The 57671-nt window shown below is 30.3% G+C and carries 58 protein-coding genes and 1 pseudogene (1 of these 59 running past the window's edge); 31 read left to right on the forward strand and 28 right to left on the reverse strand.

Annotation, left to right across the window (positions count from 1 at the left end):
• Window positions 1-161: 161 nt before the first annotated feature.
• Both N4A44_01680 and N4A44_01685 read right to left on the reverse strand, forming a co-directional pair.
• The gene (locus tag N4A44_01680) at window positions 162-842 is read right to left on the reverse strand and encodes a glucosaminidase domain-containing protein (protein ID MCT4552354.1); all 681 of its coding nucleotides are present in this window, start codon (window positions 840-842) and stop codon (window positions 162-164) included.
• Window positions 843-850: 8 nt separating this feature from the next.
• A pseudogene (locus N4A44_01685) lies at window positions 851-1546 on the reverse strand (DUF1460 domain-containing protein).
• Window positions 1547-1810: 264 nt separating this feature from the next.
• On the opposite strand from N4A44_01685, the gene N4A44_01690 reads away from it, so the two are divergent.
• Complete coding sequence (locus N4A44_01690; protein MCT4552355.1) at window positions 1811-2263, forward strand: dUTP diphosphatase; 453 nt, start codon at window positions 1811-1813, stop codon at window positions 2261-2263.
• 14 nt (window positions 2264-2277) lie between these two features.
• Complete coding sequence (locus N4A44_01695; protein MCT4552356.1) at window positions 2278-2646, forward strand: phosphomannose isomerase type II C-terminal cupin domain; 369 nt, start codon at window positions 2278-2280, stop codon at window positions 2644-2646.
• A gap of 16 nt (window positions 2647-2662) precedes the next feature.
• Here the strand turns inward: N4A44_01695 and N4A44_01700 are convergent, their stop codons facing one another.
• From N4A44_01700 to N4A44_01710, 3 genes are all read right to left on the reverse strand, one after another.
• A complete protein-coding gene (locus tag N4A44_01700) occupies window positions 2663-3259 on the reverse strand; it encodes a hypothetical protein (GenBank protein MCT4552357.1) in 597 nt (198 codons plus the stop codon).
• Window positions 3260-3279: 20 nt separating this feature from the next.
• On the reverse strand, window positions 3280-3873 hold the full coding sequence (gene recR / locus N4A44_01705; GenBank protein MCT4552358.1) for a recombination mediator RecR: 594 nt from the start codon (window positions 3871-3873) through the stop codon (window positions 3280-3282).
• A gap of 149 nt (window positions 3874-4022) precedes the next feature.
• Window positions 4023-5000 carry a sugar phosphate nucleotidyltransferase gene (locus N4A44_01710; protein MCT4552359.1) on the reverse strand — a complete coding sequence of 326 codons (978 nt, stop codon included), beginning with the start codon at window positions 4998-5000 and terminating at the stop codon, window positions 4023-4025.
• Between the two features lie 232 nt (window positions 5001-5232).
• Between N4A44_01710 and N4A44_01715 the strand changes: the two genes are divergently transcribed.
• The 4 genes from N4A44_01715 (at window position 5233) to N4A44_01730 (ending at window position 8913) form a co-directional block, all read left to right on the forward strand.
• Window positions 5233-6756: a YifB family Mg chelatase-like AAA ATPase gene (locus N4A44_01715; protein MCT4552360.1), complete on the forward strand. Its 1524-nt coding sequence runs from the start codon at window positions 5233-5235 to the stop codon at window positions 6754-6756.
• Window positions 6756-7298, forward strand: coding sequence for a hypothetical protein (locus tag N4A44_01720; protein MCT4552361.1), 543 nt, complete (start codon window positions 6756-6758; stop codon window positions 7296-7298). The genes N4A44_01715 and N4A44_01720 overlap by 1 nt, the downstream gene beginning before the upstream one ends.
• A 14-nt stretch (window positions 7299-7312) precedes the next feature.
• A complete protein-coding gene (locus N4A44_01725; protein MCT4552362.1) occupies window positions 7313-8155 on the forward strand; it encodes a radical SAM protein in 843 nt (280 codons plus the stop codon).
• A gap of 104 nt (window positions 8156-8259) precedes the next feature.
• Entirely contained in the window at window positions 8260-8913 is a 654-nt protein-coding gene (locus N4A44_01730) for an HAD-IB family phosphatase (GenBank protein ID MCT4552363.1), read from the forward strand.
• 31 nt (window positions 8914-8944) lie between these two features.
• Here N4A44_01730 and murJ read toward each other — a convergent pair whose 3' ends face one another.
• Entirely contained in the window at window positions 8945-10495 is a 1551-nt protein-coding gene (murJ, locus tag N4A44_01735) for a murein biosynthesis integral membrane protein MurJ (GenBank protein MCT4552364.1), read from the reverse strand.
• A gap of 60 nt (window positions 10496-10555) precedes the next feature.
• Here murJ and bamD point away from each other — a divergent pair, with 60 nt between their 5' ends.
• The 6 genes from bamD to lpxI all read left to right on the forward strand — a co-directional run bounded on the left by bamD (window position 10556) and on the right by lpxI (window position 15439).
• Complete coding sequence (bamD, locus tag N4A44_01740) at window positions 10556-11344, forward strand: outer membrane protein assembly factor BamD (GenBank protein ID MCT4552365.1); 789 nt, start codon at window positions 10556-10558, stop codon at window positions 11342-11344.
• Between the two features lie 2 nt (window positions 11345-11346).
• Complete coding sequence (locus N4A44_01745; protein ID MCT4552366.1) at window positions 11347-11754, forward strand: ABC transporter permease; 408 nt, start codon at window positions 11347-11349, stop codon at window positions 11752-11754.
• 69 nt (window positions 11755-11823) lie between these two features.
• Window positions 11824-12603 carry an FtsX-like permease family protein gene (locus N4A44_01750; protein ID MCT4552367.1) on the forward strand — a complete coding sequence of 260 codons (780 nt, stop codon included), beginning with the start codon at window positions 11824-11826 and terminating at the stop codon, window positions 12601-12603.
• 12 nt (window positions 12604-12615) lie between these two features.
• Window positions 12616-13812 (forward strand): MFS transporter, encoded by a 1197-nt coding sequence (locus N4A44_01755; protein ID MCT4552368.1) that lies wholly within the window; start codon window positions 12616-12618, stop codon window positions 13810-13812.
• Window positions 13813-13824: 12 nt separating this feature from the next.
• Window positions 13825-14511, forward strand: a complete 687-nt coding sequence (locus tag N4A44_01760; protein ID MCT4552369.1) for an ABC transporter ATP-binding protein — start codon at window positions 13825-13827, stop codon at window positions 14509-14511.
• Between the two features lie 55 nt (window positions 14512-14566).
• Window positions 14567-15439 carry a UDP-2,3-diacylglucosamine diphosphatase LpxI gene (lpxI, locus tag N4A44_01765; protein ID MCT4552370.1) on the forward strand — a complete coding sequence of 291 codons (873 nt, stop codon included), beginning with the start codon at window positions 14567-14569 and terminating at the stop codon, window positions 15437-15439.
• A 26-nt stretch (window positions 15440-15465) separates the two neighbouring features.
• Here lpxI and N4A44_01770 read toward each other — a convergent pair whose 3' ends face one another.
• The 3 genes from N4A44_01770 to infA all read right to left on the reverse strand — a co-directional run bounded on the left by N4A44_01770 (window position 15466) and on the right by infA (window position 17759).
• The gene (locus N4A44_01770) at window positions 15466-15993 is read right to left on the reverse strand and encodes a hypothetical protein (GenBank protein MCT4552371.1); all 528 of its coding nucleotides are present in this window, start codon (window positions 15991-15993) and stop codon (window positions 15466-15468) included.
• Between the two features lie 124 nt (window positions 15994-16117).
• Complete coding sequence (locus N4A44_01775) at window positions 16118-17374, reverse strand: His/Gly/Thr/Pro-type tRNA ligase C-terminal domain-containing protein (GenBank protein ID MCT4552372.1); 1257 nt, start codon at window positions 17372-17374, stop codon at window positions 16118-16120.
• Window positions 17375-17510: 136 nt separating this feature from the next.
• Entirely contained in the window at window positions 17511-17759 is a 249-nt protein-coding gene (gene infA, locus N4A44_01780) for a translation initiation factor IF-1 (GenBank protein MCT4552373.1), read from the reverse strand.
• 262 nt (window positions 17760-18021) lie between these two features.
• On the opposite strand from infA, the gene N4A44_01785 reads away from it, so the two are divergent.
• Window positions 18022-19233, forward strand: coding sequence for a LysM peptidoglycan-binding domain-containing protein (locus N4A44_01785; GenBank protein MCT4552374.1), 1212 nt, complete (start codon window positions 18022-18024; stop codon window positions 19231-19233).
• A gap of 14 nt (window positions 19234-19247) precedes the next feature.
• On the opposite strand, the gene N4A44_01790 is transcribed toward N4A44_01785, so the two are convergent.
• Both N4A44_01790 and N4A44_01795 read right to left on the reverse strand, forming a co-directional pair.
• Window positions 19248-20234, reverse strand: coding sequence for an RluA family pseudouridine synthase (locus N4A44_01790; protein MCT4552375.1), 987 nt, complete (start codon window positions 20232-20234; stop codon window positions 19248-19250).
• Window positions 20224-21027, reverse strand: coding sequence for an FxLYD domain-containing protein (locus N4A44_01795; protein MCT4552376.1), 804 nt, complete (start codon window positions 21025-21027; stop codon window positions 20224-20226). The genes N4A44_01790 and N4A44_01795 overlap by 11 nt, the downstream gene beginning before the upstream one ends.
• Window positions 21028-21166: 139 nt before the next feature.
• On the opposite strand from N4A44_01795, the gene ftsE reads away from it, so the two are divergent.
• From ftsE to N4A44_01815, 4 genes are read left to right on the forward strand one after another with little or no spacing between them, the layout of a single operon-like run.
• Complete coding sequence (ftsE, locus tag N4A44_01800; GenBank protein MCT4552377.1) at window positions 21167-21856, forward strand: cell division ATP-binding protein FtsE; 690 nt, start codon at window positions 21167-21169, stop codon at window positions 21854-21856.
• A complete protein-coding gene (locus N4A44_01805; protein MCT4552378.1) occupies window positions 21849-22775 on the forward strand; it encodes a hypothetical protein in 927 nt (308 codons plus the stop codon). The genes ftsE and N4A44_01805 overlap by 8 nt, the downstream gene beginning before the upstream one ends.
• Window positions 22776-22798: 23 nt before the next feature.
• A complete protein-coding gene (locus N4A44_01810; protein MCT4552379.1) occupies window positions 22799-23434 on the forward strand; it encodes a YdcF family protein in 636 nt (211 codons plus the stop codon).
• A 52-nt stretch (window positions 23435-23486) separates the two neighbouring features.
• Window positions 23487-24191 carry a 1-acyl-sn-glycerol-3-phosphate acyltransferase gene (locus tag N4A44_01815; protein MCT4552380.1) on the forward strand — a complete coding sequence of 235 codons (705 nt, stop codon included), beginning with the start codon at window positions 23487-23489 and terminating at the stop codon, window positions 24189-24191.
• A gap of 5 nt (window positions 24192-24196) precedes the next feature.
• Here N4A44_01815 and N4A44_01820 read toward each other — a convergent pair whose 3' ends face one another.
• The 3 genes from N4A44_01820 to N4A44_01830 are packed head-to-tail and all read right to left on the reverse strand — an operon-like array spanning window position 24197 to window position 29204.
• Window positions 24197-25615 (reverse strand): hypothetical protein, encoded by a 1419-nt coding sequence (locus tag N4A44_01820; GenBank protein ID MCT4552381.1) that lies wholly within the window; start codon window positions 25613-25615, stop codon window positions 24197-24199.
• Between the two features lie 29 nt (window positions 25616-25644).
• Window positions 25645-27441: a hypothetical protein gene (locus N4A44_01825; protein MCT4552382.1), complete on the reverse strand. Its 1797-nt coding sequence runs from the start codon at window positions 27439-27441 to the stop codon at window positions 25645-25647.
• A gap of 23 nt (window positions 27442-27464) precedes the next feature.
• Window positions 27465-29204 (reverse strand): hypothetical protein, encoded by a 1740-nt coding sequence (locus tag N4A44_01830; GenBank protein MCT4552383.1) that lies wholly within the window; start codon window positions 29202-29204, stop codon window positions 27465-27467.
• Window positions 29205-29329: 125 nt separating this feature from the next.
• Between N4A44_01830 and N4A44_01835 the strand changes: the two genes are divergently transcribed.
• Complete coding sequence (locus tag N4A44_01835) at window positions 29330-29782, forward strand: hypothetical protein (GenBank protein ID MCT4552384.1); 453 nt, start codon at window positions 29330-29332, stop codon at window positions 29780-29782.
• Here the strand turns inward: N4A44_01835 and rsmA are convergent.
• The 4 genes from rsmA to N4A44_01855 form a co-directional block, all read right to left on the reverse strand.
• Complete coding sequence (rsmA, locus tag N4A44_01840; GenBank protein MCT4552385.1) at window positions 29748-30620, reverse strand: 16S rRNA (adenine(1518)-N(6)/adenine(1519)-N(6))-dimethyltransferase RsmA; 873 nt, start codon at window positions 30618-30620, stop codon at window positions 29748-29750. The two genes, N4A44_01835 and rsmA, sit on opposite strands and share 35 nt — an antisense overlap.
• A gap of 88 nt (window positions 30621-30708) precedes the next feature.
• A complete protein-coding gene (locus N4A44_01845; GenBank protein ID MCT4552386.1) occupies window positions 30709-30963 on the reverse strand; it encodes a hypothetical protein in 255 nt (84 codons plus the stop codon).
• A 107-nt stretch (window positions 30964-31070) separates the two neighbouring features.
• Window positions 31071-33308 (reverse strand): polyribonucleotide nucleotidyltransferase, encoded by a 2238-nt coding sequence (gene pnp / locus N4A44_01850; GenBank protein ID MCT4552387.1) that lies wholly within the window; start codon window positions 33306-33308, stop codon window positions 31071-31073.
• Window positions 33309-33609: 301 nt separating this feature from the next.
• Window positions 33610-34008 carry a hypothetical protein gene (locus N4A44_01855; GenBank protein ID MCT4552388.1) on the reverse strand — a complete coding sequence of 133 codons (399 nt, stop codon included), beginning with the start codon at window positions 34006-34008 and terminating at the stop codon, window positions 33610-33612.
• Between the two features lie 122 nt (window positions 34009-34130).
• Between N4A44_01855 and radC the strand changes: the two genes are divergently transcribed.
• Window positions 34131-34826 (forward strand): DNA repair protein RadC, encoded by a 696-nt coding sequence (gene radC, locus N4A44_01860; protein ID MCT4552389.1) that lies wholly within the window; start codon window positions 34131-34133, stop codon window positions 34824-34826.
• A 94-nt stretch (window positions 34827-34920) separates the two neighbouring features.
• Window positions 34921-35373 (forward strand): NUDIX domain-containing protein, encoded by a 453-nt coding sequence (locus N4A44_01865; protein ID MCT4552390.1) that lies wholly within the window; start codon window positions 34921-34923, stop codon window positions 35371-35373.
• Window positions 35374-35422: 49 nt separating this feature from the next.
• Here the strand turns inward: N4A44_01865 and lysS are convergent, their stop codons facing one another.
• Window positions 35423-36907 carry a lysine--tRNA ligase gene (gene lysS / locus N4A44_01870; protein ID MCT4552391.1) on the reverse strand — a complete coding sequence of 495 codons (1485 nt, stop codon included), beginning with the start codon at window positions 36905-36907 and terminating at the stop codon, window positions 35423-35425.
• Between the two features lie 366 nt (window positions 36908-37273).
• On the opposite strand from lysS, the gene rpsD reads away from it, so the two are divergent.
• The 9 genes from rpsD (at window position 37274) to infC (ending at window position 46068) form a co-directional block, all read left to right on the forward strand.
• Window positions 37274-37891 (forward strand): 30S ribosomal protein S4, encoded by a 618-nt coding sequence (gene rpsD / locus N4A44_01875; GenBank protein ID MCT4552392.1) that lies wholly within the window; start codon window positions 37274-37276, stop codon window positions 37889-37891.
• 118 nt (window positions 37892-38009) lie between these two features.
• Window positions 38010-38954, forward strand: coding sequence for a 16S rRNA (cytosine(1402)-N(4))-methyltransferase RsmH (gene rsmH / locus N4A44_01880; protein MCT4552393.1), 945 nt, complete (start codon window positions 38010-38012; stop codon window positions 38952-38954).
• A 24-nt stretch (window positions 38955-38978) separates the two neighbouring features.
• Window positions 38979-39323, forward strand: coding sequence for a hypothetical protein (locus tag N4A44_01885; protein MCT4552394.1), 345 nt, complete (start codon window positions 38979-38981; stop codon window positions 39321-39323).
• A gap of 13 nt (window positions 39324-39336) precedes the next feature.
• The gene (locus N4A44_01890; GenBank protein ID MCT4552395.1) at window positions 39337-41067 is read left to right on the forward strand and encodes a penicillin-binding protein 2; all 1731 of its coding nucleotides are present in this window, start codon (window positions 39337-39339) and stop codon (window positions 41065-41067) included.
• Window positions 41068-41188: 121 nt separating this feature from the next.
• Window positions 41189-42268, forward strand: coding sequence for a phospho-N-acetylmuramoyl-pentapeptide-transferase (mraY, locus tag N4A44_01895; protein ID MCT4552396.1), 1080 nt, complete (start codon window positions 41189-41191; stop codon window positions 42266-42268).
• 26 nt (window positions 42269-42294) lie between these two features.
• A complete protein-coding gene (locus tag N4A44_01900) occupies window positions 42295-43431 on the forward strand; it encodes an FtsW/RodA/SpoVE family cell cycle protein (GenBank protein MCT4552397.1) in 1137 nt (378 codons plus the stop codon).
• 26 nt (window positions 43432-43457) lie between these two features.
• Window positions 43458-44552, forward strand: a complete 1095-nt coding sequence (locus N4A44_01905) for a UDP-N-acetylglucosamine--N-acetylmuramyl-(pentapeptide) pyrophosphoryl-undecaprenol N-acetylglucosamine transferase (GenBank protein MCT4552398.1) — start codon at window positions 43458-43460, stop codon at window positions 44550-44552.
• Between the two features lie 63 nt (window positions 44553-44615).
• Window positions 44616-45365: an Hsp20/alpha crystallin family protein gene (locus N4A44_01910; protein ID MCT4552399.1), complete on the forward strand. Its 750-nt coding sequence runs from the start codon at window positions 44616-44618 to the stop codon at window positions 45363-45365.
• Between the two features lie 151 nt (window positions 45366-45516).
• Window positions 45517-46068, forward strand: a complete 552-nt coding sequence (gene infC / locus N4A44_01915; GenBank protein MCT4552400.1) for a translation initiation factor IF-3 — start codon at window positions 45517-45519, stop codon at window positions 46066-46068.
• A gap of 52 nt (window positions 46069-46120) precedes the next feature.
• On the opposite strand, the gene N4A44_01920 is transcribed toward infC, so the two are convergent.
• The gene (locus tag N4A44_01920) at window positions 46121-46825 is read right to left on the reverse strand and encodes an epoxyqueuosine reductase QueH (protein MCT4552401.1); all 705 of its coding nucleotides are present in this window, start codon (window positions 46823-46825) and stop codon (window positions 46121-46123) included.
• Between the two features lie 55 nt (window positions 46826-46880).
• Between N4A44_01920 and N4A44_01925 the strand changes: the two genes are divergently transcribed.
• The gene (locus tag N4A44_01925) at window positions 46881-48035 is read left to right on the forward strand and encodes a porin (GenBank protein MCT4552402.1); all 1155 of its coding nucleotides are present in this window, start codon (window positions 46881-46883) and stop codon (window positions 48033-48035) included.
• A gap of 23 nt (window positions 48036-48058) precedes the next feature.
• Here N4A44_01925 and N4A44_01930 read toward each other — a convergent pair whose 3' ends face one another.
• Complete coding sequence (locus tag N4A44_01930) at window positions 48059-48841, reverse strand: VacJ family lipoprotein (protein ID MCT4552403.1); 783 nt, start codon at window positions 48839-48841, stop codon at window positions 48059-48061.
• A gap of 180 nt (window positions 48842-49021) precedes the next feature.
• On the opposite strand from N4A44_01930, the gene N4A44_01935 reads away from it, so the two are divergent.
• On the forward strand, window positions 49022-49744 hold the full coding sequence (locus N4A44_01935; protein MCT4552404.1) for a hypothetical protein: 723 nt from the start codon (window positions 49022-49024) through the stop codon (window positions 49742-49744).
• Window positions 49745-49792: 48 nt separating this feature from the next.
• Here the strand turns inward: N4A44_01935 and pheT are convergent, their stop codons facing one another.
• The 7 genes from pheT to N4A44_01970 all read right to left on the reverse strand — a co-directional run.
• Window positions 49793-52213, reverse strand: a complete 2421-nt coding sequence (gene pheT, locus N4A44_01940; GenBank protein ID MCT4552405.1) for a phenylalanine--tRNA ligase subunit beta — start codon at window positions 52211-52213, stop codon at window positions 49793-49795.
• A gap of 47 nt (window positions 52214-52260) precedes the next feature.
• Entirely contained in the window at window positions 52261-52509 is a 249-nt protein-coding gene (locus N4A44_01945; protein ID MCT4552406.1) for a Smr/MutS family protein, read from the reverse strand.
• Window positions 52510-53538 (reverse strand): phenylalanine--tRNA ligase subunit alpha, encoded by a 1029-nt coding sequence (gene pheS / locus N4A44_01950; protein ID MCT4552407.1) that lies wholly within the window; start codon window positions 53536-53538, stop codon window positions 52510-52512.
• 127 nt (window positions 53539-53665) lie between these two features.
• The gene (rplT, locus tag N4A44_01955) at window positions 53666-54028 is read right to left on the reverse strand and encodes a 50S ribosomal protein L20 (GenBank protein ID MCT4552408.1); all 363 of its coding nucleotides are present in this window, start codon (window positions 54026-54028) and stop codon (window positions 53666-53668) included.
• A 12-nt stretch (window positions 54029-54040) separates the two neighbouring features.
• Window positions 54041-54256, reverse strand: a complete 216-nt coding sequence (locus tag N4A44_01960; protein ID MCT4552409.1) for a 50S ribosomal protein L35 — start codon at window positions 54254-54256, stop codon at window positions 54041-54043.
• Between the two features lie 200 nt (window positions 54257-54456).
• Complete coding sequence (locus tag N4A44_01965) at window positions 54457-56637, reverse strand: type IV secretory system conjugative DNA transfer family protein (protein ID MCT4552410.1); 2181 nt, start codon at window positions 56635-56637, stop codon at window positions 54457-54459.
• Between the two features lie 88 nt (window positions 56638-56725).
• Window positions 56726-57671, reverse strand: partial view of a hypothetical protein gene (locus tag N4A44_01970; protein ID MCT4552411.1) — the end only. It continues 8909 nt past the right edge of the window; the window shows 946 of its 9855 coding nt (coding positions 8910-9855); the start codon falls outside the window, past its right edge — the gene reads right to left on this strand; the stop codon is at window positions 56726-56728.

Here is a 57671-nt window from a genome sequence, read left to right on the forward strand (position 1 = left end):
ATGCTGTTATTGCTAGCACTGTAATTACTGCCATGATGCCTAGAACCCCTAGCATCTCTATCATTGATCGGCCTTTTTGATTGATGTTTTTTATATACATATTAAATACCCTATATTTTGCGGGAATTTTACCATATTTGCAAGTTTAAGTAAATAAAATTTTAAATTCTATCTATGATTTTTTCATACCAAGATTTTTTGGAAGATACCGATATGGTATCGTATTTTGAAAGATTATTATAGCTAATCATTGATTTAACTTTTTTGATATAGTCTAGACCTTCTTCAGAATAATATTTTAAACCTTCTGCCAATTCTATACCAGATTTTCCTTCAGATCTCATTTTTCTAAATTCTCTATAATGTTTAGATGTATTTATATTTCCAATATAACTTTTCATAGATGAATGAAGAGTGTCAAAACTTCTTACCTTATGATTAGATCCCTCTTCTGCATTTAATGGCTTAATTCCTTTTCCTATAAATGTCCATTCACCAAAAAGGGCATTACCTTCTTTAAGGAACCTTGATTGCCCCCAACCTGTTTCTAAAGCGCTTTGAGCCAATATAATAGAAGCAGGAACTCTTTCCTCTTCAGGTAAAGATAAATTAACCTCTTCTATAACAGACAACATTATATTTATGAATTTTTCTTTTCGCTCTTTAACGTCTTTAATTTCGTAAAATTCATCAGGCATAGAAGTCAACTTATACCCATTGTTAAGAAAAGCTGCTTTAATGTCTGCATTATAGCTATTTGTATTACTAAAGACGCTACTTGTTGGAAGAAGCGAAATAACAATTAGGCACAACAAAGTTGTTATGAGGTGATACTTTTTCATGGTTTCAATTATCTAGCAAGTGTATACACTGCTATTCCTAAGAAATTAGGATCCTTCTCATTTAGTTCAACTAGATATTCCATAAATGGTTCATCTAAAACAACTTGTCTTACTGGACTTGCATGACGGAAATACATTTTAAGATCTTCATCTCTTCTCAATGCAAAACCAACGTGTGAAACTCATAAATCTGTACCATTAACACTTTTTTCATCACTGAAATCTCTTATTATAAATACAATAGATTCATCTTGCATATCGAATTCATCAATTTTTTCAAAAGGAACATAGTCTAGTGAAATGTTTCTCGTATCTTCATAAAGAATTAAGCTTTTTGTTTTTGAAAACCATTTAGATCTATCGATCAACCCTGTTTTCACCTCTGTATAAGGGAATAAAGATCTTCTTAGAAACCATGAGTTATTTGGAATCCAATCCGATGAAAAAATATGATTTCTTGATTGAAAACCAATATTACCTGCAAAATATCTAATTTTATTTAAATAATATTTTACTAGAAATTCATTATTTGTTTTTGCCATTCTTTCTGCAACAACTGTTTCTACGAAAGTTTTTGCATCAAATGTATCAAATCTAATTAGAGGATCTGAATCGTGAGAAGTTTCTTTTCCTTCACCTAAAGGATCTTCTGTATAAGGAGTACCTACATATTTTTGAGATACTTCTGATATTGTTTTTGGCATTTTCATTACATGATTCATATATGCCACATAAAGACCTAATCCTAATATTACTAAATAACCAAGTCTTCTTCCTGTTTTTAAGCTCATAAAAAACCCCTTTTAAAGCTATGCTTTTTTTAATTTTCCCCATATTATTTTAAGTTGATAAAAAAATCAACATATAATATTATACTATATAGAGGAAACCAAATCAAGTTTTTTGAATTTATAAACTATTTGTCTATGTTTTCTCAGGTTTATATCAAAAATAATATAGGAGAAAAAATGAAGTTAAAAGTTTTATATTTAGATCATTTTAAAGGGAAAGAAATTAAAAAAAGTTTTGAAGATAGTGGATATGATTTATATGCATCTCTAGATAAGCCTTTAACTTTAAAACCAATGGAAATAGCTACTATTCCTTTAGGTATTTCTGTTGAAGTAGATGGTAAATGCCCTGAAGGTTTTAACTGGGGATTAAGAATTACTGGTAGAAGTGGATTAAACTCAAAAGGTGTATTAGCTACTGTTGGTACTATTGATAGTGGATATAGAGGTGAATTGAAAACTACAATAATAAATCTATCTGGAAAGGATTACACTTTTGAACCTGGTCATAGAGTTTGCCAGCTTCTCGTTGTTCTGAAAGCTCATTGTGAAGTTGTAAAAGTTGAAAGTGAAAATGAATTTTCAGGCTCTGAAAGACAAGAAAAGGCCTTTGGAAGTTCAGGACTTTAGTTAGGAGATATTATATGGAAGTTTTAGGATATAAAAAGAGTGAAAGAGGTTCTAGACCTTGGGGTGAATGGGAAGTTATAGAAACTGGCACAGATTTTATTGTAAAAAAGATTACTGTATTACCCAAAAAGAGATTATCACTACAATCTCATGATTTTAGATTTGAACATTGGATTATAGTAAAAGGAAATGGAAAAGTTACTATAAAAGATGATATTTTTGACTGCGCTTCAAATGATAGTTTTTTTATTCCAGTAAAAGAAAAACATAGAATTGAAAATATATCTGAATCTGATGAACTTATATTTATAGAAGTTCAAACAGGGGAAAAATTAACTGAATGTGATATAGTTAGATATGAAGATGATTTTGGAAGAGGATAAATAAATATCCTCTTTTTTATTTCTTTATAACTTTAATTTCTTTTAATAGATTATGATATGCAAATATAAGCATAACTAACAATGCTGATACAAAAAATTCTAAACTTTCTTCAAAATATCTCATATGATTTTTTTCTGAATAAGATGAAATTAAGAAATTTAAAATACCTAAAGTTCCTATAGCAAATACTTTAACTCTGGCAGAACTTACCTTTTTAAAGCTATTTATAACTGTTTTAAAAATATCTTTTCCATCTCTTATTAAACCAACTAATAATATTAATATGAATGCAGCATCAATATATTTTTTATATTCAATTATATTGTTGTTAGTCATTAGACCTCTTAGAAATCCAAGTTCTCTATCTATTAAAAATAACATTACCATCATAGGTAGATATGAAAATTTAGAATAAAGTTTTTTCTTGTAGAAGAACATAGCCGCTACGTAATTAAAAACTGTTAAAACTTCAAATATTCCACCCTCTTCAAAATGCATATGACTATGAGCCTTTAATGCTAGTGCTGAAGCAGCTACTGCTAAATTCATTATCACTAACATTACTATAAATTTTAGATTTGAAAGTTTTTGTATATTAATATTTTTTAGCATCTTAATTCTCTCCTTTATAACTAAAAATTCTTTCTTCCTCTTAGAGCTTCTGAAATAGTTCCTTCATCTAGATAATCAAGTTCTCCACCGATAGGAATACCTTGTGCTAACTCAGACGTCCTTATGTTAGAAGGCAGTTTTTCTTTAATATAATTTTGTGTAATTTTTCCTTCTATTATAGATGGAAGAGCAAAAATAATTTCCTCAATCTCACCATTAGAACATCTTTCAATTAAAGATTGGATTTTTAGGTCTTCTGGCTCTATACCATCTAAGGCAGAAATCAGACCTCCTGTGATATGATATAAACCGTTATAATACCCAGTTCTTTCCATAGCTATTAGAGATGATACATCTGGAAGGACGCATATAACCTTTTTATCTCTAGCTTGATCTCTACAGATTTCACAAATTTCTTCGGTATCATAATTTCCACAGTTCTTACATATTTTGATATTTTCTTTTAATTCTGCTAGAACTTGGATCAAAGATGTCAAAGTGTGTTCTTTTTCACTTATTAACTTTAATGTGATTCTTGTAGCAGATCTCTTTCCTAAAGATGGAAGTTTAGAAATTATTTTCACTGCGTCGTCTATATAGTTTTTACTTTCCATATCTAATTCTTTCGTTACTAGAGGTTTCAATCTAAATCATTTATCTGCTTTATTAAAAGAACCCTAATGTACTATTTTGTACACTTCGGAACCTTTTAATTTAACATCTAAACGATTTATACTAAAACTCCAAGAGTAGGTATTGTTTTCTATTTATTTAATTCGTTTAGGACTACCTTTGCGAATTCTATATTTTCTTCTTTATTAATTGAGCTTGTTAATAATGTTTGTATTAAAACTTTTTCATAACCTTCTAGTGAACCACCATCCATCAAAATTTCATCTTCTTTTTTAAGAACTTCTGTTCTAATAGCCATTTTTTCGAAGTCTTTTTCTACGGCAGCATTTATATAAGGCATTTGGTAAATTTCTTTACCTTCGTTGTTCCATCTATTATATTCTTCAGTTCCTTTAATTTCAACATTTTTTGCAGCATCACCTAAATTTGAAATAACTTCTCTATCTAATATAAATCCTACGAAAGATGCTTCACCTGTTTTTAGATGAGTTGGTTTCTCTGTTATATACCCCTCATCTATAATTCCCCATCTTTCTGGATTGTTAACTACTTTTGTAAAATATAGATTTCCTTCACAACCTTCATTTATATATCTTTCTGCCATTCTAGTAATTGGCTGTTTGTACTTAGATAAATCTGTTCCAACTTTTGGAAATATTAAATCATCTGAGAAAATTGTAAAGAAAGGTAGATTTTCTTCTGGGAATGCGTTTTTAACAAGACCTATAGCTTGCCCTACCCCCTTGGGTGTTTCTTGATAAATGAAAGATAAATCTATTTTATCAAGTATTGATAATTTAGATAGAAGTTCAGCTTGCTTTTCTCTTCCATTATTTCTGAATTTATTTTCTACTTTTGTATCTTTTTCCAATGCTTCTAAAAAATATTTTTCTACTTCTTTATTGGAAACCACCATCGTAACTTTTGGCTTACCTTCCAAAGATATTTCGTTAATGCATCTAAGAGTTTCATCTAGCATTCTCATACTTCCAAAAGGTAGTAAGCTTTTATGAACCAGACCTTTTGAATGAGGATAATTTCTAGTTCCGTTTCCTGCTGCTAAAATAACAAATCTTAGATTGCTTAATGAATTTTTAATTTCTGACATAAATATATTCTTTCCTTTTAAATTAAATCCTTTTCGGGGGAATTTATACTATAAAATATATAGCTTGTCAAAGGCTTTGAAGAAAATTTGTATTTAAAAAAGATTTCAAAAAATTTCAGTGAAGTTTTTACCACTTTTGATTTTATTCTTGATTTCATTTTTATTTGTGGCATCATAGAACACAAAGAGAACGAAATATTTATTTTTTAAAGAAAGTTAGGAACTTTATTTTATGTTAGCAAAGATTAAAACTGTTACTTTTGATGGGATAGAAGCAAAACCTATTACTGCAGAAGTTCAAGTGGCTGCAGGCCTACCTAAATTTACTATAGTTGGATTGCCAGATAAATCTATATCTGAGGCTAGAGAAAGAATTCAATCTGTTTTTACTGCGATTGGATTGTCATTACCTCCAAAGAAGATTACCGTTAATTTAGCTCCGGCAGATATGATGAAGGAAGGATCTCATTTTGATTTACCTATTGCTATGGGTATTTTATCTGCTTTAGAAATTGTAGATTATAATAAAATTAAAGACTATGTTTTTATAGGAGAACTTGGACTTGATGGAAATCTAGCAAAGGTTTCGGGAGTTATGCCTGCGGCATTCTATGCTGTCAGCGAAGGACTAGGGATTGTTTGCCCTAAAGTTCAAGGAAGTGAGGCTTTATGGACTGGATGCGTTGATGTGTTAGCCCCTGGAAATATAATTAATTTAATGAATCATTTTAATGGTGAACAACCCTTAGCTGCTCCAAATAGAGAAATGGATGATGGGATAAATCACTTTTTAGATTTTTCAGATATTAAAGGACAGGAATTTGCTAAGAGAGGTTTAGAAATTGCTGCTGCCGGTGGGCATAACTTAATATTTACAGGTCCAGCTGGGGCTGGTAAATCTGCTATGGCGGAAAGATTACCAACGATTCTACCCCCTATGACTGCAGCTGAAGCATTGGAAGTTTCTATGATACATTCTATTGCTGGAACTTTGAATGCTGCTGGAATTGAAACAAGAAGACCATTTAGAGCTCCTCATCACACTGCATCTCAGATTGCATTGACAGGTGGTGGAACTAAAGCAAAACCAGGAGAAGTTTCTCTTGCTCATAATGGTGTTTTGTTTCTAGATGAGCTACCTGAATTTTCAGGACAGACTTTAGATGCTTTGAGACAGCCAATTGAGACTGGAAGGATAAATGTTTCAAGAGCTAATAAACATATTTCTTATCCTGCTAATTTTCAACTAATTGCCGCAATGAACCCTTGTAAATGTGGGCACTTTGGAGATAAAGAAAGAGAATGTAATCAAGCTCCACTATGTGCTTTAAAATATCAAAATAGAATTTCAGGACCTATGTGGGATAGAATTGATATTTATATTGAGGTTCAACAGATAAATCCGTGGGAGTTATCTTCTCATACTGCTAAAGCAGAAAGCTCTGCTGAAATAAGAGAAAGAGTTATTAGAGCTAGGAAATTCCAAGAAGATAGATGGGCTAAAATATTTCCTAAGCAAGGGGTGATTTGGAATAAGAATGTTCCTACTAAGGATATTGAAAAGAACTGCAATATATCACCAGAAGCTTTGGACATATTAATTAAATCTGCTGAGAAATTTAAATTATCTGCTAGAGGTTACCATAGAATTTTAAAAGTAGCCCGTACTATTGCTGATTTGGAGATGGAGCTAGAAATTACTCCAGAACATATTTCTGAAGCTATTTTATTTAGAAAAAAGGAAGTTAAGCTTTAATGATATTGGAATGTAGAAATTGCGAACTTTGTAAAAATCAAGAGCCAATGATTGATGTAGCAAAATCTTGTGATGTTATGTGGGTTGGCATTTCTGCTAAAATGATTAATTTTGAAGATGAGTTGCCATTAGATGCTAGGACATATAGTGGAAAACTTATTAGAGAGATCGAAAAACTTGCTGAAAATGTAACGTTTTATAAAACAAATATTGTTAAGTGCCCTCCTTTGAAAAATGGAAAGCTCGTCTATCCCAACAAAGGAAATATTGATGATTGCTTTCCTAATTTCCAAAAAGAAATTGATAGATTGAAACCTAAGGTTATTTTTATTTTAGGAAAAGTAAATTCTAATCATATTTTGGGTAAATATGATGAAAAAATTGATAAACTTAATGAAGATTTTAATTACATCAAATATAATATAGGTAGAAATATATTCATACCTATACACCACCCTTCATATATAAGTGTATACAAAAGAAAATTTAAAAATAAATATATTGAAAATATAGTAAAAATAATAAATGAGAGTAAGTTGTAAAGTGAGGTGGCTTTATGAAGATAAAAGAAATTGAAGCTAAAAATATACTTACAAAGAGTAATCTTGGAGATATGGATTATGCTATAAACCCATATGTGGGATGTGCTTTTGCTTGCGAATATTGTTATGCTATTTTTATGAGTAAATTTAGTGGCGAGAGAATGGAGGATTGGGGTAATTATGTTCATGTTAAGAAAAATGCTCCTGACTTACTTAGGCAGAAACTTTTTAAAATGAAGGATAAACACTCTTCTATCTTTATTTCCTCCGTTACAGACGCATGGCAATATGTCGAAAGAAAATATGAAATCACAAGAGAATTACTTAAAATATTAGCGAGAGACGAATATCCTGGAGAAATTACCTGTCATACTAAAAGTCCTCTTATAGAAAGGGACTTAGATATAATAAAAACACTTCCAAATGTTGTGGTTGGAATAACCATTACTTCTAGCGAAGATAGTGTTTCTGGATTTCTAGAAGCTAGAGCTCCTAAAGTTTCTGAACGTTTAAAAACTCTTAAAAAATTTAATGAAAATGGAATAAGAACCTATGCATTTATAGGTCCGCTACTTCCTCACTTCTATTCTAGAAGGGATGAGTTAGATGAAGTTTTTAAAGCTATAAAAAATTCTGGGACTAATAATATTTATGTAGAGAGACTAAATTTCTCAAATTATATTTCTAGGAGGTTAAAACCTGTTTTAGATAAAGCTGATGATAAGACTAAAGAAAGCTTTATAAACATGAAAGTCGGATCTGAAGAGTATAAAAAATTAAATAATTTTATATTGGAAATGGTTAAAAAATATAAAATGAATTTGCTGAATGGAACCGTTATTGAGCATAAAAAGTAATTTGTGTATTGATTTTTTATCAAAACTTCTTTAGACTTCTATTTCAATAATGTATTATTGAATTGTGAAAATGAAGTTTTAAGCAAAGATAAAGAGGAAGTTTTATGGCTAAAAAGAAAGTTGGAGATAATACGAAAAAGATTCATTTATATGACTTTGATGGGACTATTTGCGAAGGTGATACTACATTTAAGTTATACTTATTTTTCTTAAGAAAAAATCCATTAATAATTTTATGGCTACCTTATCAACTGTTGTTCTTAATCCTTAGAACATTTAGTTTGGTTTCTGATACTAGAGTTAAAGAAATCTTTTTGGTATTCTTGTGGAATCAATATAAGGTTGAAAAGAAAATAAAAGAATTTTCTGATAACAGACAAAAATATTTGTTCCCTAAGGTATTAGATAAAATTAAAAAAGATAAAGACAGTGGTGCTACATTAATTTGTATATCTGCCTCTCCTAGACTTTATATTGAAGAAATGTGTAAGGGATTAGGTTTTGACTATATTATTGCTACTGAAACTAAAGAAGGTAGTTATAGGAAGTTAGCAAGTAAGAACTGTAGAGGTCCTGAAAAAGTTATTAGACTGAAACAGCTTTTAAAGGATGAAGGTTTGGAAGAAGCTGAAATTGTTAGTATGATTTCAGATAGTAAATTCGATAAACCTTTATATGATCTTGCTAAAGAAAAATATATGGTTGATGAAAAGGGAAATATTACTAAAGGAATTCCTGAAAGAGTATTCAACTTCTAAAAATAAAAAGCTCCGAATTGGAGCTTTCTTTTTATCTTATACTTCTTATAAATTGTTTATTTAGAACGCCTGTTGCTATTAGAGATATTCCGTAAATTAAAGCTCCAAATAGTATAACTAATCCAACGTATAATACTTTTGAAAGTATACCTATGTTAAGCCATGTGTTAGTAAGAAGTGCATTACTTAAATAATAAACTGAAACTCCCATAACTACACCTGAAACTAACATTAGAATTGTATTTTTTACTACAGAAGCTTTAAGGGCAAACAAACCTCTTTTATATGCTGCGTTTGCTAAAGTTGCAAATAGTATAATATTAGAAGATGTTGAGGCAAATGGTATTGCTAAATATCCCATGTATTTTCTAAGAGTAATCATCATAGCTATACTTATGGCAAACGAAAATACTGTGTGATAGAAAACTGTCTTTGTATCCTTATCTGAATAGAAAGCTGTTGATACGATTCTTATGTATGAAAGGAACGGAACTCCTATTGCCAACAATATCATTGCTTTGTACGTTTGTGCATTATCTATTGCAGTGAAAAGACCTCGTTCAAATACTAGAGATGAAATATATCCTCCAAAGAAAATTAATCCTAAAGCACATGGTATCATTAATAACGATGATAATTCGAATGCTTTATTTTGGTAAACAAACCTTTCTTTTTTGCTTTTTGCCTTAGATGAATATGGAAGCAAAATCATAGACAAAGGAACGCCTATTATTCCAAATGGAAATTGTGTTAATCTTTCTGCATAATAAAGCCAAGATACTGCTCCCGCATAGAAACTTGCGAATAATGTTCCTGAGAAAATTATTGCTGTATTTAATAAACCTGGGATTATATTTTTTATGAAAAGCTTAATTTTATTGTCTTTTAAAATAGATTTAATTTTAAATGGGCTTATCAGAGAAACTTCTGAATATTTTTTGTCTGAATACATTTTTGTTATTGTAAACATAATCATAGAAGAAACTAGATATGCTAGTATAACATAATAACCTATTAATGCTGATGAATGATAAACTAAAATTGTAGCAATAATTATTGCATTCAAGATTAAATTAACAAACATTGCTAAAGCAAATCTTTTTACACTTTGTAATATACTTGTGAAGAAAGAATATAACGACATGAAAATTAAGAATGGGAAAACTATTCTACTTAAGTCTATCGCTAATTTAAATTGTTCTGGGTTGTTTGCAAATCCTGGAAGTAAAACTCTTAAAACAGATGGCATAAATATTTCTATTACTGCTGTAAGGGTTAGCATAAACCAAAATAGTACTGAATATGATCTTGAAGCGAATATTTTTGCATCTTTATCTTTTTTATTTTTTAAGTCTTCTGAGAAGATAGGAATGAAAGAATTTGCAACAGCACCTTCTCCAAAAGCTCTTCTTAATGCATTAGGGATTTTAGTACTTGCTAGAACAACGTCAGCTATAGCCGTACCACCTAAATATTTTGCAAAGAATAAATCTCTTACTAAACCAAGTATTCTTGATGCTAAAATTGGCAATGAACTACTAAAGAAGTTAAATAAAAAGTTTTTAGATTTTTTGCTTGTCATAATTGCTTCTCTTCTATAAAATTGGAATAACTATTTATGAGAGAAAGGATATAGTAAGTAATGGTAAAAGTAAAGAGCATTTTAAAAGTTTTAGTCATTCCTGCAGGATTTATTTTAGGTGGTTGTACTGCTAAAAATGAAGAGGTGAGTTTAATAAAAATGAAACCTTGTGAAGTTTATAATAAAGCTGTAGATTCTTTCAACGAAAAATCTTATTTGATGACAAATCAACAGTTAGATGCTCTTGATGAAAACTTTCCATTTTCTGAAGTTATGGATAAATCTCTTTTCTTAGCTGGTAAATCTTACTTCCTTAATGATAAATTTATGGAAGCAGTTGAAAGATTTAAAAGGTTCCTGAAATTATATCCTAAACATGAAAGAGCTCCTGAAGCTGAATATATGTTATCTATGTCATACTGGTATATGTCAGGTACTGTATCAAGAGACATTACTTTCTTAAATATAGCTAAAAAGAGCATGAAAAAATTCGTTAATAAGTATCCTGAAAATGAAAATACTGAAAGATTTAAGAAAAAGATAAAAGCGATAGATAATTCTTTGGCCAAAAAAGAAGTTGATACCGCTGTTTACTTTTTAGATGATCATGATCACTCTGCTGCAATAAGTAGATTGCAAGTAGTTCTTACTCAATATAAACATACTGATTTAGTTCCTGAGGCTCTTTACAGAATGGTGGAGGCTTATACTTCTATACAATTAATGGAAGAAGCAGAATTCTATAAGGAAAAACTTAAAAAAGATTTCCCTGAGAGCGAATGGAATAAAGAAGTTGTAAAGTGGTATAAAAAAATAGATGAAATTCAATCTAGAAAAATAAAAGGATAATTATGTTTACTAAATTTGAAAGAATGGTTGCTATGAAATACCTGCGTTCGAAAAAGGAAAGAACTTTTTCGATTATAACAGGTTTTTCTCTAGCTGGCATTACCCTTGGTGTGGCAGCTATTATAATTGTTATGTCTGTTATGAATGGATTTAGAGAAGAATTTATCAGTAAAGTTATTGGTATTAGTGGGCACACTACAGTATCCTCTTTTTATACTTCTGGATTGCAAAATGCCGACGATGTGGTTAAAGAAATAGAAGCTAACAAAGATATTGAGGATGAATTTGTTAGAGCTGTTCCTACTATTGAAGCACAGGCTATATTTTCTGGTAATGGGCAGACTATTGGTGGAATTGTTAAAGGTGTTACTTACGAAAATCTTATGAAGGAAGAAATGATAGCTTCATGATAATCTGTTAAGAAAGTAGAAAACATAGAAGAAGGTGAAATTATTATAGGATATGGAGTTGCTAGAAAATTGGGTCTAGTTAATGGTGATAAAATTACACTTATATCTCCTCAAGGAAATGTAACTGCATTTGGAACTTTTCCTAAGATACAGGCCTTCACTATTGCTGGGCAGTTTAATATTGGGATGTATCAATATGATTCGAACTTTGCTTTTATGCAAATAAATGATTCTAGAAAGTATTTTAATAGATCTCCTGATAGTGCTGACTATATAGAAGTATTTTTTAAAGATCCAGAAATTGTTGAGACGTTAAAACCTTTGGTAATAGATAATTTAGGAAAAGAATTTATTGTTAACACTTGGAAAGAAAATAATCAAACTTATTACTCTGCTTTAAAGACTGAAAGAAATGTTATGTTTATTATTTTAACATTGATAATAATAGTTGCATCTTTCAATATTATTTCGTCTTTAACTATGATGGTAAAAGATAAAGGGACTGACATTGCCGTATTTAGAACCATTGGTGCAAGTAGAAAATCTGTGATGAAAATATTCTTTTTATCTGGGGCTACCATAGGAGTTCTTGGGACTTCAGTTGGTGTTTTTCTTGGGACTATAATTGCTTATAACATAGATTGGATTAAGCAATTTGTAGAGTTCTTAACAGGTGCTGAATTATTTGCTAAAGAAGTTTATTTCTTGTCTCAACTTCCATCTTCAGTTCATGTATTTGATGTAGTTTGGATAGCAGCAGTCTCTTTAGCTATATCATTCATAGCAACCATCATACCAAGTTATAGCGCTTCTAAAACAGAACCTGTTGAAGCATTAAGATATGAATAGGATTTAATGAAAATGTTTCATCATTCTGTTAGAAAAATATCTGTTTATAAAAATAATGAATGCAAAGTATTTGCTAACATGGCTTTATTAAATGGGCTTGGGGAAGCTGCATTTTTCACTATATTTCCACTAATTCTTAACGATACACTTAAAAGTGAGTCTGTTGTTAGCCTTTACTATTCTTTAATAGCTATAGCTGTTTTTCTAGGATCAATGCTTAGCACATATTTATTTTCTAAATTTTCTAAAGTATGGATTATAAAAATAACACTATTAGTTTCAGTTTTATCTCTTTTAGGAATGACTATTGCTAAGAATATTTGGGAATTAAGTGGAGTAGATATACCTAGAGCTATATGCCTAACTCTTGCAAATTTAGCAATATCTATATTTGTATTTGACTTCTCAACAAACTCTAATATATCACGAAATGAAGCTAGATATTATATATTCATGAATATCGGATGGTTTATAGGCCCAATACTTGGTGGATATATTGCTAAATTTACTGGAAAAGAAAGTGTATTTATATTTGTTAGTGGAATATATCTTATATCCTTACTATATTTCATGCATCAACATATTATTGTTAAAAATAAAAATATAAATCATAAAAAAGAAAATATTTCCTTAAAAATAATATTTAATAACACTATAGAATATTTTAAAAACAAGGAGCTTATAAAAGTATTTTTGGTAGCTCTTGGATTAAATTTTTGGTGGGCGATTAGCTATCTTTATATTCCAATAGCTGTTGAAAATTTAGGATATGGAACTGATGTAGTTGGGTACGTTGTATCTGGGGGAATTTTACCACTACTACTACTTGAGGGATTTGTAGGAAGATCCGCTGATAAAAATGGAGTTAAAAAATATATAATTATTGGATTTTTGTTTTTATCAATATTAACCGCTCTATTTACTATTTTGGAGAGCAGCCCTATAACTCTTATAATAGCTTTTGCTGTTGTTAACATAGGAGCTGCATTTATAGAACCTTTAAAAAATAGTTATTTCTATAAAGCTTCTAAGAAGGAGGATGAAGATAAATTCTTTGGAATTTATAATCTTTCTAATCCTATAGCAAATATGGCTGGTCCTTTAATAGGTGCAGCGCTAATTTTTACCGGAGGGTTTAATGCTATGTGGATTGCTAGCGCAATTATATTACTTGCGTTTGCTATTATTTCTACTAAGATAAAAGAATAATATGGTGATAATATGGAAAATAATAAAATAGTTTTGGAATTTAAAAATATTTGTAAGAGTTTTTCTCAAGGTGGAGAAAGACTGGAAGTTCTTGACGGGGCAAATTTATCTGTAGCTAAAGGAGAGATAGTTTCTTTACTTGGACCTTCGGGGTCTGGCAAATCTACTCTTCTACAAATAATTGGCTTGCTTGATAAAGCTGATGCTGGTGAGATTTTTGTTGATGGCATTGAGGTATCTAATGCCAATGATGAAGTACAAACAAAAACTCGTTTAGATAAGATCGGTTTCGTTTATCAAAGTCATAATTTATTTAGAGATTTTACTGCATTAGAAAATGTTATGATGCCCCTTTTGATACAGGGAGAAAATATAGAAATAGCTAGAAAAAAAGCTATAGATCTTTTGGAAGACTTAGATCTTGGAGATAGAATGGATCATAGACCTGCAGAGCTTTCTGGTGGACAGTGCCAAAGAGTGGCTATTGCTAGAGCGCTTGCCAACGAGCCTGAAATTTTATTAGCCGATGAACCTACTGGAAATCTTGATCCAGAAACTTCTGAACATGTATTTGCCATGCTTATGAAAATTGTAAAAGAAAAAGCATTGTCTTGTATTATAGTTACTCATAATAGAGAGCTGGCTAAAAAAGCTAAGAAGATTGTTGAGATTAAAAATAAAAAACTTGAAGAGATATAAACATCTTCTTTTACATAAAATACTTATTTAAGTTATTTTAATATTAGGATTAAAAATGAAAAAAAGTAATAAAATAAAAAAGCCTATTGGGATTATTGCTGGGAATGGTATGTTACCTATTCTTCTTATAAAAAAATTTAAGAAGGAAAAGATTCCATTTTTTGTAGCTGGTATTGAGGGGGATTTTAAAGATGCTGAAAGCCTTAAATTAAGTTCAGATACATGTAAATATTATAACTTATCTCAATTAACCTCTGTTATTAAATTCTTTAAGAAAAATGGAGTTAGGGAAATAGTTTCTATCGGAGGCACTTCCCGTCCAGATTTTAAAAAAGTTAAAATAAATTTCTTTAATTTAAAAGTTCTTTGGAAGCTTTTTAGATCTGAAAAAAAAGGGGATGATGGTCTTTTTGTTATACTTAAAAATGAGTTTTTTAAAAAGGGCTTAGAAATGAAATCTTTACATTATTTCATGCCTGAACTTTTAGCTGAAAAAAAATGTTATACTAAGTTAAAACCCACTATGAAAGAAAAGAAATTTTTTGAAATTGGTAAGAAAGCTGCTAAGAAATTGGGAGATGCTGATATAGGGCAAGCAGTTATAACTCAAAATGAAAATATATTCTTAAGAGAAGATAGAGGTGGAACCGAGGCTATGCTTAAAAAGGCTGGAGCTATTATAAGAGGATTTTACCCTTCTAGAGAATTAGCTGATAAAGCTAAAGAAAGTTTTGTTCTTTTTAAAATGAAAAAAGATGATCAACTTGAAGAAATTGATATTCCTACGATAGGAATAAACACTATAAAACAATGCCATTCCGCTAATATAAAAGGGGTTGTTATTGAGGCTGGAAGTTCTTATATGATTGAAAAAGAAAAGATTATTAAGGAAGCTGATAAGCTTAATATATTTGTTGTTGGTATTTAAAAAAGCTCCGTAATGGAGCTTTTTTTTTAAACGGCTTCTGAAAACCGAATAAAACATTCCAAGAGATTTTGATCTTCTGGTTCTGCAGTTTCACCTAGATCATAATAAAAATTAGTACCTTCAGGGTTTATTGAGTTAGGATAAAAATCTATCCTCAACCCTTTATTCCCTCTGAAAAGTTCAAACGTAACTTCATCTTTAAGATTCAACGTTAACTCTTCTACAAATACTTTTTTGTTTTTGAAATCAACCAAATACTGTATGAGAGTTTTTTTTGTGACCTCATCGAAAATGTGAGCACATTGAAGCTTTGAGATTTCTATACCTATTGATGCAATGCCTTTGTCATAAGTTCCATAGATAAAAATTTGCTCTCTTTTGTAACTTTCAAATGAAAGCTCTATTCCAAAATCTTCAAGAAGTTTTACTTCTTCGCTATTAACATTCTCAGGTGAAAGATTAAAGTCTTTTGAAATTATATCTCTTATGAGAGACTCTAATTTTTCTTTTCTTTCATCATTGATTATAGATTTATCTATATAGACTCTTTTCATATTGTAAGATTTAATGGTTTTTAAATACTTTGTTATTAAACAGTAGAATCTTATTTTGCTCATGTCAAGAAAGAAAAAGCTGATGAATATTTCATCAGCTTTAATTTTTGTTAATAGCTTTTTGCTATGATAACTTTTTGATTAACTCTTCTATTGTTATAAATTTAATATCATCAGAGTTTCTCTTTTTAAATTCAATTAAACCTTCTTCTTTGAATTTTTTACCAATAACGGCTCTATATGGTAATCCTATTAAATCTGCATCACCAAATTTTTCACCAGCTCTTACATTTCGATCATCATATAAAACTTCTATATTTTTATGTGATAATTTTTTATATAACTCTTCTGCTTCTTTATTATTACCCTCGCCTAATAAAGATATTAAGTGAACTTTGTAAGGCGCTATATTTTTTGGTAGCATTAAACCTTTTTCATCATTAAATATTTCTGAAATAACTCCTAATAAACGAGAAACTCCAATTCCATAACATCCCATTATAATAGGTTTTTCTTTACCATCTTTATCCATAAATTTTGCATTGAATGCATCAGAATATTTTGTTCCTAACTTAAATATGTTTCCGACTTCACAAGCAGATACTTTTTCTAGCTTACTTTCATCACCATCTTTATAATTTTTAATATTTTCTGCTAGTGCATCTTTATCATCTATAAGCTCTTCGTTTAATGCTAAATTTGTGCCAGGAATTCTATAAATAGTATCCTCTCCTGCCGGAGTTAACGTTTGGAATTCATGGGAATATTTAGAAAAACTACCTCCTGAAGCGGCTGTTAATAAAGTTATGTCTCCGATACCACATCTTTCAAAAATTCTTTTGTATGCTTCTACAGCCCTTTCATAATACTTATCTAAATCTTCTTGAGATGGATGAAAAGAATATAAATCTTTCATCATAAACTCTCTTCCTCTCATAATACCAGATTTGGCTCTTGCTTCGTCTCTAAATTTACTCTGAAATTGATATAGATTTAAAGGCATATCCTTATAAGATGTTATAAATGAACTACCTAGAGGAGTTATTACTTCTTCGTGCGTTGGTCCTAAAGCTAAATCTTTGTTTCCACTACCTTTTAATTTAAATAAAACATCTAGCGTATCCCAACGATCAGTCTTATCCCAAAGTTCTCTTGGGTGTAACGCTGGCATTACTAATTCTTGTCCATCTATTTTATTTATTTCGTCTCGAATTATGTTTTCTATCTTTTTTAAAGAACGTAAACCTAATGGTAAAAAAGTATAAACACCTGCCATAACCTTTTGTATATAGCTTGCCCTTATTAAAAGTTGAGCGTTTTTAGATGGTTCGTTTTTAATATTTTCTTTTATACTTTTTTGTAATAATTGACTCTGTCTCATTTTATTTTCCTTTACTATATTTATTAATCAAAACTTTATTAATGGATTTTGCACCATTATTGCATGATAAACTACACCCTCACGGGAGATAAATTGTAAAAGTTTTGTATTTTAATATAGTTCATGGTAAATATTCCTATAGTTCTTCTTTAATTGTACCTTGCTCGTCTTTATAACGGAAAGTAATTCTTCCTTTACTTAAGTCGTAAGGTGTCATTTCTACGTTTACAACGTCACCAACAAGGACCCAGATTCTGAACTTTCTCATTTTTCCAGCTGTGTGAGCTGTGATAACGTGTCCATTTTCTAGTTCTACTTTGAACATAGTGTTAGGTAGTTTTTCTATTACTTTACCTTTTATTTCGATTAGATCTTCTTTAGCCATTTTTTACTCCATCTTTTCCACATAAAATTGCAGAATTTTAAAATAATAAAAGTTCAGTCATGTATTGTTTATACACTCCCTAGAACTTTTAATTTTATTCCACAATTTTCTGAAGAAAAATCTGGGTAAAAATTGATTTAAACTTCTTCATTGCAGAACTAATATGTTTTTCATTTGATTATTTTTTATAATTGTTTATTATTTTAATAATTAAAAGCTTAGTGTCAAGAATAAAGCTAAAACAAAAGGATAGATTAATATTATGACTTATTTGAACTATTTTCAGTTTGATGATGATCCGTTTTTAAATACTGGAGAGCCTAAGTATAAATTTAGAATTAAAAAACAATGGAAAGTTTTTAAAAAAATCTTAGACATATGTTATGTGGATCATAAAGTATCTTTTGTTTATGGTAAAGAAGGTGTTGGTAAAACCTTTGTCGCGAATGAACTGAAAAAGATCTTAGAAAAGTCTAAAAGTGTTACTATGTATAATTCTAAATCCTCTAAAAACTTAGAGGAAACAATCAAAAATTCTCTTAAAAAATCAAACTCTATAGGTAAGAAATTAGTTTTTATAATAGATGAATACGAAGATCTTTTAAAGACTGAGAAAGACTTTTTAGAAAAAAATATTTCGGATAAATTTTTAAAGAAAAATAATTTGAACATTGTTATTTTTTCTAAAGAACCTATTGGATATATTTGGGAAAGAGATAAGCTTACAAAAACTAGGTTTAAAATATCTTCAATGGGAATGTTTGAAGGTTACTCTTATACAAATTATATGATTGAAAAAAGTAAATCTTTAAATAGCTGGAGAAAGAGATTTCCAAAATGGTTTGTTTTATTAATTTCTGCAATGTCTAACGGAAGAGTTAAGTTTGTTAATAGGCTTGCATCTGAGGCTATTAAAAATGCATATAAAAAGAAGAGACATAGAGCTTCTGTTCGAGGACTACTAGGATATTTCTCTGAGGATACTAGAATTTTAAGAACAAATCTTTCCGAGAGATTTAAGCAACTATTTATTATAATAACATCATTCTTTTTACTTATAGAAATGCATTCTATTATGAAGGATAAACTTTATAAACAAAAAGTTTTTAATATAACCCAAGAAATAGATAGTGAGTTTAACCTTGAAGAAGAAATAAATCAAGAGATTGAAAAGATTGAAAAAATCGAAAAGAAAAAAACTGCTAAAAAATCCCCTGTTAAAAAGATTATTAAGAAAGAGGTTGTTAAAAGGACTGCTACTAGAAAACAAATCTCTGAAACTAATGGAGATGTATATGTTTTAGTTCAATCCGGCGATAGCTTTGGTAAAATAGCTAAAGAAATGAAATTGTCTTCGAATAAATTAAAAGAACTTAATGGTCAAATTTCAAATGTTGGAAACATAAGCATAGGTCAAAAAATTTATATAAAGAGAAATTCAACAATAGATAAAATCAAAAAAGAAGAAGAGTAAAAACTCTTCTTTTTTTATAGTGAGAATTCATCTAAGAAATCTATTAAATCCTGCATATGATCTGGCGTTGGAGCCTTAAACTTCATTCTTTTTCCAGTAGTTGGATGAGTAAATTCTAATTTATAAGCATGAAGCATTTGACCATCTAAAGCTTTTAGGTAATCCTGAACTTCTTTATTTTTAACAGTTATTATATTACTCTTTTTACCTTTATAAACAGGGTCTCCAATTAATGGATTTTTCTTGAATTGCATATGAACTCTGATTTGGTGTGTTCTACCTGTTTCCAGTTTGAATTTCATTAGAGAAATTGGAGGTAAATCTTGATTTTGGAAAACTCCCATTGTTTCATAATTAGTGATAGCTTTTTTACCAACATCTTTTCCACAAACAGTCATTTGCTGTCTTTTAATTCTATCTCTGTTTATATTTGTTTCCACTCTACCTTCAATAGGATTTGGGATACCCCAAACAAGAGATTTATATTCTCTATCTATGGAATGATCTGAGAATTGTTTAGTAAGAGATAAATACGCTTCATTTGTTTTAGCAACAACCAGAAGACCTGAGGTGTCTTTATCTATTCTGTGAACTATTCCTGGACGAGTATTTCCTCCATCACTAGCTAGCTTTCCTTTTGTGTGGTGCAATAAAGCATTAACTAATGTTCCGGACGTATTGCCAGCTCCAATATGAACCACCATTCCTTGAGGTTTATTTACAACTATAACATCTTCATCTTCATAAACTACATCAACAGGGATATCCTCTGGCTTAAGAGTTAATTCTTCTTCCTTTGGGATTTCAATACAAATAATATCACCAGTTTTCACTGACAATTTATTTGTTATTTTTTCATTAGATGATTTTATTTCTACTAAATTTTCTTTTATTAGATTTTGAACTTTACCTCTAGAAATTTCTAATTTTTCAGCTAGGAATTTATCTAATCTTTGACCATTGCTTTCTTCTAATACTTCTACTTCTTTTCTATCTGACAAAATTCACCTCTACATACGAATAATCTTTTCCTGAAAGTTCTAACATTATTGAGAATCTTTTATTTTCTTTTGGTTGAATGATTTTATCACCCATATTTTTAGATATGAAATCTACAACTTGATTATTATCATCAAATGTTTCCAATTTGATTGGAGGGAATTTAATTCTAAAATCAGATGTGTTTTCAACTGATCCCTTGATAAGAAGGAACTTTCTATTTCCTTTAGTAACAAGGTTAATAGGTGGAATTAATTTTATGTTAAGATGTTTTTTAGCCATGCTAACATCTTTTGTTGTATCTGCTTCTACTATTTCATTATTGCTATTATCAAATGTTGGTGCTTTTTCTCCTATAGAGATTAAAAGAACTAGAGAAGCTGATATAAGAATTATAAATAATAGGCTTCTTGGCTTAAGTAATGCTTTGAAGATATTTGATAAGAACTCTTGGAATGCAGTTAGTAATAAAAGTAGCATTCCGAAAATTGTTTTTTTATCTTTATGAATATCTTTTTCTGAAACAACTTCTTTATGTAACGGAGCTGAATCCATCTCCACTTCGACTTCATCATCTTCTATAATAATCTTTTCTTCTGAAGAATTTTTTATTTCTGCTTTTTCTTCAACAATATCTTTTACAGGTTCTTCATCTTTTGATAGAAGCACAGATGTTTCTTCTTCCCATTCATGATTACAAATAGAGCATGAAAGAGTAGTGGATTTTTCATCCTTATTTATTAATTTTTTTGGTAAATCGAAATCTGTTCCGCATTTTGGACAATGTATAATCATATCTTGACCCTCACAATTCCTTTTCCACTTTTTCTCTCTCTTATTAAATAATACATTTTTATTGTCTATTTTTCAACTTTTTTTATAAAAAAATAATAAAGTATTGAAAAGAATCCAAAGATTGAATATAATTTGTTTTATGGAAAATAATGTAGGTAAAAAACAAAATATAATAAATCTTCGAAATGTAGGTATGAGATACGGCAATAATCCTGAGGTTTTGTCGGATGTTGACCTTAATATAGACAAGGGAGATTTCTATTTCTTAAAAGGTCCTTCTGGTTCTGGAAAGACATCTTTATTGAAACTAATATATCTTGATCACAAAGCTGTTAGAGGTGAAGTTAAAATTCTTGGACACAATGTTGACTCTCTTAGCAGAAATAGTTTAGCCAATATTAGGAAAAGAATTGGCGTAGTTTTCCAAGATTATATGTTATTAAATCACTTAACTGTTTTTGATAATGTAGCCCTTCCTTTAAGAATTTTGGGTAAATCAGAATCTTATATTCAAAAGCATGTTACTGAGATGTTAAATTGGATTGATATGGGGCAACATATGCAGACTACTCCTAATGCATTATCTGGAGGACAACAACAAAGAGTTGCCATCGCTAGAGCTGTTATTCATAATCCTGATATACTTATAGCCGACGAACCTACTGGTAGTGTTGATGATGCTATAGCTTTAAAACTTTTATATTTATTCATTGAATTGAACAAGAGAGGTACTACTGTTATTTTATCTACTCACAACAAACAACTTATGGAAAAATTTGGATATCCTGTAATTGAACTTAAAAATGGAGGGTTAAAACAACATGTATAAAAAAATCTCTTCATTAAATAAGTTCAAAGATAACTTTTTTGCAGGAGAAATAGATAATAACTTTATTTCTTTCATAAGTGCATTCATAGTATTTCTTATGATTTTGTTTTCTAGTTTAATATTCTCTATAAATTCTATTTTTGGGAATTGGCAAGATAACCTTTCAAGAAATTTTACAATACAAGTTCTACCTTATTATAAAACTGTTTCAGGTGAAAATAAAATAAGTAGTAAGGATGTTGAAAAAAGAACATCATCTCTTATAGATCAGCTTGATAAGTTAAAAGGTATTAAGTCTGTTAAAATACAAAAAAGCGAAGATTCCGTTAAAAATCTAAAAAAATTATTAGGCGGAAATTCTGTTAATATAGATAAAGTTCCTTTACCTATAATAGTAAATATAGAAACAAGTGAGTTTATAGATATTTCTACAAAAGATATAGAAAGAGCTACTAAAAAGATAGATGGGGTTAAGATTTTTGATAATAGATCTTGGGTTAAAGAGTTTGTTGACTTCGCCAGTATCATTAAAAATATATCTTACTTTATTATAGCTACGTTGCTATTAACATCTATTGTTGTTGTCTTCTACTTTACGAAATCATTCCTTAAAACTCAGAGGAAGGTTGTTAAAATAGCCCATATAGTTGGTGCCCATGATAATTTCATAGCAAATGCATTTTCTAACAGAATATTATTTTTAAGTGCTACAGGTGCTATCTTTGGAACTATAGTTTCTATATTACTTCTCATTGTTCTTAAATATATGTTTGCTGGAATACAAACTATAACTACTATGGAAGTTTCTATATCTATGTTTGGGTGGTTATGTATACTTTCTATTCCTTTCGTGGTATCATTCCTATTCCAAAGGGTTGCAAATAGAACTATTTTGCGTTATCTTGTTAGACAAGATTAATTTTAACTACTTAAGGACTTTTTATGAGACATCATAAAAGACATAAATCTAGCTTTATAAAGGATATGTTCAAACTTTTTATGGTTATGATGTTCTTTTATCTTGCTGGCTTTTCTTATTTTGTTAAATCTATGCCCTTCTCTAGAGATGAATTAAGACCTAGCAATGATTACGATGCTATAATTGTTTTTACGGGAGAAGGTGAAAGAATTGCAGAGGGACTTAAGCTTTATTATAATAATGTTTCTAAAAATTTATTTATAAGTGGTGTATTTAAAGATTTACCTATTAAATATTTCTTTAAAATGAAAAATGATGAGGCTGACTTTGATAAGCTTGATACTATTGGCATAGACTATGATAATTTTGCAAAGAATACTATTGATAATATAGTTTCTACTAAGCTTTATACTAGCACAGAAGGATTTAATAAAATTATCCTTATAACATCATTCTATCACATGCCAAGAGTTAAGTTTTTAATGAGTAGATTTGCATCAGATATTGAAGTTGTATATCATCCTGTATTCCCTAGAAATATATCTAGAAGCATTCTTGATAAAGAATTTTTAGAGATTTCATTGCTTGAATATAACAAAATCTTAACATATATAATATGGGAAATTCTTGGCATAGAAAATGAAAACTTGAAAGACTAATTCTTTTGTTTTAAAATCTCACAAATATTTAATTTAATTTTACGGAGGAAGCATGAACTTCTTAAGATCTATATTTTTTAATGTATACTTTTTTATAATAACTACCCTATTCTGCTCTTTGGGATTGGCTTTTATTTGGATGCCTACATCTTTTATTCTTAAAATTGCATATACTTGGAGTTGGATGACTCAGCTAGGTCTTAGATTATTCCTTAATATAAAGATTAATATAAATGATGAGGCCGGACTAGATAATATGAGAGACGGAAGCTATATAGTTGCGTCTAAACATCAATCTGCTTTAGAAACTATTATATTCTATACTATTTTTAGAAATCCCATATTTGTTTTAAAGAAAGAGTTAACTTATATTCCTATCTTTGGTATTCTTGCTTGGAAAATACATATTTCTGTTGATAGAGGAAATAGAAAGGCTATGAGCGGGATATTAAAACAACTTCCTAGAGCTATTAAAAGAAAAAGAAAGATTATTATATTTCCTGAAGGCACTAGAAATAAAGTTGGTATGAAAAAAGATAAAATAAAATATAAATCTGGCGTTTATTATATTGCTAAAAACAATCCTGACTTAAAAATACTTCCTGTTAACATTAATACTGGTGAGGTATGGGGTAAAAAAGCATTTGTTAAGAAGTCTGGAGCGGTTAATATAAACATATACAAACCTTTTAAAGCTTCTGATATGAAAAATAAAAAGCTCTTTCTAGAAGAGCTTAAAAATGCTGTTGAAAAATAATATTATTACTGATTATTTACATCAGAGTTCTCTGTTATATATGCATCCATCTTCGTATTGGCAGCTTCTAATGCCTTAAATAACTCTGTAAAAGTAGAATTTTCGGCAAATGAAGTTTTATATAAAGTTTTATTTGCTAATCCTTTATCATTAACTGAACCATCTAAATTTTTCAAACTACTAGCCTTGCTTATCACTAGAGAATTAAATCTATGATCATCCGTACTAGTATCAAGATAGAAAATTCCTGATGCATCGGTAGTTACCCTTCCGTTTGTATATAATATATCGCCAAATATCATATGAACATCTGCATGATTTGCATCGACATTATTTGCCCTAACATAACCTGATATTTCGAATCCATGATTTGGCTGTAGTGTAAGATCTCCTCCTATCATAAATCTTTCCGTTGTCACACCTTGAGCATATACTACACTGGCAGATGACGATTCTGCTTCTCCATAGAAATATATATCTCCATTTATAACCGGTGTATTTGAACTATCTAAGGTAAGCACATGGTTATTTAAGTCATCACCATATGCTGGAAAAGTCATGACATCTGTATATAAATTTCTAAATTGAAAACTTTTTAATCCATCGTCTTTAGATAAAATTAATTCATCTGCTTCTATTGGACTTCGAATATCCATATAATTAGATACTATATATTTTGAACTCATAGCTCTTAAATTTTCTATATTCTTAAGAGACATAAACATATTTGTTGTCATTTTATTGAAATCTTCTTGGTCTGTATATTTTTTAGCAATGAAATTACCTGCCTTAGTATTACTTGAGAATAATATTGCAACGTCATTTTCTGATATATCATCTGTTAGATTAAAACCACTTGGATTCCAATCACTTAAATCAGATTCCCATCCAAACCCCATAATCTTATCTGCCTCTACATAAGCCCCGTAAGAACCTAATTCCTTTACGATAGCAGATGCTTTTTTACTCTTTATTTGAGCAGAAGGATTTTCTCCTATTATAAGCGCTTCAATACTTTGAGTACTTTCAGTCGATACCACTCTTAGATATATAGCATAAGATTTGTCTAAAACATTTGTTGATGATGCCTCAAATATACCATGCTTATTTAAAATTTCTTCTGTCATTATATTTCCGCATTCAGAAGGACCCAAAACAACACTTATATCTGAAAGGCTCACCTTGCAAACATCTTTGCTTGAAGATGAAATGTTTTCTAATATGTCTGACTTATACTCGCCAACAAACCCCTCTACTGATTTATATAATTTCAACATATCTTTAACTATTAGAATATTCTCAGATAACTCTATTTGTTTTTTAGATTGGGCTTGAATGATTGGAAGAATTATAACTAGAACTGTAACCATTAGGATCATTTCTAGTAACATTCCACCTTTTTGATTTCTTTTTTTATTTTTCATAAATTCCTCTTGAGTAAAACTTTAATTAATTAGAAGAAGCTGTAACCGGAACATATAGTTCCTACACTTCCAAAGGTATCTGGGGATCCGCAATATTCTGCTAACATACTTCCACAGAAAACAGAATCTGATGAACCTGCTCCAGAAGGATATATATCTGGACAAGTAGCTTCAATATCACTTCTTCTTCCTCCACTTTTAGAACATATATCGCATATGTAATCTCTAGTCTTTGCAGAGGTATTTCTAAAACTTGTTATAAGATTATTTACTTTATTATTAAAATCCTCTCCTTTAACTTGGATAGAATCTGCATTTAAAATACCGTCTAAACCAATAATAACTTGATTAGATCCATATTTTCTAAGACTTGTGGTTCTTATAATATTGGCATTAAGAGAATTCGTTGTAAATGTTCCATTAGCTCTAAACTCTGTAGAATTTATATCTGGAGTATTTCCATTTGGTATTAAGTTAGCTATGTACAATTCGTTAGCTGAAAATCTTTCAGAAACATTTAGCCTTTCGAATATTCCTATACCTTTCTTATCACTAATCTCTCCGGAACCGACTGAAGATCCTGACAAAACTAATTCCTCTACATTTATTGTAGAGCCATTTGATGCTAGAGTTATTTGATCATTACTTTGAATTGAATTTAAGCTAACAGTATACCCACCTGAAGATGTAGCATCATCTCCATCATTAATATCTTTATCTAAGTCTAACTCACCTCTAAGAAGAAGATAATCTCTTATGGATAAAATACCGTTTCCATCTCCATTAAATGATATTTCATTCGCAATATCTATGCTATCTATAAGAGCCTCTTCAGATAAAGATATGCCTTCATTACCTATTGCAGATGCTGCAGAATCATAAACTACTTGAGTTATACATTCTCTATCAGCTGAAACTGTATTACCTTGAGCATCTTCTTTTGTATTGCAAATAGATGATTGTGAGTTATCTGTCCACTTTCTACACTTACACAAGTCTTTGCTAATCTCTGCTCCAGCCGGTCTTGATGCCCCACCTACGTAGCTAGCGCCTGACTTACTTATGATTTGATCAACATCTAATTCTTTAACATGTTTAACGTCATTGAAATTCATATCTATATATGTTTCCATATCATTTTTACTTGTATCTAATCTATTTAGAAAACTGTTGTATTCTTTTATAACATTGTTATCTATCACTAAAACTATCTTTGGTTGGTCTGCATTAAATGTTATGTTTGGAAAGTCTGATGTAGGCCTTCTCCAGTAACCAGAAATACTATAAATATTGTTATCATCTCCATCATAATAGGCAAAGTTTGCACCCGCCATAGAAGCTATTTTTCTTAAAGCTTCATAAGAAAACACATCATCAGAATTCATAAATAATTCCTTATTAATATCTAAGAATGCAGTAACAGATAATCTTTTAGGGCAAGCATCTTCCAATGCAGCCGTACAACCTTCTACCTTTTCATTATGATATTTTTCTGAAGTTAAATAATATCTTCTTAAACTAAAATATTTTTGTAATATCGTATCTGTATTACTAGTTAAACCATAATTACTAAGGTTTAAATCAGATTCGTTCTTTGCTCCATTACTTGTGGTTTGGAAGCTTTCTTTGTTAACGATAGTATAGTTAATTAAAACATCTTCTAACTCCTTTAATTTTTGAGCTATTAAAGTTTGTTTAACTTTTTGAGTTTGACCATCTATCATTGAATATATGAATGGCATAAGAATTAAGAGAGCTCCTATTGCTAGAATTATCTCTAACACATTCATACCTTTTTGATTTCTTTTTCTATTGTTAATATTCATAATATATCTATCCTATAAATTATTTATTTCCAATAATCACTATTTATTGATGTTACTGCATTTTTTAAATTTCTTATAGATGTACTCATACTAGACATTGAAGAACTTCCTTCAAGACTTCTTATCTCATCTCTTATTGTAACAATTTCAGCTCTTGTAAGTGGGCAGTTTTCATCATAAACAGATTCTTGAAGTCTATCTTTTTCAAAACAAAAATGCGCGTATTGCATTGCTTTTTGCATATCATAAAGGGCGTTGAATACTGCGGATGCTTTACAATTATTTGCTACCGGGCAATCTGATGAATAAATAGCATTAGTCAATGTAAATACATTTACTCTAGATGACACATCTAAATTTATATCTTGTACCATGTTAGTATCTCCACCTGGATTTAATCTGGCTACCTCTTGTATATCCAACTGATCTTTATCACTATCAAAATCAAGAGTTGATGTATCTTGAATTACAATACCAACTTGCCCACCACCTAATTCTAAAGCGTTTACACCAGATATTGTTATATTATTATCTGTAGGACCTGATCCTACTAGCTTTATAAGAGCGTCCTCTGAATTAGTTGAGTAACCACCTAAATTTTCAACACCTATATCCGAGAAAGTCGTTGAGTTTTCATCTTCTGCCATGGTTAAGTTCTCTATATACATAGGAGATGATGAACCTAGACTTAAATCTTCAACCGCTATTTCTTTATCTATAGATATATCTTCGAAAAATCCGCCTTCAAAAGTTAGATTTTGAGTTATGATATGACCTAGATTTAAGTTTTGAAGAGAACTTATAGTTACAGGATCTTCAGCTTGATTTTCTATAGTTTTAACAGGTTGAACTGATGTGCCTATTGTACTTGAACTGCTTAAAGATCCCGTTGAAATTGTTTCAAAATAACTTGTTTCTGAAATCGTTCCATCTATAGTTATTTTTTCAACATTCGCAGTATAAACATCATATAAATTGTTGTCATCTCTTTGCTCTGATGTACTGAAATTTAAATTAACTAACATAGTATTTTCAATACCATTATCAGATGATGTTTTATCTTTATATAAGAATTCACTTACAACAACATCTCCGTCAGAAAGAGCTACCATTATGAATTCGTTTTCTCCATCTGTATATGTAGCTGAATTTATAGCATTATAGATATCCTTTGGCACTTGAAATAAACTTCCTGAGGAAGAAGCTACACATACGTCTCTAATATAATCTGTTGCATCCGCACAACTTCCGCCACCTACAGGAGATGTTCTAACGACTGCCGCTGAGAAACCGATTCTATTAACGATTCTTTTTAATCTTAATTTTGATAGATCTCCTTTTGTTACTATCAAGTAACCTCTTGTTAAAAGTCCGTTTGTAGTATCTTTATCTAAAATCAAATGATATGTTTGACCCAAACTGTTTCCATTAAGAATACCTTCTATATTTTCTTTTTTTATTCCGTATCCTGAAAGAACACTAAGATTGTCATCATCGCCAACAGATCCAGTTCCAACATAAATAGTCGAACCTTCTGATATTACAAAACTACCATCTTTTTCTTTATCTTTATTTGCAGATAAATAATTACTAGCAGATTCTCTGATTAAATTTATTTGGCTGGCAATTGCCTGCTCTTCTAATTTTTTATTTCTTTCTTGAATAGCTCCCATTAACATAGGTAGAACTATGATAAACAATGCAATACCTAATAGCATTTCTAGTACAACAGAGCCGTTTTGATTTGATTTTAAATTTCTCAAAGAAGTCTCTCCTTATAAATTTCTCTCCTATGAATTATAGCAAAATTTTTAAAGTTATGAAAGCTTTTTATTGAAAGTTTTTCTAAATATGGTATAATGTTTTTATATTAATTTTGGAGGAATTTATGAAACATAAGATGAAACACAAAAGAATTTTTATATTTGCTTTAATATTGTTTGTTGCTGGATTGATGGGATATACAATTAGCCAACATACTATGAAAACAAATTTACAAACTGAAAAATCTAATATTGTGAAAAACTACGTAGCCACCATTTCTGTTTATAATGAAATATTTAATGAAGCCAAAGGTGTTATAGCGAGTAGCGATGAAGAGTTTGAAAAATTTTCAAAACTTAATGAAAAAGTAAATACTGTTAACCTAGATAATTTTGATAGTGTTTATGATTTGCAAATAGAATTATTTAGTGAATTTTTTACATTTGTTCAAGCTAATAAAAACATTATATTTAATGAAAAAAGTTCTAAGGAATATTTATTTGATGACTTTAGAAAAAGAAAAGATTATTTCTTTATAGTTTCTAACTCTTATCAAGAGATGTTGAAAGATGCATAAAATTTTCTGGGGTTAATTCTTCTGCTCTTGCGGAAATTTTAACTCCTTTTTTTTGCCAATTTTCTATGACTTCAATTGAATTTTCATGAATTTTCTTTAGAGAAGATTTAATAGTTTTTCTTCTTTGGTTGAATGCTTGTTTTACAATTTCTTCTACTGATTTAAAATTGAAGTTTTTAGATTCTTTAAATGGAATAAATTGAAGAACTATTGTATCTACTTTTGGTGCAGGTGTAAATGATCCCGCTCCTATATTAAATTGCTTTTGAACATTACAAAGTAATTGAGATAGTATTGATATACGACCATATTGTTTTGTTTTAATTGATGCTTTTATTCTATCGGCAACTTCCTTTTGGAATATAAGTGTCATTCCATCAATTAATTTATCTTTATGAATAAGTTCCAACCACTTTACTAGAAGATGAACAGAGATATTGAATGGTAGATTAGATGCTATTAAAAATTTTTCATCATTTGGGCAATGTTCTTTTTTTAAAACTTCATAATCTATTTTCATAGCATCTCCTTCTATTATTTCTAATCTATTAGGGTATGCTTTTTGAAGTTCTTTTTGAAGAGGAATTATATCTTTATCAAAATCTATTACTATTACTTTTTTTGCACCGTTATTTAATAATGAACGAGTTATTCCTCCTGGCCCACCACCTATTTCAACAACTACGGCATCTTTTAATCCTCTTGCTGATTTTGCAAATCTGTCGGTGATATTTAAATCAAGCAAGAAGTTTTGACCTAAAGATTTTTTAGGTTCTATGCCGTGCTTTTTAAGCATATCTGCTACTGATGGCAGATTATCATAATAGTGTTTTTCCATGAGTTGAGGATATAATGCTTAAATTAAAAATGCAAGAGTGGATTTTTATAAAATAAAATTCCCGCCGTTGTTGGCAAGGAATTCTATATTAAATTTTAAGCTTCTTTCTTAACACGCTAGTTTCAGTATGTATTTGATAAGCTCCTGCATTGATGTCTTTTGAAGCTTTTTCCCAAGTTACAGAAGAAAAATCCGGAGAGATATCCGAAGCATATACTTTACATACAAATTCATTATCTAATGTGTATACTAAACTATGAAATCTATAATGCTTTATTCTGAAATTATTTTTTGAAAGTTCTGTTTTTATAGGTTCTTCTAAAAAAGATTCATTTAAGTCCATGTTTAAAAATTTTAGGTTTATTACATGCTATATTTCTGAAAATACTTTGTCAATATAAATAAAAGCCCCGCGATTGCAGGGCTTTATTTTTTGGAATTTGTTAGAAATTATCTTTTTCTACCATTTCCGTTTCTTCTGTCTCTACCATTATCTTGGTTTTCGAAGTCTTTTTTGTTAAGTTTTTGACCTACTCTTTTCATAGATACTTTAACTTTACCTCTATCCATTCCAAGAACTACAACTTTAACAACTTGACCAACTTTAATTGCGTCTTCGATGTTTTCAGTTCTTTCGTCTGAAATTTCAGAAATATGTAAGAAACCATCTTTACCTGGCATTAGGTTAACAAATGCACCGAAAGGTTTCATATCTACAACTTCACCGTCATAAACTTCACCAAATTCAGGTTCTTTAACGATACCTTCTATTATAGCTTTTGCTTTTTCAATATTTTCTGAAGAACCAGCTATAACTACTGTACCAGTTTTACCTTCTTCTTTTATTTCAATTTTAGTATCTGTTTCTGCTGTAATTTCTTTAATTACTTTACCACCAGAACCGATTACGTCTTTAATCTTAGATGCGTCGATTTCGATTGTAGCTATTTGAGGAGCTTCAGCAGAAAGTTCTTTTCTTGGGGCTTTGATAGCTTTAGCCATTTGTTTTAAGATATGAATTCTTCCATCTTTTGCTTGTTCTAAAGCTTGTTCCATAATATCAAATGTAATTGATGTAATTTTCAAGTCCATTTGAAGAGATGTAATACCTTTTTTAGTACCAGCTACTTTAAAGTCCATATCTCCCAGGTGATCTTCGTCACCCATAATATCTGAAAGAACTGCGAATTCTTTACCTTCTTTGATTAGACCCATTGCAATACCAGATACTGCATCTTTAACTGGAACACCAGCGTCCATCATAGCTAAACTTGCACCACAAGTAGTTGCCATAGATGAAGAACCATTAGATTCTGTTACATCTGAAAGAACTCTTATTGTATAAGGGAATTCTTCATGAGATGGCATCATTGGGTTGTTAGCTCTAAACGCTAATTTACCGTGACCAATTTCTCTTCTACCGGCTCTACCAAGCCTTCCACATTCACCTACTGAGAATGGAGGGAAGTTATAGTGAAGCATAAATCTATCAAAAGAAACTCCATCTAGGCTATCGATTAATTGTTCGTCATCTTTAACACCTAGAGTAGTTGAAACTAATGCTTGAGTTTCACCTCTTGTGAATAATGCTGAACCGTGGTTTTTAGATAAAACGCCAACTTCACATTCGATAGGTCTGATTTCAGTTGTTTTTCTTCCGTCGATTCTTTTACCTGTTTTTAAAATAGATTGTCTAACAACATTTGCTTCTAGTTCATGGAAAGCATTTGATAGGCAAGACCATCTTTGTCTTTTTTCTTTCATTTTAGCTTCGAATTCAGCTACTGAAACTTTAGCCATTTCTTTTTGAAAATCAGCTTCAAAAGATTCTTTTAATTCATCTCTAACAGCGTCAACAGCAGCATATCTTTCTGCTTTAGTTTTGATAGAGAATGCTTTTTCAAGACCTTTTCTACATTTCTTTTCAACTTCTTTGAAAGCTTTAGTAGCGCATTCTGAATTATCTGCAACTTCCCATCTTTCGTTGTTAACTTCTTCAGCTAATTCGTTAATTCCTTGGATAACTGATTGGAAACCTTCGTGACCGAATTTAACAGCTGATAACATAGTTTTTTCATCTAAGTTTTGAGCTTCAGATTCAACCATTAGAACACCTTCTTTAGTACCAGCAACAACTAGGTCTAAATCTGAAGAAGACATTTCTGTATTAGTTGGATTTAATTTGAATTCACCATCAATTAAGGCAACTCTTGATCCACCGATTGGTCCCATGAATGGAATACCTGAAATTGATAAAGCTGCTGAAGCTGCAATCATAGCAACGATATCTGCTTGATTTTCTTTATCGTAGTTATAAGTTGTACAAATAATTTGTACTTCATTTTTATAACCTTCTGGGAATAGAGGTCTAATTGGTCTATCGATCAATCTTGAAACTAGAGTTTCGTGAGTTGATGGCATACCTTCTCTTCTATTGAAAGAACCTGGGATTTTACCAGATGCTGAGAATTTTTCTTGGTAGTGAACTGTAAGTGGGAAGAAATCTTGACCTTCTACAGCTTCTTTTTTACCTACAACAGTTGCTAGAACCATTGTTTCACCCAAAGTTGCCATTACAGCACCATGAGCTTGTCTTGCAATTTTACCAGTTTCTAAAACTAGTGTTTGATCTCCGAAAGGAATTTCCTTTCTGATTTCGTTGAACATTTTTGATTTTTTAGTAAACATTTTTTACCTTCGTTCTTTTACGAATTACCAACCTTTACAATAGCAAAAATTTATACGGAAATTCGTATTTTCATTAATTTATAGGAGGTATGAGATAATATCTTTTGTAGAAAGACTTTAAAAGTCATTAGTAAGATAGTTTGTTGCTTTTCACCCATTTTCAACGTAAGTCTTTGTGTAAAAAGGAATAAACTATCTTCTCATATTCCCAATTTCTTATTAATTTTATATTTATAATGGATAAATTGCAAGAAATTTGTTTTTTCTTATTATTTATGAGAAATAAAAACACCCTTTCAATTTAATGAAAAGGGTTTTTTAGCAAGACTAAAATATATTGACTTGCAATCGATAAGTGAAAAAATGCTCCAAAGGCAAAAGATAACATCATTATTCTACTAAGATCAAAAGCTTTTTTATTTATAACAAAGCTTCCATCTCCTGGAAGAAAAATAATCCCTCTAAATGCCATAAAACTCATAAAAGTTCCTATAGTTAATGATAGAAAGTATGTCATAAAGAAATCAAACTTTATATCTTCCTTCATAGGGAGAACCTGATTGAATGCAGACTCCGTTGTTTCAGGATTAGAAAATATACATAAAATGCAAAATACTATTAGGTACCCTAAGAAGAATAAGGAAAGAGCAATAAAAAATCTTTTTAAATTATTTAATCCGTCCGTTAATAAACTGTTCATAAGTAAATAGGTTTAAAGTTTTTATTAGCGATAAGACTAATCATATAATCAATTTTGTCAATGGAATTTTTTCCTACATATAATAGTTGAAAAAGTTTTGTTCTTAATATATTCTACTCCCTATGGAAAAGGTTAGTGAAAATAAGCCTCATTATGTTGGGCATAGACAAAGACTAAAAGAGAAACTTCTTGCTGTGGGTAAAGAAGGATTGTCTGATTATGAATTAATGGAATTACTCCTTATGCTTGCAATTCCTAGAATAGATGTTAAACCTTTAGCCAAAGAATTATTAGCAAAATTTGGATCTTATTCAAATGTTATTTATGCAGATGCTGCAGACCTTATTAAGGTAAAAGGAATTAAGGAAAATACTATAGCTGTTTTTAAAACGGTTGAAGCATCTATTGTTAAAACACTTGAAAGTGATATGAAAGAAAAGAATATTATTAATAATTGGGATAAGTTGATAAATTATTGTATGTCTAATGTTTCCAACAATAATATTGAGGAATTTAGGGTTCTTTATTTGAATACCAAGTTTCATTTGATAAGGGATGAGATGCAACAGAAAGGGACTATAAATTATGCAGCAGTTTACCCTCGTGAGATTGTTAAAAAGGCACTGGAATTAAATGCTCATAGTATTATTATGATACATAATCATCCATCTGGAGATCCTACTCCATCTATGGCTGATGTGGATATTACACAAAAAATTAAAAAAGCCTTATCTCCTCTTGGCATTGTTATGCATGACCATGTCATTTTTGCTAGAGGTGGGGATAATTATAGTTTTAAGGATAATGGAATTTTATAAACACAATCTTTTATTCGAATTTAAGGCAAAGTATCGATTGTAAAATTTTAATCATGTATTATTTATTAAAAAATATTAAATTAGGAGAAATTAAATGGGAGTTGATGTAAATTATCACATAATAGAAGAAGGAATTTCTAATGTTAGGGCATTGGTTTTTTCTAGAAATAAAGGAAAAGTTTTTCTGATAAAAAGAACTAAAAAAGATAGACCTGTTTATTGGACATATCCAGGAGGACATGTAGAAGATGGGGAAACAGTTCAGGAAACTTTGGAAAGAGAGATTTTAGAAGAACTTGGAATTAGAATTTGCAAAGTTGAACCATTTATGAACTATGAATTTGAGGATGGTTCTAAGCAGTTATTTTATACCTGTAAAGAAGCGGAAGAATTTGAAAGAGTAGAACCTACTGGACCTGAATTTACAACCCCAAGAGAGGATAATAAATTTGAAGTTCATGAAGTAGATTTAGAAGAAATAAAAAACTTAAATGTTCTTCCTGAAGAAATTACTGAAATGTTTTGTTTCAAATATGATTTAGATTAAAAATAAAAAGGAGCTTTAATAGCTCCTTTTCTTTATTATTTGTAAGAAGTTATTTTTTCTTACTTAGATTTGGTTTCATAGTTGGGAATGCTATGATATCTCTGATAGATTCGTTACCTGTGATAATCATGATAAGTCTATCAAGTCCGATACCTAGCCCACCTGTAGGAGGCATTCCGTATTCTAATGCAGCAATGAAATCTTCATCAAGATCTTCTGCTTCATCATTGAATTCTTTTTGAGCTACCTGAGCTTCCATTCTTTCTCTTTGGTCTCTTGGATCAGATAATTCAGAGTAAGCGTTAGAAACTTCCATACCACAAATTCTTGTTTCAAATCTTTCAACTAATCTTGGATGATCTCTGTGCTCTTTAGTTAAAGGAGAAACATCTTTTGGATAGTCCGTAACGTGAACTGGTTGAATTAACTTTGGCTCTACTAGCTCGAAGATTTCTTCAATAACTTGTCCCCAGTTCATGTTTTTATCAGTGTGAACTTCTAGTTCGTCAGCTATTTTACGAACATCTTCAACAGTCGATTCTAGAGAAATTTCTTTACCTAATTCTTCTTTGATTAGATCAAGCATTGTTGCCCTTCTGAATGGAGGTGTGAAATCTACTTCGTGTCCTGCAAATGAGCATTTGTAACTTCCGTGAACTGATTTAACTAAATGAGCTATTAGGTTTTCTGTTAGTTCCATCATATCGTTGTAGTCAGCGAATTGTTGATATATTTCCATCATTGTAAATTCTGGATTATGAGTTGTATCTATACCTTCGTTTCTGAACATACGACCAATTTCGAAAATTCTTTCAAATCCACCTATTGTTAGTCTTTTAAGGTGAAGCTCTGGAGCGATTCTCAAGAATAGGTCCATATCCAAAGCATTGTGGTGAGTAGTAAATGGTTTTGCTGCTGCTCCAGTTTGTTGTGTATGTAAAATTGGAGTTTCAACTTCCATGAAGTCTTTATCTCCTAAATATCTTCTAACTTCGCTTATGATTTTAGAACGGTTTCTCAAAGTCGCTCTACTATCTTCGTTCATGATTAAATCAAGATATCTTTGTCTGTATTTAATTTCAGTATCTTTTAAGCCGTGATATTTTTCTGGCAATGGTAATAAGTTTTTAGATAGAACTGTTAATTCTTTAACCCTAACTGTTAGTTCACCAGCTTGAGTTCTTGTTATAACACCTCTTACTCCAGCCCAGTCACCAACTGCTAAATTTTTCATTATAAATTGTTGATCTTCTGGAAGTTCTTTTTTATATGCGAAAACTTGGATTTTACCACTTTCGTCTCTAACGTCCATGAACATTCCTGAATTTCTATATGCGTAGATTCTACCAGCAACTATTACTTCATCTTCAGTTTGTGTATCAGCTTCTAGACCCTTATACTTGACTTGAAGTTCTCCAGCCTTATGCGTAGGCTTAAATATATGAGGGTATGCGTTGATACCTGCATCTTCTAGTTTTGCTAATTTTTCTAATTTTGATAGCTTTTGCTGATTGTAAACTTTTTCGTTGCTCATTTATGAATTCCTTCAATTAATTTTAGTCGTTAAAAACCCCTTATAATATAGGGATAAGAGAAATTATACTTATATAAAAAATAGATGTCAATGCTTTAAATAGTGTTTTTTGTAGGATATAGTTGAAAATACTTGACTTTTATGGCTGATAAGTTATTATGTTGGTAATTTCCGAGAACGTAGGTCTGAGTAGTAGGTCTTCAAAGCCTCCTAAGGATAAGGTACCTCGCCCGAATTAATGGGACTATCGGAAGAAGTCAATTTAGAGAAAAAGGCTTTTTGATTTTTAACAAATCAATTATTGTTTTATGATATATTTCATTTTGCACTGCCCTGCTCTCTATGCTTAAAATAAAGGAAAAGGCTATGACTAAAAGAATTCAAGCTAAACATAAAATCGACAGAAGACATGGTGTAAACCTTTGGGGTAGAGCTAAGTCACCAATCAACACTAGAGCTTATGCTCCAGGTGAACATGGTGCTATGAAAAAACCTCAAAAGTCTGACTTTGGTAAACAGCTTTATGCTAAACAACTTTTAAAAGGTTTCTACGGAAGTATCTCTGAAAAGAAATTCAGAAAATATTATGATGAAGCTGTTAGAAGAAAAGGTGATACTGCTGAAAACCTAATCGGTTTATTAGAATCTAGATTGGATGCTGTTGTTTATAGAGCAAAATTTGTACCTACAGTTTTCGCTGCTAGACAATTAGTTAACCACGCTCACGTTTTAGTGAACGGTAAAAAAGTAAACATCGCTTCTTACAATGTAAAACCAGGTGATGTAATTACTATTAGAGAAAAATCTAAAGGCATGAAACTTATCACTGAAGCTCTTGCTTCTAAAGAAAGAGAATGTCCAGAGTACATTAACTGTGATGAAAAGAAAATGGAAGCTACTTACGTTAAAGTACCTTCATTCGAAGAAGTTCCTTACGCTGTTGTTATGGAACCAAATCTAATCATCGAGTTCTACTCAAGATAGTATCGATTTTAAAACCCTCTGGAAACGGAGGGTTTTTATTTACAATGCTTTTTAAATATAAGTGGTTTTTCGTAAATAAACTCTTTAATTTTCAACCTTATTATGTTATAATTTTTGCATGGAAAAATACGACTTACATACTCCCGTTTTGATAAAAGAAATTATTGAAACTTTTGACCCTGTTGATAATGGGGTTTATATTGATTGCACATTTGGTGCCGGCGGATACACTAGAAGATTTTTAAAGAAATCTAAATGTAAAATCATAGCATTTGATAGAGATGAAAATGTTGCTGCTACAGCTAAAGAATTTAAGGAAGAATTTGGCGATAGATTTGAATTCTTTCAATTACCATTCTCAAAAATAGGTGAAGTTTTTGCTGAAGGAAAAATTAATAATGGTGAAAAAATTGATGGGATAATTTTTGACATCGGTGTTTCTTCTATGCAGATAGACCAAAAAGAAAGAGGCTTCTCTTTTAGATTTGAAGATGCTCCATTGGATATGAGAATGAGTAAAGAAATCAAAACTCCTGCGTGGGAAATTTTAAAAGATTTTTCTGCTAAAGAGTTGGCTGATATTTTTTATAATTTTGGAGATGAAAAAAATTCTTTTAGAATTGCTAATAGAATTGTTAAAATAAGAGAGGAAAAACCTTTTCAAAAAACAGGTGACCTTGTTAAATGCATTGAAGATGTTGTTGGGAAATTTAAATCCAAATCTTCTATACAAAGAGTGTTTCAATCTTTAAGAATTTTTGTTAATGATGAATTGGGTGAATTAAAAACAGCCTTATCTGCTACTAAAGAAATGGTAAAAAAAGATGGGATAGTTGGAGTTGTTACATTCCACTCTATTGAGGATAGAATTGTTAAGAATTTCTTTAAAGAAAATTCTAATTTGAAAACGTCTACAAATAGATATGCTCCCGTAGATTTCAACGAAGATGAAAAATTTGATTTTAAAATTATAGATAAACGTGGTATAGTTGCTAGTAGTGAAGAGTTAGAACATAATCCTAGATCTCATTCTGCAAGATTTAGATATGCTATTAGAAATTAAAATGATTTGGAGAGAGCTAAGTAAATGAAAGAAAATTTAAAAAAAGTATTAATATTGTGGAAGGACATAATTTTTCATCCGAATAAGATTCGTGGTGGTTTTTCTATATTTATATTTTTGATTATATTTCTTCTTGTTTATAGTATCCAATATCACATATCTGTTAACGCAACTAAAACTACAAGATTAAATGCTAAGATTAGAGATTTAGATACTCAATTAAAGATTTTAAAAACCGAGTTTGAATATCAAACTTCAAATCCTAGAATTGCTCATCTTTATGACTTATATTTAAAAGATGATTATCAAAACAAAAATAGAAAAATCTATATTGAACAATTAGAAATTAATTCCAAAGCTTTTGAATAAAATTGGGTATTTCATGAAGAGGAAGATTACTTTTAGAGAGAGACTTAATAAGATGCTAAACAAATGGTTTGAGCATAATACTTGGGTCTCTATTAATTACAAAAAAGAAATTCCTTCCTTTATAATAAACAGTGTCACTATAGATAAGAAAAAAGTTGATAGAGAACTTAGAATAAATGTTTTAATACTTGTTTCATTTTTGCTATTTGGTGGTATAATATACAGAGCTTTAAGCCTTTCTGTAGAAGTTAATAATCCATTTAAAAATTTATTTAAGAAAAAAATTGAGATTGCCAAGTCCACAACAAAAGATGAAAACTTAAGTAGAATTGATATTGTAGATAGAAAGGGGGTTGTTCTTGCTACAGACCTTCCTATTGAAGAACTTTATGCAAACCCTTCCATGATATTATTCCCTGAGAAAACGGCTAAAGCTATTAAAAAGATTTTTCCTGAGCTTAACGAGAACAAGCTACTTAAAAGATTTAAATCTGGGAAAAAATTTGTTTATGTTAAAAGAAAAATTTCTCCTGAAGAAAAGCAAGAGGTTTTGAAAATTGGAGATCCTGGACTTAACTTTATTAAGAGAAATTCACGATTCTATCCTCAAGGAAAGCAATTCTCTAAAATACTTGGAAGTACAGACATTGATAATAATGGTGTTAGTGGCATAGAAAAATATTTTAACGAAGCTATATTAAATACAAATAAAAATGAAAATATTAAGCTATCTGTTGATACGAATATTAATTATATGATTAGAAAGCATCTTCTTGATGCCATGGAGAGATTTTCTTCTAAAAATGCCGGTGCAATTCTTATGAAAAAAGATACAGGTGAAGTTATATCTATGGTTTCTCTTCCTGATTACCACCCTAAGAATGCTAAGAAATTTGTTAACAATCAATTGTATAATAATCATATGACTTTAAGTGTTTATGAAGCTGGCTCTATATTTAAAGTTTTCAACACTGCTATGGCTTTGGAAGAAGGCTTGTTTGATCTAGGTAGGACTTATGATACTAGAAAGCCTGTTAAAATAAAAGGCGCTACTATAAAAGATAAAAAGCCTCATGGAATTATCAACATACCTGAAGTACTTTCGTACTCTTCTAACGTTGGATCTGCTAGAATTGCACTAGAATTAGGAAGAGAGGTTCAGGAAGAAACTTTAAGAAAATTTCATTTGTTCGAAAGAAGTCCTTTAGAGATTCCTGAAGTTGGATTATCACTAACTCCTAAACCTTGGAATGAAGTTGCTACCGCTGTTCTTTCTTATGGATATGGTATGTCTGTTAGCCCTATCAATTTACTTTCAGCTTTCAACGCAACTATTAATGATGGATGCTATGTTAATCCAACACTGATAAATCTATCTGAAGAAGCGGAAGATATTGTTAGAAGAAATTGTGATAGAGTTATATCTGAAGAAAATTCAGAAATTATTAGAAAGAATTTGAGACTTGTTGTTCTTAATGGTACTGCTCAATTAGCAAAATCTGATAAAATTAAAATTGGTGGTAAGACAGGAACTTCATTTAAACAAGGTAATGGAGGATATTCTGAGGCAAAGATAACATTCTTTACGTCTGCTTTTCCAATTGAAAATCCTAAATACTCTTTATTAATTTTCTTCAATGATGTGAAAGCTGAAAAAATCAGAAAATGGTGTAACGACGCATCTTGTAATGCTGTTCCTGTTAGTAAGGATATTATTGAGGATATATATGAAATCCTAGACTAGTTTACCGTGCCTTTTGCTTTACTTAATTCCAATTATAACAAATTAAATTTATCCTATTTTTTACTTTCAAATTCCACATATTGTGATATAATATTTTTATTAAAAATTTAAGGAGAATTTTATGCTTTATAATTTATTTGCAAGCCACGATGGCATCTTTAACGTTCTTAGATATACATCATTTAGAGCTGGCGCTGCTTTAATAATTTCTATTATATTTTCACTAATACTAGGAAAGTATTTAATACCTGTTTTCAAAAAACTTCAAGGGCAAGGACAAACTATTAGAGAAGATGGGCCTCAAAGTCATTTATCTAAAAAAGGAACTCCTACAATGGGAGGATTTATATTTATAATTGCATTCCTTTTGAGTTCTATTTTATTTGCTGATTTAACTAATCCTTTTGTATGGATTGCTTTAGCTGTTACGGCTGGATTTTTCTTAGTTGGATTTGCTGATGATTACCTTGTTGTTAAGAAAAAGAGTTCTAAAGGTTTAAGTGCTAAATTAAGACTATTAATAGAATTTTTAATTGTTGGTTCTGCTGTTTATGCAATACAACAACTATTCCCTTTTAATTTACAAAATGAAGTGCTACTTCCATTCTTTAAAGACTTCTCTTTAGATCTTGGAATTTTCTTTATAGTATTTGCATGTGTTGTTGTTGTCGGCACTTCTAACGCTGTAAATATTACAGATGGATTAGATGGACTTGCCACTTTGATTTCTATAAATGTAATTTCTGTTTTAGCGATATTTGCATTCCTTTTAGGAAGGGTTGACTATTCTAATTATTTACATTTTCAATATATACCTTATGCGTCTGAGTTATTAATTCTATCATTTGCATTTATTGGTGGATTACTAGGATTTTATTGGTACAACTCTAAACCTGCTCAAATATTCATGGGGGACTGCGGTTCTTTGGCTATAGGTGGTTTCTTAGGTATTCTATCTGTTATGTTGAAGAGTGAATTTGTTTTAGCTATTGCTGGAGCTGTATTCATTGCTGAAATATCTTCATCTGTTATACAAAGAGTTTATTATAAGATAAGTAATGGTAAGAGAGTTTTTAAAATGGCTCCTTTACACCATCATTTTGAACTTTCAGGATGGGCTGAAGAAAAGATTGTGGCTAGATTTTGGATAATTTCTTTCCTATTCTGTATGATTGCTTTATTGAGTATAAAACTTAGATAAGTTGGATTAGTTCTGTAGGAGAGATAATGAGTTTTGAAATAGAAAGTATTGATATAAGAGACAAAATGAAAGAGAAGCTTCTTTCTTTTGATAAGGGGTTGTTAATTCCTGTTATAGCTCTTATGGTTATAGGCTTTCTTATGGCATTCTCAGCCTTTCCTTATAATGCTCAAAGAATTGGCGCCAATGGGTTTGCTCTTACTAAAAAATATTTAATATATGCTTTTGTATCTTGTATAGTAATGGCTATATTTTCTTTTTCAAATCAAAGAAGAATTAAAAGTTTAGGTATAATAGGTTTTATAGGGACTCTTGCCCTTCTTGTTTCTGTTTTTTTTATAGGAACCACTATTAAAGGTGGTACTAGATGGATTGATATAGGTATCACAACTATTCAACCATCTGAATTATTAAAACCATTTTATATTATTGTTAATGCTATTCTACTTGTTAGATTTAAGAAAAATATGAAAAAGAATAGAACTCTTCAAGCTAGAAAACTTGGAGTTCTTATACTTGCTCTATTCGGATTTATTGCTGGAAATATTATTATTCAACCGGACCTTGGTATGACACTTGTTTTCTTCGTTATATTTGCTTCTCAGGTTTTCATTGCAGGCTTTCCTTGGAAATATGTTATTGGATTTGCTGGTATCGGTGTGGGTATGATATTTTTGGCTTATAACACCCTACCCCATGTGCATAAAAGAATAAATACTTTCTTGTATCCAGAGCAATCAGATACTTATCAGATTGATAGTGCTTTGAGAACTATTAAAGCATCTGGATTCTTTTCATCTCCTGGAAATATATTGAAAAAGAATGTTCCCGATGTTCATACAGATTTCATTTTAGCAGCTATATTTGAAAATCTTGGAATTATTGGTGGAGTTGGAGTTCTTTGCCTGATACTTTGGATTGTTATTAAAGGATTTAAAGTGTGTAAAAAACGCCTAATAGATGATGACTTTGCATTATTTGTTGCATTCCCTATGATAATATTATTTCTAACGCAATGCTTGATTAATATTGGAGGTACTTTAAGATTAATACCTTCTAAAGGTGCTACTCTACCATTTGTATCTTATGGAGGTTCTTCATATTTATGTTTTGCAGTTGTGTTTGGGGTTTTAATAAGCTTAACTAGAAAATATAATTTTTAATACATTTTGTTGATAAGGATTTTAATATGAAAAATAAAAAAATAGTTTTTACTGCTGGTGGTACTGGCGGACATCTATTCCCTTCTGTTGCTGTTGCAAAGGAAATGAAAAAAGATGGTTATAGAGTATTTCTTATAACAGATAAAAGAGGTAAAGAGTTTACTGAAAAAGGGGTTTTTGAAAAAGTTATTTCTATACCTGCTGGGGGGATAGTTGGTAAATCTAAATTATTTAAAATAATGAGTTTGATGAAACTTGGATTTGGCTCTTTTATTTCATTTATTAAGCTTTTGTTTATGAGACCTAAAGTGATAGTTGGATTTGGCGGGTATACTACTGTGTCTGTTATATTGGCAGGATGGATATTAAGAAAGAAAGTTATAATACACTCTGCTGATTCTGTTATGGGATTATCTAATAAAATACTTTGTAGATTTGCAAATAAAATTTTGACCTCTTTCGAAAATGTAAAAGGCATTCCTGCTGGAAATAATAGTAAAATAGTTTTTACAGGACTTCCTCTTAGAGAAAATATTTTAAAACTTTCAGAAAGTAAAAAATATAAAGCTCCTTCAAAAGATGAAAAGATTAATATTATTATTACTGGAGGTTCTCAAGGATCTGCTGCCCTTGGTAAAGATTGTGCAATAGCTTTTTCTTTACTTGATGATGAAGTAAAATCTAGATTAAATATAAATCATCAGGTTAGAAAAGAAGATATTGATACTGTATTAGATATTTATGAAAATGCTGGATTATCTAAGAATATTAATTGCGAACCTTTCTTTGATAATATGTCTGAATTATATAAAGACTGCCATTTGTTTATTGGAAGAAGTGGTGCTTCTTCAGTAGTGGAAAATGCTTTGCTGGGTGTTCCTTCTATCTTCATACCTCTTTGGCATAAGGATAGACAGCAGTTCCTTAACGCTGAGCAGTTAACATCTGTCGGTGGAGCTCTTATGATAGAACCTAAAGAGTATTCTTCGGAAGTTTTAAAAAACATTCTTAACGAAGTTTTTGATGGTAAAAAACTTTTAGATATGAACAAGGCTTTATCTCAGGTTTCTATTAAGAATGGTAGCGTAGAAATACCTCTAGTTCTTAAGGAAGAATTTTAAAATTTGACTTTGTCATTTATCCTACTAATAATTATTATATGAATTAATTAAAAGGAGGTTTAAATGGATAAAAAATCAAATAATAAGAAAAAGTATACTCCAAAGAATTTTCAAAAAATGGATAAAACTAAAATGCTTTCTGGTGCTGTTTTAGTTTTATTTTTAACGTCTTCTGTACTTGGATATAAGTTATATAATGTTTCTTCTAATGAGATTGAAGTTACAGAGTGCTCTGGTGATTGCTTGGATAAACAATTAGAAGGCAAAAGATCTTTTGATGAAAAATCTCAAAGAAAGAATTCTTTTCTAGAACAAAAAGAAAGAATGCATAAGAAAGTGGCTCCTCATAGAGATTTTCATAGAAATGCTTTTGAAGAACTTTACGATGAAATGGAAAGAAACTTTGATGATATGGCCGGAAGTTTTGAAAGGTTTGCTGATAGATTTGAAGATGAATTTGTAGAACCTTTCGAAAAAGTTCAAGAGAGAAATAGATTTCTAAGAAGAAACTTTTCTATGAAAGATGATGCTGATAGCATAACTTATGTTGTGAGATTAAATGAAATTAACAAAGATATGGTCGATCTTTCAATAAAAAATGGTGTTCTAGTTATAAATGTAGAAAAGAAAATTGATGATGTTAAAAAAGACGAAGACTCTTACTCTAGAAGAGCTAGTTTTAATTCATATCATAAGGAGTTCTTACTACCTCAAAATGTAGATACTAAATCTGCTAGTGCTGTAATTGAAAATGATGAACTTAGAATATCTTTTAAAAAGAAAGTTAAAGATAAAAAAATTGAGATAAAATAAGAACATTATCTTAAGTAATTTAAATATAGTCTTCTTAAACGGAGGCTATATTTTTTACGTAAGTATTACCTTGAGTTTATTCTTGTTTTTTGAAAAGTTATAATTTATAATTGCTTAAATAAACGTTCAATTATATACAAGGAGAATTGTTATAAATACTTTTAATAGAAATCCTAAACAAAGAGATTTAGGGCCAAGAAGAAACGAACAAATTAGAGTTCCTTCTGTTCAAGTTATTGATAATAACGGTCAAAACTTAGGTGTTATACCTACTAAGCAAGCGTTAGATCTTGCTAAAGAAGCTGGATTAGATTTATTAGAAATTAATCCTAATTCTGAGACTCCAATTTGCAAAATTATGGATTATGGCAAGTGGAAATATGAAGAGAAGAAAAGAAAGAACGAAAATAAAAAGAAAACTAAAATTGTAGAAACTAAAGAATTACAATTTAGACCAAATATTGAAAAACATGACTTTGATACAAAAGTTAAAAGAGCTGTTAAATTCCTAGGTAAAGGAGATAAAGTGAAAGTTTCTCTTAGATTTAAAGGAAGAGAATTTGCTCATAAAGAAGAGGCTCAAAAAATATTTGATAACATCTTAGAAGAGTTAGGTGATTTAGCAACTTTAGATGTTAAACCAAAGTTTGAAGGAAGACAAATGATGATGATTTTAGCTCCAGGCGAAACATCTAAGGACTAATATCTTTCTTGTAAATGAATATTAAAAATAGGTTATTAATTTAACCTATTTTTTATTTTAGTAAATCATCTATTTCTTTTTTTGTAAGAGGATTTATATCTTCTATTGTTTTTTCGATGTTGAAATCTTTTATCTGCTTCTCTTCTGAAACTTTCTTTTCTGTTCTATGGGAAAAAGGACAGCCACAATAATCTTGTTCATATATATTTAAGTCTTTTATCAATTCAGCTTTTCTAATTTGTCCGCCTGACTTTTTCCAGTTTATATCCCAGTAATCTAAACTAAAGTCTTTAGCGATTCTATTACCTATTTCGTTAACCTGAGATAGATCTTTCCATCTAGATGTTGCTAACGTAGAGCTTACTACTTTAAAACCATTCCTTTGAGCATATTCGAATGTTTTTCTTAATCTCATAGAGAAACACTTTTCACATCTCTTACCTCTTTCTGGTTCGTTTTCTAGCCCTTTTATTTCTTCTAACCATTTATCTGCTTCATATTCTAAATCTATAAATGGGAAGCCATATTTAATAGCAAGTTTTCTATTTTCTCTTAATCTCTTATTATATTCTTGTTCTGGAAAAATGTTGGGATTATAAAAAAGTATTGTAGTGTTTATGTTGTTTTTAGCTAATCTCTCTATAACTTCGCATGAACATGGAGCACAACAAGTCAGCAAAACTAGTTGTTTTTGTTCAAATGGAAATTCTAGAGGTATGTTTAATAAATCTGCCATAATAAACCTTTTACTTTTCATCTATTGTTGCTATAATACATCATATATCGTTATTAATAAAAATGGAAGAGGAAAAATGAAGTTAAAAAATATATCTATAGGATCTTTTTTAATTGCTTGTGTATCTCTAAATACTAGTACTTCACATGCTTTAGATTTTAGTTATAATACATCTACTACAGCTATGATTGTTAGTAGAGATCAAGATAGAGAAAGTGATAGTCTTTCTGAAGGAGCTAGATTTTATGGTAGCTTTTCATTAGCTCAAAAACTATCTAAACAAACAAAATTAGGATTTACTGCTGTTTTAGATTCTGATTATAACTACAGCTACTTAGATAGAAATCAAGATTTTTTAAAAGAAGCTTATGCTTTCTTAGAATTTAATTCTTCAAGATTAGAACTTGGTAAAGTTAAAGATATAGCTGCGAAGATGATGGTATCTGCACCTGATGTTGGTTTGATGGGGGTTGATAGATCTATGGCTTATAAATTCATATATCCAACACCTGGATTTACTATGATAGATAGCATTGCATCTGACTTTGGTGAAGAAAAGATGGGTATCAATTATATCTATAAAATGGATAATGATTTTAAAGTTGGATTTAACTTTTCAACTGGTGATAGAGAATTTAATAAAGAAGATGAATTCTATTCTAGAGAAGATGATTTTGGAAGTTCTTTCTCTTTATCTTTGAAGAAAGATTCTTTCTATTCAAACGCATTTCAAACATCAGTTTTTGCAGCAATTTTATATGCTGACGACACAAACATAGATGGATATTCTAAAGCCTCTGGAAGAACAGAAGTAAGTGCAGGAACAAATATAAATTATCATAATTTAGTTCTTGGTGCTGGCGTTAGATTGATAGATGAAAACTCTCCTGAAAACATTTCTTATGAAGGTAATGCTTACAATTATGGTTTAGCTTATTCATTTGGACCATGGGAAGCTAGTTTCTCAGTTCATGAATCTGAAGCTGAGGGACTTGTTTCAAATAAAAGAAATGACGAAAGTAAATTAGAAATGCTTTCATTTAACTACAAGCTTAATAAGAGAACTACTCTTTCAACATCTTTTGGAAAAGTAGAATATAAGGATGAAACTGGGGATTCTAATGAGGGGGATCTTGTATCTTTCGGATTTAGAATTAATCTTAGAGATACTATTAATGTAATGGATAGTGTTACTGAATCTAGTGTTTGGAATGATTCTCCAAACTATTAATGAATAATATATGGAGTTAGGTGTTATTCGATGTCGAAATCATCTAATTCCATATCATCAAAATCACTGTCTAAATCTTCTCCAAAATTATCAGAATCAAGAACTAACTCTCCAACAGGAATATCGTTTATATCTGCTATTCTACCTCTCATAATATATTCTTTGAATGTTATATAAGAATCTAGTGAAGTTCTTTCAACCGTTTCTATTAACTCAATTCTATCAGAATAATATAAAAAGTTTTTAACACCCCAAAAAGCCATTTGAGTAGCACTTCTTTTAGCTCTGCTTGGTATCCAATGCTTCCATGCTGAATTTAAAGGATCTATAAAGATATCTATTACTCCACCAACAGCTTCTCTAGTGCTCATATGACCTACCAATGGTAAATATATATTATATCCAGCTGGAACTCCCCATACGGCCAATGTTTGCCCCATATCTTCCTCATCTCTTTCCCAACCTAAAACTTCATCTCCAAAATCATAAAGCCCTGCTATTCCGACAGTAGAATTAAGTCCAAATCTAACCGTACCTTTGAATCCATTTTCTAAATCAAATTGTAGGAAATTATGAAGAACATATAATGGCTCCAATAAATTTTCGAAAAAGTTTAATAAACCTTCATGAGCAGTTTCATTTCTCATACTATTATACCAATTAGCTAACGGCCCAAGTATATTTCTTGAAAAACTCATATTTAATTTATGAATTCTTCTATTAAAATCTTCATCTAAGTCTTTTATGTTTATTAACTCTGTCTCTATTAAATTAACATTGTATATTTTTTCATCATTTTCTATCACAGATATATCTGATCTTTTAGCTAATTCCGAATTACTAGCTAAAGCTATATTTTTTGAAAAAGGATTTGCTAAAAATAGAAAAAAGCAAATGACAAGTAATAAAATTTTGTGTATAATAATTCTCATAATGATTATATTGTAATAGCAATTATATAAAATTAAAAGAGAAAAGTTTTTAAGATGACATTAGATGAATTTGTTAAAAATAATACTAATATTATATCTCTTAATGTATATTTCGAAGCATTAAGTGAGGATGATATTATTAATATTTGTAATTTAGCTAAGAATAATAAGTTTAAAAACATATCTACTACTGAGAGATTTATTGATGCTATTTGGAAAAATACCGAAAAGGAAAACATATCTAACAGCGTTATACTAGACAACTTTGACAATGACTTTTCCAATGAAGAACTTTTTAAAAATATTAAAAATCTTTGTGCTAAGGGTGTTAGTTCTATCGAGTATATACCTCAGAAAGACATTTCTATTGAAGAGCTTGATAAGAGTATTGAGATGATGGCTAAAGCCAAGTTTAAAAGAGTTAGTCTATTCGTTGTATTAGAAAACCATTTATTTGAAAATAATAAACATATCAAAAATATAATTGAGAGTATCATTCTAAATAAAAATGTTGCTGGAATTAAAATTTCTTCTGGATCTAAAAACGAAAATGCAGATTCTTTTATGTTTAATATAGCTATAGATGTTTTGAACTCATCTGAGAGATTTGATTTTAAGATTGATACATCTTTAAACATATATGATTCCGGAAAATTCCTTGAGGCTGACAATGTTCAGAGACTAGCAAACCTAGTTTTGGGCGATGAATGGGCTGAAAATAATTTAATAATAAGTTTTAGTTATGATTTATTTAAGAGAGATATTATAAGTTTATAAAAATAACCCCCTTAATTAATAAGAGGGTTTTACTTTATATTAAATAGATTATTTATCTCTAAGTTCTCCATTTAACGTTTTCTTAACTGAGTTTGATATAGTTTCTATTAACAATGCGATATCTTTATCTGTTAAAGTTTTTTCACCCTGGTCTATTTCTACTGAAAGAGCTATAGATTTTTTACCTTCTAGATTTTCTCCTTCGTAAACATCGAAGATGTTAACATTAGAAATTAGATTTCTATCCGTTTTATATACTTCCTTAATTAAATCTCCAGCTTTTGTATCTTTATCTAGTATAAAAGCAAGATCTTTATAAAGAGGTTGTAAGTCTGATTTTTTCAACAGCGCCTTTTGAGTTTGCTTTTTAGCTTTTGGGGAAGGAACTTCATTTAAGTATAGTTCAAAGGCAAAAAGATTATTTCTTTTTATTCCAAATGCTTTCAACATATTTGGATGAAGTTGTCCAAAAGTTGCTATAACTTTTTTACCTAAAAGCACAGATGCACCTCTGTAGTTATGAGCCCAAACAGGAACAAAACTTTCATCTTGAGATATAGTTAATTTCTCTTCTTTTAAACCTATCTCTTTTAATAAAGAAAGAAGGTCATTTTTAATGTCATAAATATTAACTTCTCTACTTTCTCCATTCCAAGATTTTTCGAAATTTAATCCTGATCTAATACCTGCTATATTTTTACTTTGCTCTTCAGGATTTCCTTCTCCATAGAAAACTTCTCCAACTTCAAAGAACGATAAATTTTTATATCCTTTTGCAAGGTTATGAGATAATGCTGAAACTATATTTGGTAATAAAGATTCTCTCATAACGTTGTATTCTGATATAATTGGATTGTTAATTTTTATATTAGAATTACATCCAAATAATTTACCTTTTTCATCGTTAGCAAACTCCCAAGAGATTATTTCTGTTAATCCTCTTGATGCTAAAACTCTTCTTAATTTTGCTTCCCTTTTATTTGCTAGAGGAATTGAACAAGAAATAGAATCTTTTTTCTCTGGAGTAACTAAAGGAATTTTATCGTAACCATATATTCTGATTATTTCTTCCGTAATGTCATGAGCTTCATGAAGATCTCCTCTATGGGAAGGTGTTGTAACTTTCAATTTATTTCCATTATCAGATACTTCACAACCTAGACCTTTAAGAATTCTAATCATTTCTTCTTTAGGACAATCTATTCCAATAAGAGTTTTAAAATCAGAAATTGGATATGTAATTTCAAATACGTTTTTAGGTTCTTTTCCAACTATGTTTAAAGTTGAAATTTCCCCACCACAAACTTCTTGAATAAGTTTTGCGGCTTTCTTAATTCCCATTATAGTAGACGCAGGATCTATAAATCTTTCGAACCTATATTTAGCATCTGAATTAACTTTTAATCTAGCTGCTGTTTGTCTGATTTTGATAGGATCAAATAATGCAGATTCCAAGATAACATCTGTTGTTTCTTCTGTACATCCACTTTCATACCCACCCATAATTCCGGCAATAGAAACTAATGATTCTGCATCTGAAATAGTTATGTCATTTTCTTTAACCTCGTACTCATTATCATCTAAAGCTTTTAATTTTCCAGTCGAATCCGTAGAAATTGTTAATTCTGACCCTGAAATTTTCTTAGCATCAAACACATGTAGAGGTCGAGCCATATCAAAGCAAATATAATTAGTAATATCAACTAAAGCAGATTTAGGATTTATTCCAACAGCTTCCAATCTATCTTTTAACCACTGAGGAGATTCACAATTTTTAATACCTTTAATATAGTAAGTTGCGAACATAGGACAAGCATCTGAATTTTTAATTTTCACATTGATAGGATTTGCAAAAGTTTCTTTGATTTCAGTTAAAGTTTCAGCTTCTTTTTTTATAGTTCCTAGACCCGCAGATTGAAGGTCATATGCTATACCTCTAACACCTAAATAGTCCGCTCTATTCGGAGTTATCTCTCCATCATATATAGTGTCTATTCCAAACATTTTTTCTAAAACTGGAACTGCTGATTCACCAGCTTCACATTTTATATCTGATGGAATATCTATAATACCATTATGATCAGATCCAACTTTTAATTCTCTACATGAACACATCATACCTTGAGATTCTTCTCCACGGATTTTTGCTGGAGCAAATTTCCATCCGCTTTCTGGAATTATATTTCCCGGTCTTGCGAGAATTCCCTTTAAACCTTTTCTAACATTTGGAGCCCCACAAACTATGTTAAGAGTCTTCGTTCCATCATTAACTTTTAACAAATTTAATTTGTCTGCGTTTGGATGTTTTTCAACTGATAAAATTTCACCAACTATAAAATCTTTTAAAGCTTCTGCAGGATTTTCTATTTCTTCTATTTCCAATCCTATCATAGTTAGTTTATCTGCAATTTCTTCTGGTGCTGCAGTTGTATCTAGATAATCTTTTAACCAATTGTGTGTCCACTTCATTTTATTTTCCTTTTGCTAATCTCTTCAATTTTACACGAAGATTTTTCCTATTTATTCTTCTTTAAATATATTATTAAAACGCCTGTATTATTTCTATCGAAATCTGTTTTTCGAATATACTCTTCAAATTGCTCTGCTTCTAACCAAAGTGGAAGTTTTTGTTTCAATATTCCACTTTTACCTGTCACTATACGAAGAGTTTTTTCTCCATTTATGAAACCGTTTATAACAGCTTTTTTTACTATTGAAAATGCTTCATTTTGAGTTTCTCCATGCAGGTCAATTTCTTTTTGCATTTAACTTAATCCATTTTGATTATTAGAATTATCTTCTGGATCGAAGCCGTAATATTCTAACCACTTTGCATCTGTTTCGAAGAATTTTCTTAAATCTTTAATTCCATATTTAACCATAGCGATTCTATCTATTCCTGTTCCGAATGCAAAGCCACTATATTTAGAACTATCTACTCCAGCATTTTCTAAAACTTTAGGATGTGTCATTCCACAGCCTAATAGCTCCATCCAGTCTCCATTATAGAAAACATCTACTTCTACAGATGGTTCTGTGAATGGGAAGTCGTGCTGTCTTACTCTAATTTGAGGATCATCTATTTCAAAAAATTCTTTTAAGAATGTTTTTAGAACTGATAATAAATCCTGCATAGTAACTTTACCTTTTTCATCTATCCAAAGACCTTCTACCTGATGGAACATTGGAACGTGTGTAGCATCGTTATCAACTCTGAAAACTCTACCTGGTGCAAATATTTTAATTGGAGCACCATGTTTTAGCATTTCTCTAATTTGAACATTAGATGTTTGAGTTCTTAGTAGATGACCATTACTCAAATAAAAAGTATCTTGCTCTTGTCTTGCTGGGTGATGAGGTGGTATATTTAATGCCTCGAAATTATACTTATCAAAATCAACATGAGGTCCTTCGGCAAAACTAAATCCTAATGAAGAGAAAATTTCATTTATTTCTTCTATGACTTTATTTAATGGGTGAAGCTTACCAGATTTTTTAACATCAGGAGATGTTAGAGAAAGATCTAACTTTTCGCTTTTTAACTTTTCATTAAGAAGAGCTGTTTCTATATCATTTCTTTTTTGATCAAAACTTTCTTGAAGAGCTGTTCTTATTTCATTCATAACTTGTCCAAATTCTTTCTTTTGATCATTTGGAATAGTTGCCATCTTTTTCATTTCATTAGCAACAGCACCTGATTTACCGAATATTTCTTGCTTAACAGCTTCAAGTTCTTCAGATGTATTAACTAATTTAATTTTCTCTATTAATTGATCTTTATTTATTTCTATCATTTGCTCTTCCTTTGCTTTCCTTTTATTATAAAGCTTTTGGATTATTTTTCAAATCAAAAAAAGGTTGCTCCAATTGGGGCAACCTCTCTTAAAACTTTAACAATTTATTTTATGCTTAAAGCTGCCCTTATTTAGAGCTAATAAATCGTTTTGCTTCTTTTGCTACTGCAGCAAATTCTGCTGAGTTGTTTACTGCTAAGTCAGCTAGAACTTTTCTGTCTAGTTGGATGTTAGCTTTTTTCAAACCACCCATTAATTGAGAATATGTAAGGCCATTTTCTCTAGCAGCTGCATTAATTCTTTGAATCCATAGAGATCTGAAGTTAGATTTTTTCTTTTTTCTGTCTCTATATGCATAAGATAATGCTTTTTCAACTTTTTGAACTGCAACTCTGAATACTGTAGAATTTCTTCCTTGGTATCCTTTAGCCATGTTCAATATCTTTTTGTGTCTAGCTCTAGTAGTAACACCTCTTTTAACTCTTGCCATTGTCTAATCTCCTTATTTTCTGAACTTAGATGCAAATGGCATCCATTTTTTAATAGTAGTTGCATTTTCGTCACTAACGATGTGTGATTTAGTTGCAGCTTTATTATGTCTTTTAGTTTTGTTTCTCATAAAGTGATTATGACCAGCAGTTCCGAAACGTTTTAGCTTACCAGTACCAGTTAGCTTAAATCTTCTTTTACAAGCTGATTTAGTTTTTAATTTAGGCATTTCTGTAATCCTTTTTTATTTTTAATCTTTTATTCAATTAGGGGATTTATTAAGGAATTAAACCCTTATAAATACTTAACCCTTTCTCTATAAAAAGATTGATTAATTTAACACTGTAAGGCATACCTTTGAGCCCTATAGCATTATTTTCGTTGATTATATTAATAATTATTTGTAAATGCAAGACTTTTTTAAATGCTTTAGGCATGAAGCATCATTCTTTTTTTAGGACGTTCTAATTTTGCATCTGCAGAATTTTCTAACTTTTCTCTTTCTAACACCCAATCAGGCAAGAAAGGAGCTTGAGGCATCTCTTTTTTGGCTACTTGAACTGGATCTTTAAACCACAATGGAGATTCTGCTTTTATTGGCTTATCAGGAGCTCCTTGGTAAAGAACTACCTGCTCTCCAAATGGTAAAGACATTAAGTCCATAGCGTCAAAAACTTTTTCACTTTGAAGAGATTTTCCAACATCAAGAGAGAAGCCATCAATCTTTTTGTCACCATGCCTAGTATCTCCCTGAACTATTGTCTTATTACCAATCATGTCTGCAAATCTTTTGGCCGATTTTTCATTATTTTGAGCTAGTATAATTTTTGCAGCAGTAGTGGACATCACTGTTTCGACAGCATCTCTTCCATAGTCAGCCTCAATTTGTCCTAAGTCTTGACATATCAATAAATAAGAAACTTTTTGTCCACGACCAACTGCAGGACCATCAATCAACGCACTAAGTTGAGGCATTTGAGGGAACTCGTCTAATGCAAATAGCACAGGGCAAGGCCCCACTTCTTCTCCATTGAATGTTGAACTAGGTGGATGAGCAATTAAAAAATTAGACATAAGCTCTATGAACATACCTGAAATTTTATTAAGAGCTCTTGCATATTCAACATTAACAGAAAGATAAACTGTTAGTGGTTTGAACTTACCATCTTTAGGATCTATCATACCTCTAAGGTCCGCAAAACCAAATGATGTTGAAGATGTTCTTTCTCTAACCGCAGAGTTTTTGAAAATTGCTATACCCATCATTGCGTTAGAAAGAATTGAACCTCTTTCTTTATCAGGAGTATTTGCTAACTGGTTTAACTCTAATATCGCTCTATTTGAATATTTAAATTTTTTAGCTTCTGCAACCGCAGTTTCGAAGAAGTCTTTCATTGGATCCGCGAACATAGCAGATTGATCTCCACCTTGCTGTCTCTTTTTAATTATTTCTGCTGCTTTTAGCTGACTTTCTGTCATCCAGTCTAATAAAATTGGAATAGATGGCTCATTTGTTCTTATCTTTTCAGGAATACCTTCCCAAGTTCCAATAGGAACATAATTTTGATAATCTAACCTTCCTTCTTCAAGCATTTTCAATGCTCCTCTAGCGAAAGAATCATCTATTTCTATATAATAATCTGATAATACGTCGGCATCTTTTGAATCGAAAGTTCCCTCTTTTAATCTTTGATAGAAATAGTCTGAAGCTTTAGCTCTTTCAAATTTAGAGAAAAGGAAATGGAATAATCCATTAAGTGCATTTTTACCACCATTAGACCAGTGAGGATCTGAGGAAGAACCCTTCTTATCTTGAATAAGAACGTTTGCCATAGATTCTATATACATATCTCTGTCTGGGCCTTGAGGAGGCATTAGTTTAGGAGATAGTGCATTCCATGATGGATAATAGATTCCATTTTCAGGGTCATTTTGAGCACCCCAATTTAATGTAAATGTTGGACCCACACTAGCTCTATAACCAGATGTAGTGAAACAAAGTTCTGGCTTAGGATCATTTACAACTATTGAAACATCATCACAATTAAACAGTGTTGGAATGATAATAGCTGTTGTTTTACCTGTTCCTGGAGGTGCTGCGGCAAGAACAGAAAGTGTTTCAGGTAACTTCATATACTTACCTTTAAATTTACCAAGTACTGTTATTACACCATCGAAGAGACCAAGTTTTTTAATATCACCCTCTGTTGCCTCTCTACCTGTACCTTTTTGATTCAAGTGCTTTTTCTTACCCCAAGGATTGGAGTTTGAATAATGAACATTTAGAGCATAATAAAGTGGAATTGGTAATAGAGGCAATAAAGGAGTATTGCTCCAATCTAAAAATACCAAAGAATTTAACCAAGCTAAGAATTCTACTGCTACGGATAGACCTCTGGACTTAACGATATTTATATAGAATGTTTTTATTTCTGGAGAGAAAAAAGCACTTATAACATATTCTTCTCTAGCCCAAGCTGACAAATGAAGAGTAAAGATTATCATCATGTACGCAAGAATATAGACGTATATTCCATACATCATATCGTATACTAAACCTTTATGTCTATCTCCAGAGACATCGTTTGTAAACCATTTTTCTTTGAACATAGTTTAAAACTCTCCAATTTATAAGATATATTATAGCAGAAAATTTATATAAAATAAAGGAGGAATTTCGTCCTCCTTTTTATTCAAATTAGTTTAATATTAAAACCTTCAACATTAGACTTGAACCACTTCCTAGATCATCCTTGTCCATTTGATATTGTAATTTATAATTCAAGTTATCTTTTATAATATCTGCGCTTATATATGAATTCATTACATCACCAACTCTAGCGTTTCCGTTTAAGGTTAATTCCTGATTTGTGTTATCTTCTATAAACCTAACATCATACGTATTTGCATCATCACTCGTATTAACACCATATTTAACTCCGAATGTTAAATTAAGTTTATCATATGAAGACCCATTACCTTGGAAAGATTCAAAGATTGAAAGACCCGCACCAACGATAGTATCTTCATATTTAAGATCTGCAACTTCTAATTCAGCTCCCGTTTCTGAAGTTTCTGTAAATCCATCAAAACTTGTACTTCTAAGATCTGCAAATATAAATGGATTAACATTTGAGAATGGTAAGCCAGCTTCTAGATATACTTGAGCAGTAGTTCCTGAAGTTTCCCCTTCAGCCTGCTCTATTCCATTTTCTATGGCAACAGTTCTATCATATGAACCTGAGTGTGTCATATAAGATCCGATCATTTTTAAATTAGTACTAGGAGTTAGATAAGTATAGTAACCTGAAAAACCTATTGATGTATTTTCTAAGTTGTAACTTTCTGCGTTATTATAGTCGAAAGTTTCTTTAGTTTCATTTTGTAAAACAGAACCAGCAAGACCATATTTAGAGATTTTAAAGTTTCTGCCCTTTCTTCCGTACGTAGTAAAGTCATAACCCAAAACAGCTCCTGTTGTATCTATATCATAATCTGCATTATATCCAGCTGAATCAGCATCTAAATCACCGCTGTATGAATTTGATATTGCTGTGAACCAAGGGTTTCCAAAATTATATAAACCTGATTTTTGATAACTTTTATTTTTCGCTAAGAATGACATTGGCACATTAATTGTTGAA

The sequence above is a fragment of the Alphaproteobacteria bacterium genome, assembly GCA_025210155.1.
In the GTDB taxonomy this organism is placed as follows: Bacteria; Pseudomonadota; Alphaproteobacteria; order Rs-D84; family CASDRH01; genus JAOASE01.

Coding starts and splice junctions, on each gene's coding strand:
- N4A44_01715 (MCT4552360.1), top strand. CDS start 5,233: ATGTTAGCAAAGATTAAAACTGTTACTTTTGATGGGATAGAAGCAAAA.
- infA (MCT4552373.1), bottom strand. CDS start 17,759: ATGGCTAAAGAAGATCTAATCGAAATAAAAGGTAAAGTAATAGAAAAA.
- pnp (MCT4552387.1), bottom strand. CDS start 33,308: ATGTTTACTAAAAAATCAAAAATGTTCAACGAAATCAGAAAGGAAATT.
- recR (MCT4552358.1), bottom strand. CDS start 3,873: ATGGAAAGTAAAAACTATATAGACGACGCAGTGAAAATAATTTCTAAA.
- lpxI (MCT4552370.1), top strand. CDS start 14,567: ATGAAAAAAAGTAATAAAATAAAAAAGCCTATTGGGATTATTGCTGGG.
- N4A44_01710 (MCT4552359.1), bottom strand. CDS start 5,000: ATGTCAGAAATTAAAAATTCATTAAGCAATCTAAGATTTGTTATTTTA.
- pheT (MCT4552405.1), bottom strand. CDS start 52,213: ATGAAGTGGACACACAATTGGTTAAAAGATTATCTAGATACAACTGCA.
- N4A44_01745 (MCT4552366.1), top strand. CDS start 11,347: ATGTTTACTAAATTTGAAAGAATGGTTGCTATGAAATACCTGCGTTCG.
- N4A44_01900 (MCT4552397.1), top strand. CDS start 42,295: ATGAGTTTTGAAATAGAAAGTATTGATATAAGAGACAAAATGAAAGAG.
- N4A44_01945 (MCT4552406.1), bottom strand. CDS start 52,509: ATGCAAAAAGAAATTGACCTGCATGGAGAAACTCAAAATGAAGCATTT.
- N4A44_01695 (MCT4552356.1), top strand. CDS start 2,278: ATGGAAGTTTTAGGATATAAAAAGAGTGAAAGAGGTTCTAGACCTTGG.
- rsmA (MCT4552385.1), bottom strand. CDS start 30,620: ATGGAAAAACACTATTATGATAATCTGCCATCAGTAGCAGATATGCTT.
- N4A44_01815 (MCT4552380.1), top strand. CDS start 23,487: ATGAACTTCTTAAGATCTATATTTTTTAATGTATACTTTTTTATAATA.
- N4A44_01905 (MCT4552398.1), top strand. CDS start 43,458: ATGAAAAATAAAAAAATAGTTTTTACTGCTGGTGGTACTGGCGGACAT.
- rsmH (MCT4552393.1), top strand. CDS start 38,010: ATGGAAAAATACGACTTACATACTCCCGTTTTGATAAAAGAAATTATT.
- N4A44_01805 (MCT4552378.1), top strand. CDS start 21,849: ATGTATAAAAAAATCTCTTCATTAAATAAGTTCAAAGATAACTTTTTT.
- N4A44_01935 (MCT4552404.1), top strand. CDS start 49,022: ATGACATTAGATGAATTTGTTAAAAATAATACTAATATTATATCTCTT.
- rplT (MCT4552408.1), bottom strand. CDS start 54,028: ATGGCAAGAGTTAAAAGAGGTGTTACTACTAGAGCTAGACACAAAAAG.
- N4A44_01925 (MCT4552402.1), top strand. CDS start 46,881: ATGAAGTTAAAAAATATATCTATAGGATCTTTTTTAATTGCTTGTGTA.
- N4A44_01770 (MCT4552371.1), bottom strand. CDS start 15,993: ATGAAAAGAGTCTATATAGATAAATCTATAATCAATGATGAAAGAAAA.
- N4A44_01865 (MCT4552390.1), top strand. CDS start 34,921: ATGGGAGTTGATGTAAATTATCACATAATAGAAGAAGGAATTTCTAAT.
- N4A44_01725 (MCT4552362.1), top strand. CDS start 7,313: ATGAAGATAAAAGAAATTGAAGCTAAAAATATACTTACAAAGAGTAAT.
- N4A44_01855 (MCT4552388.1), bottom strand. CDS start 34,008: ATGAACAGTTTATTAACGGACGGATTAAATAATTTAAAAAGATTTTTT.
- N4A44_01835 (MCT4552384.1), top strand. CDS start 29,330: ATGAAACATAAGATGAAACACAAAAGAATTTTTATATTTGCTTTAATA.
- N4A44_01920 (MCT4552401.1), bottom strand. CDS start 46,825: ATGAAAAGTAAAAGGTTTATTATGGCAGATTTATTAAACATACCTCTA.
- N4A44_01820 (MCT4552381.1), bottom strand. CDS start 25,615: ATGAAAAATAAAAAAAGAAATCAAAAAGGTGGAATGTTACTAGAAATG.
- N4A44_01810 (MCT4552379.1), top strand. CDS start 22,799: ATGAGACATCATAAAAGACATAAATCTAGCTTTATAAAGGATATGTTC.
- N4A44_01755 (MCT4552368.1), top strand. CDS start 12,616: ATGTTTCATCATTCTGTTAGAAAAATATCTGTTTATAAAAATAATGAA.
- N4A44_01775 (MCT4552372.1), bottom strand. CDS start 17,374: ATGAGACAGAGTCAATTATTACAAAAAAGTATAAAAGAAAATATTAAA.
- rpsD (MCT4552392.1), top strand. CDS start 37,274: ATGACTAAAAGAATTCAAGCTAAACATAAAATCGACAGAAGACATGGT.
- N4A44_01825 (MCT4552382.1), bottom strand. CDS start 27,441: ATGAATATTAACAATAGAAAAAGAAATCAAAAAGGTATGAATGTGTTA.
- N4A44_01960 (MCT4552409.1), bottom strand. CDS start 54,256: ATGCCTAAATTAAAAACTAAATCAGCTTGTAAAAGAAGATTTAAGCTA.
- N4A44_01785 (MCT4552374.1), top strand. CDS start 18,022: ATGACTTATTTGAACTATTTTCAGTTTGATGATGATCCGTTTTTAAAT.
- bamD (MCT4552365.1), top strand. CDS start 10,556: ATGGTAAAAGTAAAGAGCATTTTAAAAGTTTTAGTCATTCCTGCAGGA.
- pheS (MCT4552407.1), bottom strand. CDS start 53,538: ATGATAGAAATAAATAAAGATCAATTAATAGAGAAAATTAAATTAGTT.
- N4A44_01890 (MCT4552395.1), top strand. CDS start 39,337: ATGAAGAGGAAGATTACTTTTAGAGAGAGACTTAATAAGATGCTAAAC.
- murJ (MCT4552364.1), bottom strand. CDS start 10,495: ATGACAAGCAAAAAATCTAAAAACTTTTTATTTAACTTCTTTAGTAGT.
- N4A44_01965 (MCT4552410.1), bottom strand. CDS start 56,637: ATGTTCAAAGAAAAATGGTTTACAAACGATGTCTCTGGAGATAGACAT.
- N4A44_01760 (MCT4552369.1), top strand. CDS start 13,825: ATGGAAAATAATAAAATAGTTTTGGAATTTAAAAATATTTGTAAGAGT.
- N4A44_01910 (MCT4552399.1), top strand. CDS start 44,616: ATGGATAAAAAATCAAATAATAAGAAAAAGTATACTCCAAAGAATTTT.
- N4A44_01885 (MCT4552394.1), top strand. CDS start 38,979: ATGAAAGAAAATTTAAAAAAAGTATTAATATTGTGGAAGGACATAATT.
- N4A44_01795 (MCT4552376.1), bottom strand. CDS start 21,027: ATGATTATACATTGTCCAAAATGCGGAACAGATTTCGATTTACCAAAA.
- N4A44_01730 (MCT4552363.1), top strand. CDS start 8,260: ATGGCTAAAAAGAAAGTTGGAGATAATACGAAAAAGATTCATTTATAT.
- N4A44_01690 (MCT4552355.1), top strand. CDS start 1,811: ATGAAGTTAAAAGTTTTATATTTAGATCATTTTAAAGGGAAAGAAATT.
- ftsE (MCT4552377.1), top strand. CDS start 21,167: ATGGAAAATAATGTAGGTAAAAAACAAAATATAATAAATCTTCGAAAT.
- N4A44_01720 (MCT4552361.1), top strand. CDS start 6,756: ATGATATTGGAATGTAGAAATTGCGAACTTTGTAAAAATCAAGAGCCA.
- lysS (MCT4552391.1), bottom strand. CDS start 36,907: ATGAGCAACGAAAAAGTTTACAATCAGCAAAAGCTATCAAAATTAGAA.
- radC (MCT4552389.1), top strand. CDS start 34,131: ATGGAAAAGGTTAGTGAAAATAAGCCTCATTATGTTGGGCATAGACAA.
- mraY (MCT4552396.1), top strand. CDS start 41,189: ATGCTTTATAATTTATTTGCAAGCCACGATGGCATCTTTAACGTTCTT.
- N4A44_01680 (MCT4552354.1), bottom strand. CDS start 842: ATGAAAAAGTATCACCTCATAACAACTTTGTTGTGCCTAATTGTTATT.
- N4A44_01845 (MCT4552386.1), bottom strand. CDS start 30,963: ATGGACTTAAATGAATCTTTTTTAGAAGAACCTATAAAAACAGAACTT.
- N4A44_01700 (MCT4552357.1), bottom strand. CDS start 3,259: ATGCTAAAAAATATTAATATACAAAAACTTTCAAATCTAAAATTTATA.